Annotated in this window: 45 protein-coding genes and 1 pseudogene (1 of these 46 running past the window's edge); 25 read left to right on the top strand and 21 right to left on the bottom strand. The window is 62.1% G+C overall.

The window, feature by feature from the left end; translation table 11 throughout:
• A protein-coding gene (locus tag JMY24_RS31880) for a ShlB/FhaC/HecB family hemolysin secretion/activation protein (protein WP_236597605.1) crosses the window boundary here: on the top strand, nt 1–1,411 show its 3' portion. It extends 269 nt beyond the left edge of the window; the window shows 1,411 of its 1,680 coding nt (coding positions 270–1,680); its start codon lies off the left edge, out of view; the stop codon is at nt 1,409–1,411.
• 126 nt (nt 1,412–1,537) lie between these two features.
• Here the strand turns inward: JMY24_RS31880 and JMY24_RS31875 are convergent, their stop codons facing one another.
• Together JMY24_RS31875 and JMY24_RS31870 are read right to left on the bottom strand one after the other, a co-directional pair.
• Entirely contained in the window at nt 1,538–2,083 is a 546-nt protein-coding gene (locus JMY24_RS31875) for a hypothetical protein (protein WP_128598027.1), read from the bottom strand.
• 109 nt (nt 2,084–2,192) lie between these two features.
• Entirely contained in the window at nt 2,193–2,981 is a 789-nt protein-coding gene (locus JMY24_RS31870) for an IclR family transcriptional regulator (protein ID WP_128598033.1), read from the bottom strand.
• A 218-nt stretch (nt 2,982–3,199) separates the two neighbouring features.
• On the opposite strand from JMY24_RS31870, the gene JMY24_RS31865 reads away from it, so the two are divergent.
• From JMY24_RS31865 to JMY24_RS31840, 6 genes are all read left to right on the top strand, one after another.
• On the top strand, nt 3,200–3,526 hold the full coding sequence (locus tag JMY24_RS31865) for a UxaA family hydrolase (RefSeq protein WP_193425384.1): 327 nt from the start codon (nt 3,200–3,202) through the stop codon (nt 3,524–3,526).
• Between the two features lie 42 nt (nt 3,527–3,568).
• The gene (locus JMY24_RS31860; RefSeq protein ID WP_128598025.1) at nt 3,569–4,894 is read left to right on the top strand and encodes a UxaA family hydrolase; all 1,326 of its coding nucleotides are present in this window, start codon (nt 3,569–3,571) and stop codon (nt 4,892–4,894) included.
• 79 nt (nt 4,895–4,973) lie between these two features.
• Nucleotides 4,974–6,014 carry an aldo/keto reductase gene (locus JMY24_RS31855; protein WP_128598024.1) on the top strand — a complete coding sequence of 347 codons (1,041 nt, stop codon included), beginning with the start codon at nt 4,974–4,976 and terminating at the stop codon, nt 6,012–6,014.
• An 8-nt stretch (nt 6,015–6,022) separates the two neighbouring features.
• Nucleotides 6,023–6,853 (top strand): amidohydrolase family protein, encoded by an 831-nt coding sequence (locus tag JMY24_RS31850; protein WP_128598032.1) that lies wholly within the window; start codon nt 6,023–6,025, stop codon nt 6,851–6,853.
• A 39-nt stretch (nt 6,854–6,892) separates the two neighbouring features.
• Nucleotides 6,893–7,636, top strand: a complete 744-nt coding sequence (locus JMY24_RS31845) for an SDR family oxidoreductase (protein ID WP_128598023.1) — start codon at nt 6,893–6,895, stop codon at nt 7,634–7,636.
• 78 nt (nt 7,637–7,714) lie between these two features.
• The gene (locus tag JMY24_RS31840) at nt 7,715–8,563 is read left to right on the top strand and encodes an ureidoglycolate lyase (RefSeq protein WP_128588931.1); all 849 of its coding nucleotides are present in this window, start codon (nt 7,715–7,717) and stop codon (nt 8,561–8,563) included.
• Nucleotides 8,564–8,602: 39 nt separating this feature from the next.
• On the opposite strand, the gene JMY24_RS31835 is transcribed toward JMY24_RS31840, so the two are convergent.
• A complete protein-coding gene (locus JMY24_RS31835; protein ID WP_128588933.1) occupies nt 8,603–9,037 on the bottom strand; it encodes a PaaI family thioesterase in 435 nt (144 codons plus the stop codon).
• A gap of 269 nt (nt 9,038–9,306) precedes the next feature.
• Here JMY24_RS31835 and JMY24_RS31830 point away from each other — a divergent pair, with 269 nt between their 5' ends.
• Nucleotides 9,307–10,929, top strand: a complete 1,623-nt coding sequence (locus tag JMY24_RS31830; RefSeq protein ID WP_128598022.1) for a methyl-accepting chemotaxis protein — start codon at nt 9,307–9,309, stop codon at nt 10,927–10,929.
• Nucleotides 10,930–11,040: 111 nt separating this feature from the next.
• Here JMY24_RS31830 and JMY24_RS31825 read toward each other — a convergent pair whose 3' ends face one another.
• Nucleotides 11,041–11,244, bottom strand: coding sequence for a cold-shock protein (locus JMY24_RS31825; RefSeq protein WP_006047528.1), 204 nt, complete (start codon nt 11,242–11,244; stop codon nt 11,041–11,043).
• A gap of 606 nt (nt 11,245–11,850) precedes the next feature.
• Nucleotides 11,851–12,960 (bottom strand): AGE family epimerase/isomerase, encoded by a 1,110-nt coding sequence (locus JMY24_RS31820; RefSeq protein WP_128598031.1) that lies wholly within the window; start codon nt 12,958–12,960, stop codon nt 11,851–11,853.
• A 202-nt stretch (nt 12,961–13,162) separates the two neighbouring features.
• On the opposite strand from JMY24_RS31820, the pseudogene JMY24_RS31815 reads away from it, so the two are divergent.
• The 6 genes and pseudogenes from JMY24_RS31815 to JMY24_RS31790 all read left to right on the top strand — a co-directional run.
• Nucleotides 13,163–13,533, top strand: a pseudogene (locus JMY24_RS31815) (MgtC/SapB family protein); the annotation flags it as partial.
• A gap of 130 nt (nt 13,534–13,663) precedes the next feature.
• A complete protein-coding gene (locus JMY24_RS31810; protein WP_236597604.1) occupies nt 13,664–15,511 on the top strand; it encodes a hypothetical protein in 1,848 nt (615 codons plus the stop codon).
• Nucleotides 15,512–15,954: 443 nt separating this feature from the next.
• Nucleotides 15,955–16,113, top strand: a complete 159-nt coding sequence (locus tag JMY24_RS31805; RefSeq protein ID WP_164853818.1) for a hypothetical protein — start codon at nt 15,955–15,957, stop codon at nt 16,111–16,113.
• Nucleotides 16,114–16,539: 426 nt separating this feature from the next.
• Nucleotides 16,540–16,845, top strand: coding sequence for a hypothetical protein (locus JMY24_RS31800; protein WP_128598020.1), 306 nt, complete (start codon nt 16,540–16,542; stop codon nt 16,843–16,845).
• Nucleotides 16,846–16,994: 149 nt separating this feature from the next.
• A complete protein-coding gene (locus JMY24_RS31795) occupies nt 16,995–17,918 on the top strand; it encodes a 3-hydroxyacyl-CoA dehydrogenase family protein (RefSeq protein ID WP_128598019.1) in 924 nt (307 codons plus the stop codon).
• 153 nt (nt 17,919–18,071) lie between these two features.
• A complete protein-coding gene (locus tag JMY24_RS31790) occupies nt 18,072–18,683 on the top strand; it encodes a flavin reductase family protein (protein ID WP_128598018.1) in 612 nt (203 codons plus the stop codon).
• A gap of 37 nt (nt 18,684–18,720) precedes the next feature.
• Here the strand turns inward: JMY24_RS31790 and JMY24_RS31785 are convergent, their stop codons facing one another.
• Nucleotides 18,721–20,193 carry a polyhydroxyalkanoate depolymerase gene (locus JMY24_RS31785; protein ID WP_201703545.1) on the bottom strand — a complete coding sequence of 491 codons (1,473 nt, stop codon included), beginning with the start codon at nt 20,191–20,193 and terminating at the stop codon, nt 18,721–18,723.
• A gap of 216 nt (nt 20,194–20,409) precedes the next feature.
• Between JMY24_RS31785 and JMY24_RS31780 the strand changes: the two genes are divergently transcribed.
• A complete protein-coding gene (locus JMY24_RS31780; RefSeq protein WP_128598016.1) occupies nt 20,410–21,063 on the top strand; it encodes a glutathione S-transferase family protein in 654 nt (217 codons plus the stop codon).
• Between the two features lie 114 nt (nt 21,064–21,177).
• On the opposite strand, the gene JMY24_RS31775 is transcribed toward JMY24_RS31780, so the two are convergent.
• Together JMY24_RS31775 and JMY24_RS31770 are read right to left on the bottom strand one after the other, a co-directional pair.
• Nucleotides 21,178–23,151, bottom strand: a complete 1,974-nt coding sequence (locus JMY24_RS31775; RefSeq protein WP_128598015.1) for a methyl-accepting chemotaxis protein — start codon at nt 23,149–23,151, stop codon at nt 21,178–21,180.
• A gap of 173 nt (nt 23,152–23,324) precedes the next feature.
• Nucleotides 23,325–25,643 carry a heavy metal translocating P-type ATPase gene (locus JMY24_RS31770; protein ID WP_201703543.1) on the bottom strand — a complete coding sequence of 773 codons (2,319 nt, stop codon included), beginning with the start codon at nt 25,641–25,643 and terminating at the stop codon, nt 23,325–23,327.
• A gap of 330 nt (nt 25,644–25,973) precedes the next feature.
• On the opposite strand from JMY24_RS31770, the gene JMY24_RS31765 reads away from it, so the two are divergent.
• Nucleotides 25,974–27,395: a DUF1254 domain-containing protein gene (locus JMY24_RS31765; RefSeq protein WP_201703541.1), complete on the top strand. Its 1,422-nt coding sequence runs from the start codon at nt 25,974–25,976 to the stop codon at nt 27,393–27,395.
• 219 nt (nt 27,396–27,614) lie between these two features.
• Complete coding sequence (locus tag JMY24_RS31760; RefSeq protein ID WP_201703539.1) at nt 27,615–31,448, top strand: DUF748 domain-containing protein; 3,834 nt, start codon at nt 27,615–27,617, stop codon at nt 31,446–31,448.
• A 129-nt stretch (nt 31,449–31,577) separates the two neighbouring features.
• On the opposite strand, the gene pdxR is transcribed toward JMY24_RS31760, so the two are convergent.
• Nucleotides 31,578–33,125: a MocR-like pyridoxine biosynthesis transcription factor PdxR gene (gene pdxR / locus JMY24_RS31755; protein WP_201703537.1), complete on the bottom strand. Its 1,548-nt coding sequence runs from the start codon at nt 33,123–33,125 to the stop codon at nt 31,578–31,580.
• A gap of 131 nt (nt 33,126–33,256) precedes the next feature.
• On the opposite strand from pdxR, the gene JMY24_RS31750 reads away from it, so the two are divergent.
• The 7 genes from JMY24_RS31750 (at nt 33,257) to JMY24_RS31720 (ending at nt 40,302) form a co-directional block, all read left to right on the top strand.
• Nucleotides 33,257–34,363 (top strand): ABC transporter ATP-binding protein, encoded by a 1,107-nt coding sequence (locus JMY24_RS31750; protein ID WP_128598011.1) that lies wholly within the window; start codon nt 33,257–33,259, stop codon nt 34,361–34,363.
• A gap of 104 nt (nt 34,364–34,467) precedes the next feature.
• Nucleotides 34,468–35,517, top strand: a complete 1,050-nt coding sequence (locus JMY24_RS31745; protein WP_128598010.1) for an ABC transporter substrate-binding protein — start codon at nt 34,468–34,470, stop codon at nt 35,515–35,517.
• A gap of 262 nt (nt 35,518–35,779) precedes the next feature.
• Nucleotides 35,780–37,057, top strand: coding sequence for an ABC transporter permease (locus JMY24_RS31740; protein WP_128598009.1), 1,278 nt, complete (start codon nt 35,780–35,782; stop codon nt 37,055–37,057).
• Nucleotides 37,058–37,072: 15 nt separating this feature from the next.
• Nucleotides 37,073–37,912, top strand: a complete 840-nt coding sequence (locus JMY24_RS31735; RefSeq protein ID WP_128598008.1) for an ABC transporter permease — start codon at nt 37,073–37,075, stop codon at nt 37,910–37,912.
• A 152-nt stretch (nt 37,913–38,064) separates the two neighbouring features.
• Nucleotides 38,065–39,126, top strand: a complete 1,062-nt coding sequence (locus tag JMY24_RS31730; protein ID WP_128598007.1) for an OmpA family protein — start codon at nt 38,065–38,067, stop codon at nt 39,124–39,126.
• Nucleotides 39,127–39,263: 137 nt separating this feature from the next.
• A complete protein-coding gene (locus JMY24_RS31725; RefSeq protein WP_128598006.1) occupies nt 39,264–39,902 on the top strand; it encodes a response regulator transcription factor in 639 nt (212 codons plus the stop codon).
• A gap of 19 nt (nt 39,903–39,921) precedes the next feature.
• On the top strand, nt 39,922–40,302 hold the full coding sequence (locus JMY24_RS31720; RefSeq protein ID WP_128598005.1) for an Hpt domain-containing protein: 381 nt from the start codon (nt 39,922–39,924) through the stop codon (nt 40,300–40,302).
• Nucleotides 40,303–40,324: 22 nt separating this feature from the next.
• Here the strand turns inward: JMY24_RS31720 and JMY24_RS31715 are convergent, their stop codons facing one another.
• The 12 genes from JMY24_RS31715 to JMY24_RS31660 all read right to left on the bottom strand — a co-directional run bounded on the left by JMY24_RS31715 (nt 40,325) and on the right by JMY24_RS31660 (nt 52,471).
• On the bottom strand, nt 40,325–41,092 hold the full coding sequence (locus JMY24_RS31715; protein WP_128598004.1) for a lytic transglycosylase domain-containing protein: 768 nt from the start codon (nt 41,090–41,092) through the stop codon (nt 40,325–40,327).
• 2 nt (nt 41,093–41,094) lie between these two features.
• Nucleotides 41,095–41,928, bottom strand: coding sequence for a TadE/TadG family type IV pilus assembly protein (locus JMY24_RS31710; RefSeq protein WP_413231284.1), 834 nt, complete (start codon nt 41,926–41,928; stop codon nt 41,095–41,097).
• Entirely contained in the window at nt 41,925–42,275 is a 351-nt protein-coding gene (locus JMY24_RS31705) for a DUF192 domain-containing protein (RefSeq protein WP_128598003.1), read from the bottom strand. Before JMY24_RS31705 ends, JMY24_RS31710 begins: the two co-directional genes overlap by 4 nt.
• Nucleotides 42,272–43,153, bottom strand: a complete 882-nt coding sequence (locus JMY24_RS31700; RefSeq protein ID WP_128598002.1) for a type II secretion system F family protein — start codon at nt 43,151–43,153, stop codon at nt 42,272–42,274. The genes JMY24_RS31705 and JMY24_RS31700 overlap by 4 nt, the downstream gene beginning before the upstream one ends.
• A gap of 2 nt (nt 43,154–43,155) precedes the next feature.
• Complete coding sequence (locus tag JMY24_RS31695; RefSeq protein ID WP_128598001.1) at nt 43,156–44,004, bottom strand: type II secretion system F family protein; 849 nt, start codon at nt 44,002–44,004, stop codon at nt 43,156–43,158.
• Nucleotides 44,005–44,014: 10 nt separating this feature from the next.
• Nucleotides 44,015–45,934: an ATPase, T2SS/T4P/T4SS family gene (locus JMY24_RS31690; protein WP_128598000.1), complete on the bottom strand. Its 1,920-nt coding sequence runs from the start codon at nt 45,932–45,934 to the stop codon at nt 44,015–44,017.
• A 22-nt stretch (nt 45,935–45,956) separates the two neighbouring features.
• Nucleotides 45,957–47,705 carry a type II and III secretion system protein family protein gene (locus JMY24_RS31685; protein WP_128597999.1) on the bottom strand — a complete coding sequence of 583 codons (1,749 nt, stop codon included), beginning with the start codon at nt 47,703–47,705 and terminating at the stop codon, nt 45,957–45,959.
• 24 nt (nt 47,706–47,729) lie between these two features.
• Nucleotides 47,730–48,821, bottom strand: coding sequence for a Flp pilus assembly protein CpaB (cpaB, locus tag JMY24_RS31680; RefSeq protein WP_201703570.1), 1,092 nt, complete (start codon nt 48,819–48,821; stop codon nt 47,730–47,732).
• A 219-nt stretch (nt 48,822–49,040) separates the two neighbouring features.
• Nucleotides 49,041–49,754 (bottom strand): hypothetical protein, encoded by a 714-nt coding sequence (locus JMY24_RS31675; RefSeq protein ID WP_128597997.1) that lies wholly within the window; start codon nt 49,752–49,754, stop codon nt 49,041–49,043.
• Entirely contained in the window at nt 49,751–50,638 is an 888-nt protein-coding gene (locus tag JMY24_RS31670) for a hypothetical protein (RefSeq protein WP_128597996.1), read from the bottom strand. Before JMY24_RS31670 ends, JMY24_RS31675 begins: the two co-directional genes overlap by 4 nt.
• A complete protein-coding gene (locus JMY24_RS31665) occupies nt 50,635–52,164 on the bottom strand; it encodes a pilus assembly protein TadG-related protein (RefSeq protein ID WP_128597995.1) in 1,530 nt (509 codons plus the stop codon). Before JMY24_RS31665 ends, JMY24_RS31670 begins: the two co-directional genes overlap by 4 nt.
• 25 nt (nt 52,165–52,189) lie before the next feature.
• Nucleotides 52,190–52,471 (bottom strand): Flp family type IVb pilin, encoded by a 282-nt coding sequence (locus JMY24_RS31660; protein WP_128597994.1) that lies wholly within the window; start codon nt 52,469–52,471, stop codon nt 52,190–52,192.
• A gap of 592 nt (nt 52,472–53,063) precedes the next feature.
• Here JMY24_RS31660 and JMY24_RS31655 point away from each other — a divergent pair.
• Nucleotides 53,064–57,671 (top strand): ESPR-type extended signal peptide-containing protein (locus JMY24_RS31655; protein WP_268960828.1); only part of this gene is annotated, 4,608 nt, incomplete at its 3' end.

The following is a 57,671-nucleotide window of genomic DNA, read 5'->3' as shown; positions in this document are numbered from 1 at the left end:
CTGGCGTGGCCGCGAGGTGACGGTTACACAGTTGCGGGCGCTGCGCGACGAACTCACCACCGTCCTTTACCACGGCGGCGATTCTCTGGTACGCGTTGTCTTGCCACCGCAGACGGTGAACGACGGCGTCGTGCAGTTCACGGTCATGCGCGGATATGTCGAGTCTGTTCAGGTTGAAAACCGCTCAGACGTGTCGACGGAACGGCTCAAGGAGATCCTCGCAGGTTCGTCCGGCGCCACACCTTCGCTGCGGGATATCGAACGCAATGCCCGGCTTGTCGAGGGCATTCCGGGCGTGGTCTCGGCGACATCCACCTTGTCGACCGGCACGAAGCCCGGCGGCGCCGTTGTGACGGTTGACGTGACACCCGCGGACCGGTACTACGGCGCAGCGACCGTCGATAACGCCGGCTCCAGGCAGGCGGGCTGGCGCAGGCTTGGTCTGGCCGGGGGAATCAACAACGTGTTGGGGTCGGGCGACCAGTTGCAAGCCATGCTTTATGTCACACCTCGCATCATGCAGACGAAGGCAGGCGAGGACGGACAAACCCGCTTGGGCCGCCTTTCCTACGACATCCTCACCGGCTTGGGAGCGAGCCGTGTGGGCATCGCGTACTCGCATGTGGACTATCGGCTCGGCGAAATATTTGGCGGTTTGGGCACGGGCGCTGCCGATGTCCTCAGCATATACGGCAGCTATCCGCTGATCCGCTCACGCCGTGCTAGTCTCGATCTGGGTGCGAATCTCAATGCGAGGCGCTCCAGAGACGAAAAATTCAGCGACATACTGCAAACCAGCGAACGCGGTCTTGTCGCATCGGTGCGAGTGGAGGGCACCGTGACCGGTGAGCTTGCCGAGCGCCGCAACCTGTTCCAGTACAGCGCGGCCCTCAGCCGCGGCACGACCAGACAAAGCGAATCCGACTATTCGAGCGCGACGCCCGCGCTTGCCGGCCGGCGATTCGATTACTACAAAGTCGAACCGGCCGCCGCCTACGTTCAAGCCATTACGCCGACTACCCAGGTGATGGTGCAGATGCGCGGACAATTGGCGAGCCGCAGTCTGGACAGTTATGAACGAATGGGCCTTGGCGGTCCTTCGGCCGTACGTGCGTACGACCAGAACGCGGCCTCGGTCGACGATGGCCTTGTCTTTTCAGTCGCCGCAAGCAAATCGTTCCGCAGCTTGCCCGGCGCTTCGCTGCAAGCGTTCTACGACGATGCGCGAGGCCGGACACGTCGGGACGGCCCAATACCAGGCGCGTTCATACGGCTGCAAGGCTACGGTATCGGCGCGAGCTACAGCGGCAAGCGTGTGGCCGCGCAGTTGACTTATGCGATGCGCGCCGGTCGTCCGCCAGAGCACACGGCTCGACAACAGACGTGGGTCACCGTCTCCACGACGTTCTAGCGTGACCGGATGACGGTGACGCCGTTGCTTGTGTCAGCGCTAAAACAAAAGGCGGCACAAGGCCGCCTTCGCAGTCATGCATAGGCGCCCAAAGTCCGAGCGCGCCAAGCCGACGTTTTTACCTGTTCACGCTGCGAGCTTGCCTGCGGCTTCCTCGACCTGCGTGCGCGTCACCGACAACTCTTCCAGCCACGCATCCGCATACACCGCGCCCGTTTCACGCTCCAGGCGCGCGATCGTCGCCGCGCAACGGCTCGCGTCCTTCGGCGTCGCGATAAACGACTTCACCGACTGCCCCGCCTTGAACGCATCGAACAGCGGCACGCGGATATCGTCCGGCAACTGACGCGTCGTCCATTGATACGGCTTGCCGTTGAACGTGAACGACGGCGGCAGCACGCGTTCTTTCTTGGCTGCGGGAATCAGGCCATACGTGCGCGCAGCTTCACCAATCTGCTCCGGCGAAAACAGTTCGTCGGGGCTGATGTCGAATTGCTGGATGAAAGTCTCGATGCTCTTCATCGCCGCCGCACGGTCGTCACGGCGCTTCTGCGCATGAGCGACGATGTCGCGGAGTTCGTCGGCTTCTTCAGGCGTGATCGTGAAGCTTGATTGCTTCTGCTGGAGCTCGGAAAAACGCTGGAATTCGGAATCGGTCAGAAGTTTCGCCATTGCTTATCGATGGGCGCGCATGAACGGATCCATGCGGCGACATTTTTGAGAGGGTCGCCATTCTAAACCATGTGCGCGAGCGGCCCGCATCGAGTCAGGAAGCCGCGCGTCAAACAACCTTCTCACTGAACATCGACAGCGCTTGAACCGTCTCGCGTAACAGCGTGGTTGCGGCTGCAAGCGTGGGCGCGACGTATTCGTCGATACGCTTCAGATACGGGCACGTGAGCGCCGCGATCGCCTGGCAGGATGGGCCCAGAATCGGGAACGTCACGTCCGTCACGCCGAACGTCTGCTGGCTGTCCTTCTGCGAGAAACCCGCCGCGCGAATCCGTTCGCATGCTGCTTCGAGTGCGTCGCGGTCTATCGTCACTTCGCCCTTCACCTTGGTGTGCTCGGCGAGCATCTGCGCGCGCTGTTCGACAGTCTGGAATGCGAGCATCACGCGGCCCGAGCCGGTGTCGATCAAGCCGACTCGCGATCCGAGCCGCACCGACATGCCCCAGGTGCCCGGTCCGTCCACTTGCGCGATGACAAGCAGATTGCCGCGGTCGTACACGGCAAGGTGACACGATTGCTCGGCGGCATCCGCGAAACGTTGCATGAGCGGCAACGCCTCGGAGATGAGCCGGCTCATCGGCGGATGACGATGGGCGAGCGCATACAGCTTCAGGCTCAGCGAGTAACGATCGCCGCCCGTCGAGCGCACCACGTATTGCCGGGCGACCAGACGTTCGAGCATGCGGTACATCTCGCTCGCGTTGCGCCCCAGCAGCTTCGTGATCTCGGCGCGCGTGAGGCCTTCCTTCTGCTCGGCAAGCAACTCAAGGATGTCCAGACCTTTGTCGAGCGCAGGAGCGCGATAACGGTCGGCATCGTCTTTGTCTTCTGCGTCCATCGTGAGGAATTCCGTGGGCTGTTCTGGTACCTGGCGCTTGAGTGTAAGTGCGGCGGCCTGTTCCGTGCGAGCGGATGCGTCCAGGGAAAACACGGACCATTGGTGCAGTGCACTTTCCTTGACTTCGAAAAGTCCGCATATGAATAATACGTTCATTGGTGAACTCTGACATGCCAATGCTCGGAACTTTGCTTACCACCGTCTAACGGAGAACTCATTTGACGAGCCGCCCAATGCAAACGGATTCGCGTCTCATCCTGCTGAGTCCCGAGGACAACTGCCTGATCGCGGCGGCGCGCCTCGACGCCGGCACGCAACTGGAGATCGAAGGGGAGAGCATGACTCTCTCGCAAACCATCGAACTCGGGCACAAGGTAGCGCGCCGCGATCTCGCGAAGGACGACAAGGTCCTGCGCTACGGCGCAGTGATCGGCCACGTGACGGAAGCGGTGCAGCGCGGCGCGCATCTGCATACGCACAACCTCGAAAGCGACTACCTGCCGACTTATACGCACGACGCCGGCCATCAATTCATACATCACTGATTTGCGCACAACGACGCGGCCTCGCGCTGCGCTGGAACGACCATGACTGACACTTCCGTAGCAACTGCCTCCGCGCAGCAGCCGATGCTGCAAGGCTATCCGCGCGGCGACGGCCGCAAAGGCATCCGCAATGTGGTCGCGGTCGCGTATCTGGTCGAGTGTGCGCATCACGTGGCGCGCGAGATCGTCACACAGTTTCGCGAGCCGCTCGACGCGTTCGACGACACGCTCGCCGGCGCTTCCGCCGAGCGCGAGCCGCCGGTTCATCTGATCGGCTTTCCGGGCTGCTATCCGAATGAGTACGCGGAGAAAATGCTCGAGCGGCTCACTACACATCCGAACGTCGGCGCGGTGCTGTTCGTCTCGCTGGGATGCGAGAGCATGAACAAGCACTATCTCGTCGACGTGGTGCGCGCGAGCGGCCGGCCAGTCGAAGTGCTGACGATTCAGGAAAAGGGCGGCACGCGCAGCACGATTCAATATGGCGTCGACTGGATTCGCGGCGCGCGCAAGCAACTCGCCGAGCAAAAGAAAGTGCCGATGGCGCTCAGCGAACTGGTGATCGGCACAATCTGCGGCGGCTCGGACGGCACGAGCGGCATCACCGCGAATCCGGCGGTGGGCCGCGCGTTCGATCATCTGATCGACGCGGGCGCGACCTGCATCTTCGAAGAAACGGGCGAGCTGGTGGGCTGCGAGTTTCATATGAAGACTCGCGCGGCGCGACCGGAACTCGGCGATGCGATTGTCGCGTGCGTCGCGAAAGCGGCGCGCTATTACTCGATTCTCGGCCACGGCAGTTTTGCGGTCGGCAACGCGGACGGCGGCCTCACCACGCAGGAAGAAAAATCGCTAGGCGCTTATGCAAAAAGCGGCGCGTCGCCGATTGCTGGCATCGTCAAGCCTGGCGATATTCCGCCGACCGGCGGCCTTTATCTGCTCGATGTGGTGCCGGACGGCGAGCCGCGTTTCGGCTTTCCGAACATTAGCGACAACGCGGAAATCGGCGAACTGATTGCGTGCGGCGCGCATGTGATTCTGTTCACGACCGGACGCGGTTCGGTGGTCGGCTCGGCGATTTCGCCGGTCATCAAGATATGCGCGAATCCCGCCACGTATCGGAACCTGGCTGGCGACATGGACGTGGACGCAGGCCGTATCCTGGAAGGCCGCGGCACGCTCGACGAAGTGGGACGCGAAGTGTTCGAGCAGACGGTGGCAGTGTCGCAAGGCGCGCCTTCCAAGTCGGAAATGCTGGGTCATCAGGAATTCATTCTTACGTACAAGACATTCGAGCCGGTCGGGCCAGCATGCTTGCCGTCGGGAACGGCCGCGCCTCGGCGTGTGGTTGCTGTGGCGCCGCACTGAGCGTTCCCTTGCCGTGTGATAAAAGGACATGCAACAGCAAACACTTGCATGCGACCGGAGCAAGAAGGAGACATGCTCAATGACTGCAACGAACGGTTCAAAAATCCAGCAGCGCCGCCGCGTTGGCCGCAGCGCGTTGCAAGTAACCGGATTGAGTCTCGGCACCGCGCCGCTCGGCGGCCTCTACCGCGATCTGTCCGACGAAGAGGCACACGCCACTGTCGCGGCCGCCTGGAACGCCGGCGTGCGCTATTTCGACACCGCGCCGCATTACGGCCACACGAAAGCGGAACATCGTCTTGGCGACGCTTTGCGCCGCTATCCACGCAGCGAATATGTGTTGTCAACGAAAGTGGGCCGCCGTTTCGTACCGCGCACCGCGCCCTACGACGGCAGCGAAGGCTGGCAGGATCCGTTGCCCTTCGAAGCGATTTACGACTACACGCACGACGGCATCCTGCGTTCGTTCGAAGACAGCCAGCAGCGCCTCGGCATCGTCGAAATAGACATTTTGCTGGTCCACGACATTGGGCGGGTCACGCACGGTGAGAACAATCCTCACTACTGGCGGCAACTGACCGAAGGCGGCGGCTTTCGCGCGCTCGACGAACTGCGCTCGGCCGGCGCGGTCAAGGCGGTGGGACTCGGCGTCAATGAAGGCGCCGTCATACTCGACGCGATGGCCGAGTTCGATATCGATTGCGCATTGCTCGCGGGCCGTTATACGCTCCTCGAACAGGCGACTCTCGACGACCTCTTGCCTGCGTGCGAAAAGCGCGGCGTCAGCATCCTGTTAGGCGGCGCGTTCAACTCGGGCATCCTGGCGCGCGGCGTCGAAGGCGATTTGAAGTTCAATTATGGCGAGGCGCCGCGCGAAGTCATTGAGCGGGTCGCGCGACTGGAGACAGTGTGCCGCAACCACGGCGTGCCGCTCGCCGCCGCAGCCTTGCAGTTTCCGTATGCGCATCCGGCGGTCGCCACCGTGCTGACCGGCGCGCGCAGTCCCGACGAATTGCGTGAGAACGCTGCGTCGTTCGAGTTGCCGATCCCGGCGGCCTTGTGGTCCGCGTTGCGCGAGGAAGGCTTGCTCGACCGCCGCGCGCCCGCGCCAGAGAACTGAACGTGAAGATGCATATCGACGCTCATCAGCACTATTGGGACCCCGCTCGCGGTGATTATGAATGGCTTACGCCGGAGCTCGAAGTTCTGTACCGTTCTTTCGGCCCGGCGGATCTGAAACCGTTGCGGGACAGAGCGGGCATCGAGAGAACGGTTGTGGTGCAGGCGGCGCCGACCATCGACGAAACGCGTTATCTGCTGGACATTGCGCGCGAGGAGCCGTCCATTGCCGGCGTGGTCGGTTGGGTGCCGCTCCTGTTGCCTACCGCTCCTGCGTTGATCGAAGCGCTCGCGCAGGAGCCCAAGTTCAAGGGCGTGCGGCCCATGCTGCAAGACCTGCCCGACGACACATGGATTGCGAATCCCGATCTCGCGCCTGCAATCGAAGCGCTGATCGCGCATGACCTCGCCTTCGACGCGCTGATCTACGCGCGGCATGTCGACCATGTGGAAACTTTCGCTCGGCGTTTTCCGTCGCTGCGCATCGTGGTCGATCACGGCGCGAAACCGCCCATCCGCTACGGTCAGGCCGGCTGGCAAACATGGGCCGATGCGATCGCGCGGCTCGCGAAGCTGCCGGGCGTGCACTGCAAGCTGTCGGGGCTCGCGACCGAAGCATCGCCGGGTTGGACCGAAGAGACACTACGGCCATACGTCGAGCATCTGCTCGCTACGTTCGGTCCCGCGCGGCTGATGTGGGGCAGCGACTGGCCCGTGCTCGAACTGAACGGCGATTATCTGCTGTGGCATTCGGTGGCCAACACGCTGCTTGCGTCGCTTGACGACGGCGAGCGCGAAGCGGTTTTCGGCGGCAACGCCGCCGCGTTTTATCGACTGTGACGTGACCAACACGTTTAGCCCATTCAACTGGAGTCGTAGATGACACAAAGACTGGCCGGCAAGACAGCATTGATCACCGCGGCGGGACAGGGCATTGGCCTCGCGACCGCCGAAATGTTCGCGCGCGAAGGCGCGCGCGTGATCGCCACCGACATCCGCATTGACGGGCTCGCGGACAAGCCCGTCGAAGCGCGCAAGCTGGACGTGCTCGATGGCGACGCCATCAAGGCATTGGCCGCGGAACTCGGCCCGATCGACGTGCTGTTCAATTGCGCAGGCTTCGTGCATGCGGGCTCGATCCTCGAATGCAGCGAAGAAGACTGGGACTTTGCGTTCGACCTCAACGCGAAGGCAATGTACCGGATGATCCGCGCATTCCTGCCGGCCATGCTGGAGCGCGGCGGCGGCTCGATCATCAATATGTCGTCGGCGGCGTCGAGCGTGAAGGGCGTGCCGAATCGCTTTGCGTACAGCGCGTCGAAGGCGGCGGTGATCGGGCTGACGAAGTCGGTTGCCGCGGATTTCGTCACGCGTGGTGTACGCTGTAACGCGATCTGCCCGGGCACTGTGTCGTCGCCGTCGCTCGAACAGCGGATCGCGGCGCAGGCCGCGGCGCAGGGCGCTTCGCTCGAAGCCGTGCAGGCGGCGTTTGTCGCGCGCCAGCCAATGGGCCGCATCGGCAAGGCCGAAGAGATTGCTGCGCTGGCGCTCTATCTCGCGTCGGACGAATCGGCGTTCACCACGGGTCACGCACATGTGATCGACGGCGGCTGGTCGAACTGACACATAGACATCGGGCGTCGTAAGCCGGCGCACTGACGTATCAACCGAACACCACTGAACCCAGAGGAAAGTGCAACGATGAAACTGCTTCGTTATGGGCCGAAAGGCCAGGAAAAGCCGGGCTTGCTCGACGCGCAAGGCAAGATTCGCGATCTGTCCGGCGTAGTTGCCGACATCGACGGCGCGGCGCTGACCGACGAGGGCCTCGCCAGGCTGCGCGCGCTGGACCCGGCTTCGCTGCCGGTCGTGGAAGGCAATCCGCGCATGGGCCCGTGCGTCGGCAAGATCGGCAAGTTCATCTGCATCGGTTTGAATTACGCGGATCACGCGGCCGAGTCGAATCTGCCCGTGCCCGCTGAGCCGGTCATCTTCAACAAGTGGACGAGCGCGATCTCCGGTCCGAACGACGACGTCGAAATTCCGCGCGGCTCGAAGAAGACCGATTGGGAAGTGGAGCTCGGCGTGGTGATCGGCAAACCGGCCAAATATGTCGACGAAGCGAACGCGCTCGATTACGTCGCCGGTTATTGCGTGATCAACGACGTGTCGGAGCGCGAATGGCAGATCGAACGCGGCGGCACCTGGGACAAGGGCAAGGGCTTCGACACGTTCGGCCCGATCGGTCCGTGGGTTGTGACGCGCGACGAAGTCGCCGATCCGCAGAACCTCAGCTTGTGGCTCGAAGTGGACGGTCACCGCTATCAGAACGGCAGCACGAAGACCATGGTGTTCGGCGTCGCCAAGCTGGTCTCGTATGTGTCGCAGTGCATGAGCCTGCAACCGGGCGATGTCATTTCCACCGGCACGCCGCCCGGCGTCGGTATGGGCGTTAAGCCGAATCCGGTGTACCTGAAGCCGGGCCAGACGATTCGCCTCGGCATCGAAGGTCTCGGCGAACAAACGCAGAAGACGTACGCGGCGGAGTAAGCCATTGGGAGCCGGAGGCGGGCGCTTGAAGGTTCAGCGTCAATTCGCCGGTTCGTGGTCGCCGTTCTCGCCGATCCGGTTGACGGTGCCTTGTGCAACCGCGACGATTCGCTCGCGGTTGCCGTCCATTACAAAGATGTTGCATTGGCAGGTCGCCTGATGGCGGCCCGCATACACCACCTTCGCCCGCGCGATCAGCGTGCCGTTCACCGCGGGGCGCAAGTAATTGATCTTGTATTCCCCCGTCACGACCTTCGGCCCGAGCGACAGTGCGCCAGCAAAGGTCAGCGCGTTGTCGGCGAGGTAGCTGATTACGCCACCGTGCACGAAGCCGTGCTGCTGCCGCAACTCGTCGCGGATCGGCAGGCTCAGCGTCAGTTCGTCGGTGCCCGTGTACATCAGCTCTGCGCCTAACAGCATGCTGAACGGCTGGGCGTGCAATGCGCCGCGCGCCCGGTCGAGTAGGTCGGTCATTGTGATTCCTTCGAGGAAGGCCCGCGGTGGCAGTGCGCAATGGCGCACGTTCGTCAGTCCCTACCCACTCTAGGAAGCGCCAACGCGCGCCGTCAAGGTGAATCGGAAATATCTGCCCGGCATTGTTGCGTGCAATGGTGGGAATCTAGACGTCGGCCGTAGTTAATGCGACGTAAGACGATCTTGGCGACTTTGAGCTTAAGCAAAGAATGGTGCTGCCGTTAACCCTGAGGTAGCTCCCCGTAATTCTCTGCCTTCAGGTGTTCACGATGTTCAGCAAGATCAAGGTCGCATCCGGCCTGTTGTGTGTCCTGGCCGCATTCTGCGTTTTCCAGCTTGTCACGGTCGGTCTCGGTTTCTGGTCATTGACGCGAACCCATGACGACGTTGGCGACCTTTCAAACATCGCGCTCAAGCAGGTGGATGCCGTCAACGTAACCACGCAGCATCTGATGGACGCCCGCATCAACCTGTCGCGCGCCGGTACGCGCATGGTGCGCGGCGGCGCGGAGCCGACCGATATCGTCCAGCATGCGCGCGAGCAGCTGACGGCCGCCGAGCAGTCGTTCAACGCGTTCATGAGCGCCCCGAAGACCAGCGGCGAAAACGGCGCCCGTGCCGCAGCCCTCGCCGAGCGCTACAAGAAGCTGCACGGCGCGCTCACGGAACTGGCGCAGTTTCTGGACGCAAACAACATCCAGGCGTTTCTCGACCAGCCGACGCAATCGTTCCAGGACGGCTATCTGACCGAGTTGCATAACTTCACGCAGTTCGGCAATGCGGCGAGCCGCGCGTCGCTCGATTCCATCGACGCGCGCATGGCCACGTTTCGGGTCGTCAGCATTGTGATTCTGCTGGCGCTGGTTGGAGGCACGTTCGCGGTGCATATGGCGTTGCGCCGTGGCGTGGTCGCACCGCTCGAGGAAGCGGGCCGTCACTTCGACCGAATTGCACAAGGGCGTCTCGATCAGCCGATCACCGCGCGCGGCACCAACGAAATCGGCCGGCTGTTCTCGGGCCTTGCCAAGATGCAGGCGAGCGTCGCGCGCACTGTGCAGACAGTGCGCGAGTCCGCCGACTCGATTCACCTCGGCGCCGATGAAATCGCGACCGGCAACGCCGATCTTTCCGCACGCACTGAGAACCAGGCGGCGTCGCTCGAAGAAACTGCGTCGAGCATGGAAGAACTGACGGCCACCGTGCGTCAGAACGCCGATCATGCGCGCGAAGCAAATGCGCTCGCCGAGACGGCCTTGGAGGCGACCTCGCGCGGCAGCGAAGTGGTCGACAAGGTCGTGGACAAGATGCGCGGCATTGCGCAGAGCTCGGACAAGATCGCCGAGATTATTTCGGTGATCGACGGCATTGCTTTCCAGACCAATATTCTCGCGCTGAATGCGGCCGTCGAGGCGGCGCGCGCCGGCGAACAGGGCCGCGGCTTTGCGGTCGTGGCAGGCGAAGTTCGCGGACTGGCCCAGCGCAGCGCGCAGTCGGCCAAGGAAATCAAGACGCTGATCAGCGAATCGGTTGCCGAGATTCAGGGCGGCTCAGCGCTCGTCGAGCATGCCGGCGAAGCGATGAGCAACGTGTCCGCCTCGATCTCGCGCGTGACGCAAATGATGGCGGAAATCAGCGCGTCGTCGCTCGAGCAAAGCACGGGCATCGAGCAGGTGAACCAGGCGGTCGTGCAGATGGACGAGATGACGCAGCAGAACGCGGCGCTCGTCGAGCAGGCAGCGGCAGCGGCGGCTTCGCTGCATCAACAGACTCAGCAATTGAAGCAGGCGGTTTCCGTGTTCGAAATTTCGGCGGCTGTGTTGCGCACACAACAGATCGACGAAACGCCGGCAGAATTCGGGCAATTTGCGTTGTCGGGAATGCGCGCGATCTGAACGGTTCGCGCTCAAAAATCGGGCAGCCGGAAAAGAAAAATGGCCCGCTTCCGCGGGCCATTTTTGTATTAGGCGCAAGCGCCTACGCGTGCCTCAACGTACCGTTGGTACTTAGGCCGGCGTGATGTTCGCAGCTTGCTTGCCCTTCGGGCCCTGCTTCACTTCGAACGACACTTTCTGGTTTTCCTGCAGGGACTTAAAGCCGCTGCCTTGAACTTCCGAAAAGTGTGCAAACAGGTCTTCGCCGCCGTCGTCCGGCGTAATGAAACCAAAGCCCTTTGCATCGTTAAACCACTTCACAGTACCTGTTGCCATTTTTGATCCAGTAAATGTTGTGTATTGCATTCGCGACCGCTATTTCTCAAATCGAGATCGAGCGCGAAGTACGAGTTGTATCACGTCTTTATGGCGGACGCCAATCAACCAGTATTCGGGTATTCCCCGGCTTCGGCCTTTTCGAGGCGTCGAGGGCACGAAAAAGGATGTGCCTCCGGGTAGGGTAAACTGCTTGTATTACTCTTCCAGGAAAAACATTGACACATTATTTGCAAGAAGAACTTACGTCGTTCTGGAGCCGTTTGACCCCTTATCTCGCGGTATTGGAGTCTAAAACACCTCAGGAAGGCGCACCGGACCCCGTGGGTCGAATCACCGTGGATGCCGACGACCGCCAGGCTTTTGCCCTCCACACCACCGACCGTAAGCCGGAAGGCGACACGTCGGAGACGCCTACTGGCCAAAGCGCAACGTATATGCGATCCCGATCCGCCGGCAGCGATTGGGGCCCTTGGCAGCGGGAAGAGTACTGAGCGGCCGGGCGACCTGAGCGAGTCGCCCGGCGGCGAATGTTTGGCGGATCCTGCCAGAGCGCAAGACCGCCGCAAAAGAACGTTCGCCTCGCCTTCCCGTCGGCCTGCCGTGTCAGGCCGGCAACGCGTCAAATGCGGTTGCAAGGTGATAAGGCGTGGTCGACGGCATGTCGGCGCGCGCTATTTCACCCGTTGAAGTTTTGCATTCGTACCAGCCTTGCGGTCGCAAGAAACGTTGCTGGAACAGTTCGATTTGCCGCGGCAGACCCGCCCGCACGACGGCTTCGTCGTGGCTCGCGAGTGCCCGCAGATATTCCGTTTGCGCCCAGATGCGCTGAGTCGGGTCTTTGATCCGCCCGTCTTCATCGAGTGACGCGCAGACGCCCCCCGTTTCCTGGTCCACGCCATTGCGTTGCGCGAAGTCGAAGGCGCGCGTCAGTGTTTCCGTAAGCCCTGAGCCCTCAAATAGTGCGCCCGCCCGCCTGGCCAGCCAGAACCATTCGAACTGATGGCCCGGCTCGAGGCGATTGTCGTCGGTGCCGATCGGCAATTCGGCGATGCAGCCCGACGGCGCATGCACGAAGTGACGAGCGACCGCGCCGGCCAGGCGCCTCAGTGCGGCGTCAAAAGCGTTGTCGCGCGTGGCTTCGCGGGCCGCGAGCCAAGCCTCCGTTAGATGCATTAACGGGTTCTGAACCGGTGTGCCGGTCACCGCGGTGAAGTCGGCCGTGAGCGTAGCATTGAAAAGGTTGTCTTCGGCGGCGAAGTGCGACTGGATCAGCGCGGATGTGCGATGCACGATTTCCAGCGCGTCGCGATTGCCAGAGCGGCGGCCAAATTCCGCACAGGCGAAGACGACGAACGCATGTGTGTACAGGTCTTTCGCGGTGTCGAGCGGAGCGCCTTGCTCATCGACGCTGTAGAACCAGCCGCCGTGGTTCGTGTCCTGAAAAGTGTGCGTGAGGGAATCGAACAGAACTTGCGCGTGGGCTGCGTCGCCGGCTTCTGAGAACACGAAGAGTTGGCGCGCGCAGGCCATTGCCCGATAGCGTTGCGCGGGCTCTGGGCGGTGATGTTCCGCACTGAGCGCTTCATAGGGCAGCTTGAGCGCTCCGTTGAATCCGGGTCCGCGCCACATGGGCAGGATCACGCTGTTGAAGTGCTCGCGCAGTCCCGCGGCGAGCGCGATGGTCGGGGCGGCGTCAGGGTTCTTGCTGGACATAGTCATGTTCAAACGCGGTGTTCCAAAGCGCCCGTGGAAGCGAGCGTGAGTCAGGCGGTAGTGCAACTGCCGGCCGGGCACCGACACGCATGCCGTGGTGGCAGACGTGGGTGCAGCGGCGGCCTGCGGCTTAGCATAATGGAAACGGATCGCAGCCGGCGCCCAAAGTCGACGAGGAAAACGCTCAAATAATTTCAAGAAGGTTGCCGCGATCGGGCTCGCGGTCGGCGGCGGCCTCTACACGGCTTCGATCGCGGCGACCGCCATCATTCTGATTATCCTCGCGGGCATCAAGCCGCTCGAGCGGCGGTTCATCACCGTCAAGCAGCGCCGCCAGGTGACCATGCTCGTCGAGCGCGGCACCATGACGTTTCACTCGCTGCACGACGAGCTCGGCGCAGCCAGCCCGCGCGTCAAACAATTCGTCATGAGCAAAGCGACGAAACACCCGAATGCGACGAGGTCATGATTACGCTGAATCGCGTGTCGAACGTCGAGTACGAGGCGATCTGCACGCGCTTGCGCCAACTGCGTGGGGTCAGGGAGTTCAGGCAGGACGACGCCTCGGCTTGAAACCGGAAAATCGTCGGCGAATGGCTTCGGTGGCGGTGGACGCCATGCGACAATGCGGTCTCGAAAAATTCCAATGGCATTGACGAGCGGTGCCGGCGCCCGCTCCCCGGCGACGACCGCTCCTTTCTCTATGGCAGATTCCGCAGTATCCACGCAATCCCGGCCTCGGCGCGACGCTTCCACGAAGAAGCGGCGTGAGGCCACCGTCTCGACCGAAACCGAAAAAAAGCTGGCGCGCGCCGCGCGCTCGGCACAACGCCTCGCGCAGCTGAGCGACGTCTCGCGCGACGACAGTACCCTCGACCTGTTCCCCGACGATCCCACGCGTGCCACGCTGGAAGCGATGAACATCGACATCCGCCAGGGCACGCTGCACGGCTTCGAACTGCCCGATGTGGTGCTCGCCGCCGTGGGCGCGATCGATACGCCGACCGACAGCATGTCAGCGGACGCAAAAGCGGCGCGCCGTGCGCCTCGAGCAGTAAGGACCGATGAGCCGGCCGGGGTAGACGCTCAATTGAGCGGGCTGGAAATCGCGCCTTCGACGGTGGCCGCGCCAGACGCTGCACATCCGGTGTCGGCTGCGGATCGGGCCGACCAAAACGAGGCCATAGTGTCGGCGCACGAGGCGGCTTCCCCGCTGTTGCCCGCCATGGCCGCCGCGACGGTGGCGCGCAGTGTCACTGCGCTGCGTCAGGCAGCCGAGCGGGGTGTCGAGACAGTGGATTCCGCGGCGGCCACTCAGTCGGCGGCAGGCGGCGAATCTTTGCAGCGTTCGGCTTTCGGCAGGCAGACGGGTGCGGCGGTTGCAGGCCCGGAAGACTTGGCTGAAGGGTCCGCCGCTAGCGCACACGGCAGCGTTGGTGCGTTGGACGCGACGCCGGCATCGGGGCGCAACGCGAACCAGTCGGGCCAGGCGGACGGGTCAACGCGTGAGACGGCGGCTGCCGGCGCATCCGCGCGCGAGGCGACGAGAGGTACGAGCACCGGCGCATCCGCGCGTGAGGCGACGTCAACGACGACCACGGACTCATCCTCTGAGGAGACGACGGGAAGCACGAGCACGGGCGCACCCACGCGCGAAACGACGCGAAGCCGAACCACCGGCGCCTCCACCGGCGAGACGGCGCTTGGCACGGCCACCGGCGCATCCACGCGCGAAACGACGCGAACCCGGACCACCGGCGCCTCCATCGGCGAGACGGCGCTGGGCACGGCCACCGGCGCATCCACGCGCGAAACGACGCGAAGCCGGACCACCGGCGGCTCCATACGCGAGACGACACTTGGCACGGCCACCGGCGCACCCATAGGCGAAACGACGCGAAGCCCGATCACCGGCGCATCCGCGCTCGAAACAACGCAGAGCACGACCGCCGGCCCCGCCGTACGGAAGACAGCCCCGACCGCGCCCGAAACGACGCCTTCGACGGCCTCGGCCCCATCCGCCCGCACGGGCGCAGCGTTCGCCGCACCCTGGCAGGAAGCGCAACGCGCGGAAGCCGCTGCCGCTGCGGCGCAGCGCGCAGCGCCGGAACTCGACCGCGCGCGGGCGACGGCCTTCGCCGACACCGTCGACGCGCTGTACGGCGTGATCGCCGACCAGCGCCGCGCAGCGACGGACCATTCGCGCCGCATGAAATGGATGCTGTCGATCGTGGTCGGCGCGCTGCTCATGACGGTGGCGATCGGCATCACGCAGACCATGCTTCTTATGCGCCTCACCCGTGAAACCACCGCGCAACAGCATCGTATCGAACAGATGATGCAAAGCCAGCAGACCGCGATGGCCAGCGTGCTTGACACGCAAATGGCAATGGCTAATGCAGCCGTGCATGCCGCCTCGCCGATGGTCGCACCGGCGCCCGCGGCATCACAATCGCAGCTAGCACCGGTAGTTCCGGCATCCGCGAACGGCCAGCGCGCCGTGCACGCGCGGCACATCCACAAGTCGTCGAAAACGGCGAACTCGCACTGATAGTCTGGGAGCGCCTGCCGCGCCCGCGAGACGCCGTCCGCGGCGGCGGCCTCCATGCTCGCCGCTGAAAACGCACCTTGCAGCGAATGGCGTCTGATCGCCGTCATCAATCCTTTGCGGGGGTCCTTTTTGCTTTTTGGGAGCCGAGCGGCTATGCGATGGCAGCGGCTTGCCGGCGGCAGTTTGCGCAAAAGCGCGCCGAAGGCGCCCGCGTAGCCATCACAAAGCCTAGGGCCGACTCCGCTTCCACACCCATCACCACGTCCAGAGCCGTTTAAAAACGGGGACGTTGTAATGTTGCAACGCAATATCATCCCGAAGAGGCCGCGACAGCGCGTCGCACCGGTTTATTGCTGCATTGCACTAGCTTTTGCCTAGGGAAAACCCTATAATTATTCTTAAGGGGAAACCCTAGCAAATGCAGTAACCAACCGGGAGTCGCCATGAGCTTCATCTTTGCATTGTTCCAAAAGGTCAGCGACCTCTTTGCGTCGCCCCACTTGCCGCTGGATACGGACTACTCGTACGCAGCGCGTTCGCGCGAAGCGGAGCGCCAGCGCAAGGCACAAGCTACGTTGTTCGGCATCAAGCTGTCCGACTAATAGCAAACCTGTAGCCGGGCGCGGTCCTCGCGCCGGGTGCGCATGTCAATGCGCGTGCGTCATTCAAGCCACGGTCCGCGAAAGCGCGTCGTGGCTTTGTTTCGTCCGGGCATCCTTCGGTCTGCGGGGCGGCGCTTTTTCCTGTCGAATATTTCCCGGCCGAAATGAATGTAACGGCGCCTGACATGGCGGCCTCCGGCAAGGCGGACGATTTGCCGCGAAAGTATTATGCGGACGGACGTCGTAACGGAAATGTCGATCCCACAATCCGTCCCTTTCTTTGAAATGTGCGCTTACAAGTGCTCACGTCTTCACGCGAGTTGCGTCGCTAAAGTTGGTTTCAGCGCAGGGCGTCTTGGACGGGCCAGAACTTCGAGGCCTGATCTGCAGGGCGCCGGCTCGATTCAACTTTGACGGGAGAGAACTATGAAAGCCTTCAACAAAACTTCGCGTTCGATCATCGCGGCTGTGCTCGCCGGTGGCGCCTTGCTGGCAGCCGGCGGCGCGTCTGCTCAGGAACGCGTGATCGTTGAACGCGGTCCGGGGCCGGTCGTTTATGGCGAGCCGCACATGACGCCGGTAGGCGTGTCGATCAACATCGGCTGGCATGGCGACCGCTATTACGACGGTCACCGCTATTGGGATCACGACGACTGGATGCGCCATCATCCGCGCGACTATGATCCGCGTCACCACGGTCGCGACGAACATCGTCCGCCTCCGCGCTACTAATTCGCGCATGACCGCGCCGCTTCGGACGGCGTGAACACGGCAAAGCCGGCTCTTCCTTGCGGAAGGCCGGCTTTGTCGCATTCGGCATTGTCGATTTGCGTACTGCGCTATCCTTTGACGCTTTCATCGATGTCAGCAAGGGAGCGGTCGTGAGCAAGGCAGCGAAGGCAGTGGTAGGTGTAGTCGGGACGGGGTTGATGGGCGTCGGCATCGCCACGCAAAGTGCATTGCACGGATACCGGACTGTCGTGCACGACGTGGACGCGGCGCGTCTCGCGAGCGTCGCGGCGAAGGCGGAAGCGGTGCTCGACGAATTGATAGACGCCGGCCGCATCGACTCGAAGGCGAAACAGGCCGCGCTCGCCCTCATCGAGACTCACGCGGAACTGGACGTAATGCGCTCGGCGGATTTCGTGATCGAAGCGATTCCCGAGGTGCTCGAGTTGAAGCACCGTCTGTATGAAAAGCTGACTGCGCTGCTCGCCCCCGACGCTATTCTCGCCAGCAATACGAGCGGCTTCCCGCCGGATCAGCTCGTCGCTCCGTTGGCTGCGAAAGAGCGTTTCGTGATCGCGCATTTCTGGAATCCGCCGCACATGATTCCGCTCGTCGAAGTGGTGCCGGGAAGCGCGACCGCACCCGACGTCACGGCGAAGACCGCGGAATTGATGAGCGAAATCGGTATGGAGCCGGTCGTTCTCACAAAAGCGATTCCTGGATTCGTCGGCAACCGTTTGCAGTTCGCGGTGTTGCGCGAGGCGCTCAATATCGTGCGCTCGGGCGCCGCGACGCCGGACGTGGTGGATCGCGTGATGAAGGCGTCGCTCGGGCGCCGGTGGGGAATAGTCGGGCCGCTGGAAGCGGCGGACATGGGCGGGCTGGATACTTTCCTCGACATTTCCACGCATCTGATGCCCGAACTGGCGAAAGACGAAAACGTGCTCGACCTGTTGCGTCAGCAGGTACAGGCGGGGCGTGTCGGCGTGCGCAGCGGCGCGGGTTTCTATGACTGGGACGACGCACACCTCGCGCAAGTCAAGGCAGGGCGCAAGCGCGTCATTGCGCAAGGGTAGCCAACGAAGGCTCGGCACTTGCGCACGTGCCACGAGAAGGTGGGTAGCTGTCGTGGCGTCGAAAGGCCGTCATCGCGAGTTTTCGGTGCGGTCCAATGTGTCTCGGGAGACTCTGCGGTATAAATACCCGTCGCCTTTCCCACGCTCCGCTCCATGTCCCATTACTTTTACGATCCCGCCGCCGGCCACAATCTTGCGCATGACCCGTTCAAAGCCATCGTCGCGCCACGCCTGATTGGCTGGATCTCCTCGCGCGACACCGAAGGCACGCTGAACCTCGCGCCTTACAGCTTCTTCGGCGCGTTCGCGAGCTTCCCGCCGATCATCGGGTTTTGCAGCGAAGGTCGCAAAGACAGCGTGGCCAACATCGAAGCGACCGGCGAGTTCGTCTGGAACCTGGCGACGAAACCGCTCGCCGAGCAGATGAACCGTTCGTCAGCGCCCGTTCCGCCGCACGTCGACGAATTCGAACTCGCCGGGCTCACGCCTGCGCCTGGGCGCAACGTGCAGGTGCCGCACGTCGCCGAATCGCCGGCCGCGCTCGAATGCAAACTGCTGCAGGTGGTGCGGTTGCATAGCCTCGACGGCAAGCCGATGAACAACTACCTGTCACTCGGCCAGGTGGTCGGCGTGCACATCAACGAGGCGTATCTCAAGGATGGTCTGTTCGATACGCACGCCGCGCAGCCGATCATGCGCGCCGGCTATCGCGGGGACTACGCCGAAATCGGCAACATGTTTCAGATGTTCCGCCCGACCGCATAGACAGCGTCGCGTCCAGACCGGGCGCGCGAGCGCACTTTCACTGCGCTGCCGGCGGCCGTCGGCGCGACGGCCGTAATGCCCGCCGCTTCGCAGTCGAAGCGGTAGCGCTGCTTTTCCCCGAATCCGGCGTGTCCGATACAACCACCACTTTCGCATCCATCTGCTCCACGGAATCCACCGCGGACGCAACTGGCGCCGCGGCCATGAGTTCAGCGGCGACGGCCGCGGCGGCGGGCACCGGCCGGATCGCACGCGCATGCGAACTCACCAGCACGGCGCGAGGTTCGTTGTCGTAAATCACGGCCCGCACTCGCGGATAGATCTGCCGCTCCCATCGCTGTCCATTGAATACGCCGTAATGCCCGACACCGGTCTGCACATGGTGTGTCTTCAGGTACGGTCGCAACTTGTCGCACATGTCCTGTGCGGCGAGCGTCTGTCCAACCGCGCAGATGTCGTCCTTTTCTCCTTCGACGGTAAGCAACGCGGTACGGCGTATCGTCGACGGATCGACCAGCCGGCCCCTCACTGTCAGTTCGCCTAACGGCAACGCGTGCCGTTGAAAAACCGTATCGACGGTTTCCAGATAAAAATCGGCGGTCAGGTCCATCGTCGCGAAGTATTCTTCATAGAAAGAGCGGATCGTGTCGGCTTTCGCCGGATCTCCCTTGGCCTGTTCGTAATGCATGGTTTCGAACGAGTCGAGATGCCGGCTCAAATTCATCGACATGAATGCACTCAGCTGCACGAATCCCGGATAGACGCGCCGATGCGCGCCAGCAAAGCCGAACGGTACCGCGCTGATCAGGTTTCTCTCGAACCACTCGATCGGTTTGCTTTTCGCCAGTTCGTTGACCCGCGTCGGATTGATGCGCGTGTCGATCGGACCTGCCATCAACGTCATGCTGGCAGGTTGCGAGGGATTGCCGTCGTCGGCCATCAGCGCGACGGCGGCTAATGCCGCAACGGTCGGTTGACAAACGGCGAGCAGATGCGCGCCGGGTCCAATCGTCTCGGTGAAGTCGATCACATGCTGCACGAATTCGTCGAAGCCGAAGCGGCCCTGGCTCAGCGGCACGTCGCGCGGGTTATGCCAGTCGGTGATGTAGACGTCGTGCTCGGCCAGCATGGTGCGCACGGTGCCACGCAGCAGCGTCGCGAAGTGGCCGGACATCGGCGCGATGACGAGCACGCGCGGCTGCGGTGCCGGCACCGTCGTCTGCTTGCGAAAGTGCAGCAGTGAGCAGAACGGCGTACGTGCGGCGACTTCCTCGACGACCGCGACAGGCTTGCCTTCCATCATCACGCTGTCGATTTCGAACGGCGGACGCACGGGCGTGAGTCCCGCGAGCGTCAGCAGATCGCAAGCCGCGCGAAGTGACCGTCCATGCGAAGTGGCGCCGAACGCGGGCCACGTGTCGAGCGAATGGTTTATCAACGCCGCGCCGTGACGCATGGGCAGCATCAGGTCCGCGAAGGCTTGATAGGTTGGATAGGCGAACAGGTTCATGCATCCGCGCGCGAGCGTTGAAAGGAAGGAGCCCGAATAGAAGGCAAGTCACATGCCATTGCGTTTGCACACACCGGCGGCGGCAACGCATTGGCATAGCATTTGCGCGCGTCGTGGGAACGGGCCGAACTTGCAGCGCTTTGGTGCAACGGCGCACGGCAGCGTGCATGCGTGCCGTCGGGCGTCGGTCTAACGCCTCATCAGGAGGAGATACGTATGGCGAATACCACGCTTACCATCAGCAGCAAGAATTATTCGTCGTGGTCGCTACGCGGCTGGCTGCTGACGCGGTTCAGCGGCTTGCCGTTCGAAGAGATCGTGATGCCCATCGACGATCCGGCGGCGCGCGCCGAACTGCTGCTTCTTTCGCCGTCGATTCTCGTGCCTTGTCTATTTCACGACGGCATCAAGATCTGGGACACGCTTGCCATTGCCGAATATCTGAACGAAGTCAGGCCCAAAGCATTGTTGCTGCCGAAAGACATTCGCGCGCGCGCGCATTGCCGCTCGATTTGCGGCGAGATGCATTCGGGTTTTGCTTCGCTGCGCTCCGCGCTGCCGATGAACCTCAAGGCCCACTTCCCCGACTTCAAGGTCTGGGCGCGCGCGCAATCGGATATCGACCGGATCGTGACTATCTGGAACGAGTGTCTGGAACAGTACGGCGGTCCGTTTCTGTTCGGCGAGCGCACAGCGGCCGATGCTATGTATGCGCCGGTCGTGACGCGTTTCGTGACATACGACGTGAAGCTCGAACCGCATATCGCGGAATACGGGCAGCGCATCATGGCTTTGCCCGAGATGCAGCAATGGATCGCGGACGCGCAGCAGGAAGTGGAAGAGATCGACGAACTGGACGTCGAATTCTGACAATCCTCAGATGCGTTTGAACGACGCAGAAGCCGACACTGCGTCGTCAAGCGAGCCGCAAACCCGCGATGCCGCTGCAACCCGGCTGCAACCCAGCCGCGATCCCGCGGCGACTCAGTCCCGCCCGCTTTCGAGCTTGAAAACGCTGACCACTTGCGCAAGTCGCGCGGCGTGATCGCGCAATTCGGCGGCCGCGTCTTCCGCTTCGCCGACAATCGTCGCGTTTTGCTGCGTGGCTTCGCCGATCTGCGTGACCGCGAGGTTGACCTGCTCGATCCCGCCCGATTGTTCGCGCGACGCAACGCTGATCTCGCCCATGATCGCGCGGACCTGACCGACCTGCTGAACGATCCCTTGCATCGTCGTGCTGGCCTGCTCGGCAATCTGGAAGCCGCTTTGCACGGTCGCCGTCGATTCGGCGATCAGACCTTCGATCTCCTTGACCGAAGCCGCGCTGCGCTGAGCGAGCGCGCGTACTTCGGAGGCGACCACCGCAAAGCCTTTGCCGTGCTCGCCTGCGCGGGCCGCTTCGACGGCCGCGTTCAGCGCAAGAATGTTGGTCTGGAACGCAATGCCTTCGATCACGCTCGTGATCTCTGCAATCTTTTGCGACGAGCGGCTGATCTCGCCCATCGTCGATACGACACGTTCCACTGCACGGCCGCCTTCGAGCGCTGCGTTCGCCGCGCGCGTGACGAGCGTGTTCGCTTGTGCCGCGTGGTCGGCGTTCTGCTGCACCGTCGACGTGATCTGCTCCATGCTCGCCGCCGTTTCTTCGAGGCTGCTGGCTTGTGTGGCGATGCGCGACGCGATATTGCCGCTGCCCGTGGCGATCTTCTCGGTGCCGTGCGACATATCGGTCGACGCGCTGCGCACTTGCGAAACAATGCGCGCAAGCCCTTCGCCGATGCCGTCGATCGAGCGCATCAGGCGGCCGATTTCGTCGGCGCGGCTGCTCGCGCCTTTCGCCACGCGCACGCTCAGATCGCCCGAAGCAAAGCGCTCAGATGCCTTCGCGGCTTCATCGAGCGGCCGGCTGACGAGGCGCCGCACCGCAAACAGGAACACGACCGCGAACACGCCGACCAGCACGAAGCCGAGTAGCAGGAAGCGATTGCGCGTGGCGGTGATATCGGCCATCACTTCGTCGCGCGGCGCGATGCCGCCCACCAGCCATTGCCATTCCGGCACCGTGATGAACGAGACGAACTTGCCGCGCGCGCCTTGCTCGCCGAGCGTGGCGTCGGCGGAACTGTATTCGAGGCGGCCTTCCTTCATGTCGAGCATCTGCTGATACGGCGCGTTCGCATTGTCCGCGACCTTGCCGGCGGCGGCCGGATGCACGATCAGCTTGCCCTGATCCGCGCCCTTCGACGCGTTGAGCACGAAGTAATACCCGGTGTCGCCGATCTTCAGCTTGCGAATGCCGTCTTCGACCTGCTGGATTTCCTGGTCGACGTTCACGCCGACAAAGAGCGCACCGATCACGCGGCCGCTTGCATCGGTAACCGGCCGGTATTGCGTGATCCAGCGCTTGCCGAATAGCGCTGCGAGCCCCGTATAGGTTTTGTTCGCGACGAGGAGCGCATAAGCCGGCCCTTTGCGGTCGAGCAGCGTGCCGATCGCGCGGGAGCCGTCCTGTTTCTTCAACGATGTCGTGACGCGCACGAAGTCGTCGCCGGTGCGGGCGAAGATCGTCGCCACCGCGCCGCTGCGTTCGAGAAACTGGTCGGGAATGCTGAAATCCATGTTCAGGACTTTGTCGCCGGCCTTGAAGGTGGGCGTGGCCACACCGTTCACGTCGATCTTCTGCGTTTCGTCGAGCGTGTAGGTAGTGGGCAGGAAGCTCGCGAACATCGACGTCGAACGGTCGACTTCGGCGGACAACGCCTTGTCGAACAACGTGATCATCGCGGCGATCGAGCGGTCCTTTTCGGCGATGCGCTCGAGCACCTGGTCACTGACCTGCTTGCCGGCGCTGCGCGTGAGCGCCCACGTGAAGGAGGCGAAAATCAACGCCACCAGCACGCATGACAGTACGGCGAGCCGGGCGCCGACACTGGCGCGGCGCAAAGAGAGAAATTCCATGGGCGTATGCGGAGTAAGAGGGACAAACGAGACACGGGCAGTGCACAGGCACTATCCGGCAACGTGTCTTGTTTACGGCCGCGATCAACGCTTTCTTTAGAAAAGTGCAAGCTTTCTGTAATAGTGAGGCGCAGCGCAAGCGCCTGCGGGCGCTCGAAAGGAGCGGCTCGGCGTCATACCTTCGCCCGCCACGTGCGCAACAACAGCGCGTTCGTGACGACGCTGACACTGGAGAACGCCATCGCCGCGCCGGCGAGCATCGGATTCAGCAAGCCGAAAGCGGCGAGCGGAATGCCGACCAGGTTGTACACGAACGCCCAGAACAGGTTCTGCTGGATCTTGCGCCAGGTTTTGCGCGAAATATCGATCGCGTCGGCGACGAGCGCCGGGTCGCCGCGCATCAGCGTGATGCCCGCAGCGTGCATAGCGACGTCGGTGCCGGTTGCCATGGCGATGCCAATGTCGGCGGCGGCCAGTGCGGGCGCGTCGTTGATGCCGTCGCCGGCCATCGCGACGATGCCCGCGCTGCGCATTTTCAGGTCGCGGATCACGCGGGCCTTGTCGTCCGGCAGCACTTCCGCATGGAATTCGTCGATGCCGAGCGCTTGTGCAACGCTCGCCGCACTGCCCCGATTGTCGCCGGTGACGAGCACGCTTTTGACGCCCATTGCCCTGAGCCTCTCGATAGCGGCGCGCGCCGTCGGCTTCACGGTGTCGCCGAATGCGATCAGCGCGAGCGCGACGCTCGCCTGTGAATCGCGCTGCATGAGCCAGGACACGGTATTGCCTGCGGCTTCGAGTTCGCGAGCGCGCGCCTCGGCTTCCGGCGACAGGCCGATGCCAAGCTCCCGAAGCCAGCGCGTGCTGCCGAGGGCGAGCGTGCGGCCGTCGACGTCCGCTTCGACGCCGCGACCGGCTACGGCCCGTGCGGCGCTCGCAGTAAGTGCCCGTGCACCGGACGCCGCCGCTTCATGCGCCTTGACGACTGCTCGCGCCAACGGGTGATCGCTTTGACGCTGCACGGCGGCGGCGAGCGCCAATGCTTCGTCGCGGCCTATGCTGCCGACCGGTTCGAACGCTGTCACCGAAGGTTGGCCGATCGTCAGCGTGCCGGTTTTGTCGAACGCAACAACATTCACGCGATGCGCGGTTTCCAGCGCCTCGGCGTCTTTAATAAGCAAGCCGTGGCGCGCCGCGACGCCGGTTCCGGCCATGATCGCTGCGGGCGTCGCGAGCCCGAGCGCACAGGGGCAGGCGATCACCAGCACGGCGACCGCGTTCAGGATCGCCGTTTCGCCGCCGGCGCCGGCCAGCAGCCAGCCGATCAGCGTGAGCGCGGCAATGCCTAGGATCGCCGGCACGAAGATTTCGCTGACGCGGTCGACGAGCCGCTGGATCGGCGCTTTCTCCGCCTGCGCGCTCTCGACGAGGCGAATGATCCGCGCGAGCGTCGTTTCGGCGCCGATCGCGGTGGTCGTGACCGCTATGGCGCCTTCGCCGTTGATGGAGCCGGCGGTCACGGCGTCGCCCGTCTGTTTGGCTACAGGCAGGCTTTCGCCGGTAATCAGCGATTCGTCGATGTGAGTGCGGCCTTCCAGCACCGCGCCATCTACCGGAACGCGTTCGCCCGGCCGCACGATCACGACCGTGCCCACCTTGACCTGGGCGAGCGGCACTTCGCGCTCGCCCGCGCCGACGCGAATGCGGGCTCGGTCGGGACGCAGCGCCTGAAGCGCGCGGATCGCGTCGGTGGTTTGGCGCTTGGCGCGCGCTTCGAGCCATTTGCCGAAGCGCACCAGCGTGATGACAACCGCCGACGCTTCGAAGTAAAGATGCATCGCGTCGTCCGGATGCGTTGCTAGTTGATACACGCTGATGCCATAGGCCGCCGACGTGCCGAGCGCCACCAGCAAGTCCATGTTCCCCGCGCCGGCGCGCACGGCCCGATAAGCCGCGCGGTAGAAGCGCGCGCCGAACACGAACTGCACGATCGACGCGAGGCCGAATTGCAGCCACGGCGCGAGCATTGCGTGCACGCCGAACCATTCGCCCAGCATCGGCACGATGAGCGGCAACGTCAGCAAAGCGCAGACGAGCACGGCAGCCAGTTCGCGGCGCGTCTGGCTGCGTTTGCGCTCGGCGGCGGTGGTGACGACGGCGCCAGCGGCGGCTGCAGTCGTTTCGGGAGCGCTGGCAGAGTCGATATCGGCTATTTCCGGCGCTGCATCCGGCGGGGCGACCAGCGCCGCTTCATAGCCCGCTTTCTTGACGGCGGCGATCAGCGCGTCCGAACCGGCTGCGGCTGCAGTCAGATTCACGCTCGCGGTTTCGGTCGCCAGATTCACCGACGCGGAGGCGACGCCCGGCACCTTCGCCAACGCCTTTTCGACGCGCATCGCGCAGGAGGCGCAGGTCATCCCGCCGATTTCGAGTTCGGCGGAACGAGTCGGGTTGGCGTCGGTGTCGTGTGAAGCAGTGGCAAGTTCGGTCATGGTGGTTCAGGCTCGCGACGGCATTGGGCCGCATGGTGATGTCTAGTATCGACCTTCCCATGATGGGAAGGTCAAGCACATGCCTGCAACGGGACTGCGTGACATGCCCGAACAGGTGGCGAGCCGCCGTCGCCGGAATTCGAGCCGCGCGTTGGAAACTAAACGCTATTCACGCCTTTGCGCTTGCCTGACAAGCGCGGATACGATACAACGCGATGTTGTCGGCGATGCGACGCGGACTGGCTGCGCTGGGTTTGGGGAGACCGCGCGAGCACCGTTGCGCTCGCGCCGGCGTCTCCCTTTGGACAGCACGTTCCGCCCATTGAACGAATGATAAAAAATCGCCGAGCACTGTTTTTGAATTACTGGACCTGCGTATCGTTCGCGGGCCTCGCATTTCTCACCGGTTGTGCGTCGACGCCTTCCACGACGCAAAAATCCACTGGCTGGATCAAGGACGAAGTCGCCGATTCATACGTGTTCGGCTATCCGCTGGTACTGATGGGCGTCGCGCGCGACGCGGCAGTCGGCACCGAACCCGGTCGGGCGCCGCTCAATACGCTGCGCCATGCGCAGGCGCTGCCGCCAATCGGCGCGGCCAATCCGATGCAGCCGAGCCTCGATACGCTGGATTCAACCGGCTGGCTGGATGTCGGCGCGGAGCCGGTGATCATCGCGCTGCCCGACTCGCATGGCCGCTACGTCGACGCCCGTGTGCTCGACATGTGGACCAACGTGGTCTGGTCGACGAGCGATCAGTTCGCCAGCCGCGCGGCTGGCATCAAGGCGCAAGCCATCGCCTTCGTCGGACCGGGTTGGCAGGGCGATCTGCCCAAAAACGTGAAGCGCGTCGATGTCCCAACCCGCAACGCATGGGTGAGCGTGCGCATTCAGTCGAACGGCACGCGTGATCTGACTGCGGTTCGCAAGCTGCAACGGGCGATCCGCGTCGCGCCGCTTTCCGTCTATGCGGGCGACGCGCGTTCGGTGTCGATTGCGCCGCCGCGCAGCAATGCCGACGCCGCCGCTACCGGCAGCGCAGCGGGCACGCCTGCCGCGCAAGTCGCAGCGCTCGACGCGAACGGCTTCTTCAACCGGCTCGCGCAGGCGCTGGCCGACAACCCGCCGGAGCCCGCCGATCCGCATGCGCTGAAAATCCTTTCCGACCTCGGTGTGACGCCGGACCAGCCCGTCAAGCTGCCTGCCGCATCGGAGGCGATTGCAGCCGGTCTCGCCGATGGTCACGAACGCGTGGTGACGCCGCCGTCGAACTTGCTGACCGGCAATGGCTGGAGCTGGTTCGGCGATAGCGTGGGCAACTACGGCCCGGACTACGCACTGCGCGCATACGCTGCATATGCGCAACCCGGTATCGGCACGAAAGACGACGAAGTGCGAGCGGTCGTCACTCAGGACAGCGACGGTCACGCGCTCAACGGCGCGAATCGCTACGTGATTCACTTTGCGCCGAATCAGTTGCCGCCGGTGCGCGGCTTCTGGTCGATTACCGCTTACACGAAAGACGGCGCGCTCGGCGAAAGCGCGCCGGCGCGTATTGCGGTTGGCGATCGCAACGGCGCGCGCCGCAATCGCGATGGATCGCTCGACGTGACCGTGTCGTCCACGCGCGGCAAGAGCGGCAATTGGCTGCCGGCGCCGCGCGCGGATCTGCAACTGGTGCTGCGTTTATACGCGCCGAAGCCTCAAGCCACCGACGGCACCTGGCAACCGCCGGCCGTCGTGCGTCAGTAATCCGCACGAGTCGGCTGCGCGCGCAGTCCGCGAGATTCGAAGGCCGATCAGCGTGTCCGTCATAGCGCCATGTGAGTGACGGACGCGCGGCTTTATAGTGCGAGCTATTGTGTAAGCTCAGCTTACATTTCTATCCCACGAAAGATTCACGACTTATACTGCCGCTTGCGGGATTTTCGTTTAGCGGCGGGCTTGCCGCCGCATTACCCAAAACCGAGCATGGCAAGCATCAATAAAGCATCATTCGCCTCTTCCATGCGGACCATGCGCGATGTCGCGCAGTCGCGGCGCACACGGCGCGTCATCACAGGTCTGCTGATCTTCATCGTATTGTTCGGTCTGCTGGGCTTTTTCGCGGCGCCGCCGCTGATTCGCCACATCGCTGAGCAGCAACTCAGCAAGCAGCTCGACCGGCCCGCAACTATCGGCCGCATTGCGCTTAATCCCTATACGCTCAAACTCGAAGCCGATCGCGTACATATCGGCGAACGGGGCGGTCCGGGCAATTTCGTGGATATCGAGCGGCTTATCGTGCAGCCGTCGTGGAGTTCGCTGTTTCGCGCAGCGCCGATTATCGACGAAGTTCAGCTCGACTCGCCGCGCTTCCATGTGGTTCGCTATGACGCGCAGCGCTTTAATTTCACGGATCTGATCGAGAAATTTTCGAAGCAGCCGAGCGCGCCCGATACCAAGCCGACGCTCTTTTCTGTGTCGAACATTCGTCTTGAGAACGGCCAGATCACATTCGACGACAAACTGCTCGGCGCGACTCATGTAATCGATCAATGGAAGCTCGGCATTCCGTTTATCGCCACGTTGCCGTCCAAGACCGATATCTTCGTCGAGCCGTTACTGCGCGCGCGGATCGACGGCAGTCCGATTGCCATCGACGGCAAGACGAAGCCATTCGCCGCGTCGCGCGAGTCGGAAGTGTCGTTGCGCTTCGACGGGCTAGACGTGCCGCGCCTCATCTCGTACGTGCCGACCAAGCTACCGGTGATCGTGCAGTCGGGCAAGCTGTCCACGGATCTGAAGCTGAACTTCGTCATGTCGAACGACGCGCCGACGCTGCGCGTTGCCGGCACCGTCGATCTGAACGACGTCAACGTGCAGGACCAGAGCAAGGCGCCGTTTTTTGCAGCGCGCACCGTGCATGTCGCCGCGCGCACACTGGAGCCGCTGAAGAGCCTCTATCATTTCGACGATATTCGTATCGACGCGCCGAGCGCGAATCTCGCGCGTGACAGAAGCGGCGTGCTGAGCGTGGAGCGGATGTTCGCGCCCGCGCCGGCTGCTGCGAAGGCGGCGGCTGAATCGGCGAGCGCATCGGCGGCTGCATCTACACCTGCTGCGGCGAAATCCCAGGCGAGCACGCCGGCGGCGGCATCGAGCGCAAGTGACGCCAAAAATGCCGCGAAGCCCGCACCGCCGCTCGATCTCTCGATCAAACGCTTCGTGCTCAATGACGGTACGGTGAACGTGCGAGACGAAGCCGCATCGCGTCCCGTCGACGTCGGTCTGGAAAAACTCGCTGTCACGCTGACCGATTTTTCCACGCTGGCCACCGCGCCCGCGCATTACACGCTGAATACCGACTTGAAGCGCAGCGGTGGTTCGTTCGGCCTGGCCGGTGCATTGAGCCTCGCCGCTAAAACCGCGAGCGCGAAGCTCGACATCAAGTCATTGAATTTGCCGCTGCTGCAACCGTATCTCGACGCCGCGACCGCTGCGCAGGTGACGGACGGCGCGCTGTCCGCGACGGCGAATATCGGCGCGAACTGGGCAAAGTCGCCGGCTGCCGTGATGGTCGCGGATACGCAACTCGATATGCGTTCGTTGAAGGTGGCGGCGCGCGGCGGCAAGGAGCCTTTGATCGCGCTCGCGCAAGGCAGCGTGAAGGTCAAGCAGGTGGACCTGAATGCCCGCACGGCCGACGTCACGAGCGTCGACACCACGGGCCTTGCTGTGGACGTGCAACGCCTCAAAGACGGCAGCATCAACCTGGCGTCGCTCGCGGGTTCTCACGAGGCCGAGCCGGCGCGCACGGCGATCCATGCGGCGAAGAAAGCACAAGCCGAAGGACCGGCGTGGCGCTACAAGATCGGCGAACTGAATCTCAAAGACGCCACAGCCAATTTCACCGACAACACCACGCCGCAGCCGGTGAAACTGGGCATCACGCCGCTGCAGCTGAAAGTGAAGCAGATCAGCGAGGACCTCGGCCGCCCGCTGCCGGTCGAACTGCAAGCCACGCTAAACAGGAAAGGCACGCTCGACCTCAAGGGTGACGTTACCGCAACGCCGCTAAAGGTCGCTGTCAAGGTGAACGCGAACCGGCTCGACGCCGCGGCTTTTGAACCGTATTTCGGCAGCAAGTTGAATGCTGCGATCGCGAGCGCGCTGCTCAATGCCAGCGGCGATCTTGCGTTGAGCCAGGCGAAGTCGTTGAAGGCGAGCTATCGCGGCGACGTTGCGCTTGTCGACGTTCGGATGCTCGACAAGGCAACCTCGGACCCGTTCGCGGGATGGCGCTCGCTTGCATTGTCCAAGCTGAAAGCGGATTACGACGAGCACGGCACGTCGGTGGACGCGGAGCGCGTCACCTTCACGAAGTTCTATGGACGCGTGCTGCTCAACGCACAAGGCAAGCTGAATCTCACCGACGTGGTCGCGCATGAAACCGGCGCAGCGCAGTCGCTCACGCGCGACAAGAACAACAAGGGCGGTGCGGAGCCCGTGCCGTTGACGCCGCCGACAGCGTCGGCTGTCGTTGCTGCGTCGGCGCCCGTGGTGGCGTCGGCGTCCGCTCCTGCGTCGTCCGCTGCGCCCGCGACGGTTACGGCCGCAACGCCGCCGCAAAGCCCGGTCAAGCTGCATTTCGGCCAACTCGTCTTGCAGCAAGGCCGCGTGACGTACACCGATAACTTCATCAAGCCGAACTACACGGCGAACCTGGTCGGCATTCAAGGCACGGTAGGCGCATTCGGCACACAGTCGACCACGTCTGCGCCTGTCGAAATCGCGGCGAAGCTGGCGGCCAACGGTCCGTTGTCCATTCGCGGCACCGTCAATCCGCTGATCGCGAAGCCGGCGCTCGATCTGACCGCGAGCGCGCACGACATCGAACTGACTAATCTCACGCCATATTCCGCGAAATATGCCGGATATCCGATTACCAAGGGCAAGTTGAACGTCGATCTGCATTACAAGCTGGAGAACGATCAGCTGAATGCGGACAACCATCTGTTTATCGATCAACTGACGTTCGGCGATCATGTCGAAAACGACACGGCGACCAAACTGCCAGTGCGGCTCGCCATTTCGCTGCTCAAGAATTCGCGCGGTGAAATCGACGTGAATCTACCCGTGTCAGGCTCGTTGTCGAATCCCGAGTTCAGCGTTGGCGGGCTGATCTGGCATGCGGTGCTCAATCTGCTGCAAAAGGCGGTGACTGCGCCGTTCTCGCTGATCGCCCATGCGTTCGGCGGGAGTGGCGAAGAGTTGGGCTATGTGGAATTCGAACCCGGCTCGGCGCAGCTCACGGAAGAAGACAACAAGAAGCTCGACACGATTGTGAAGGCGCTCGGCTCGAAACCGTCGATCAAAATGGACCTGATCGGCCGCGTGGATCCGAAGCTCGACGAGCCCGCATTGCGCGCACGCTATGTGGACCGCCTCGTCAAACAGCAGAAAATCAAGGACGTGGTGGGCAACGGTCAGAGCGTGGAGTTGTCGAGCGTCACCGTCGATCCGAAGGAATACGACAAGTATCTGACCAAGGCGTATAAATCCGCGGACTTCAAGAAGCCGCGCAATATCGTCGGCCTGACGAAGAGCATGCCCGACGACGACATGAAGAGCGCGCTTGCGGCCAACGCGCCTATCGACGAGGCCAGCTTGCGGCAGCTCGCGCAACAGCGGGCGCAGAGCGTGCAGCAGTATCTGGACGGCAAGATAGACAGCAGCCGCGTGTTTATCGTCGCACCGAAGCTGGACGCAGACGGCATCAACGATAAAGGTGCGACCACGCGAGTCGATTTTGGGCTGAAGTGAGCGACGTGCGGCGTGGTAGTTCGGGGCGGCTGTCGGCGCTGCCTTGAGCTTTGTGCTCGGGGTTCGCCGCAAGCATGGCGCTCAAGCCGGCCGCAAGCGTTGCACTCACGCCTTCCAGGCGCCTCGCCCTCACGCCGCGCGCGTCGGCTTCTTCAGCGCCGTTTGCTCTATCACGCGCGCGAGCGTATCGAACGCGGGTCCGATCTTTTCGTTCGGCACGCACGCGTAACCGAGCAGCAGTCCGCGCATGGCGGGCGGATCGCTGCTGTAGTAGCTCGCGAGCGGCCGCACGATCACGCCGGCGTCGAACGCTGCCGCCGTTACCGCGCGATCGTCGGCATGATCGGGCAGCCCGAGCACGAGATGCAAACCGGCCTCGTCGCCCATGACGGGCAGTTCGTTGCCGAAGCGCGCGGTAATCGCATCGATCAGAATCTGCCGGCGCTCGCCGTATAACGCTCGCATTCGCCGAACATGCGAGGTGAGATGCCCGTCCATGATGAAGTCTGTCATCACCGCCTGCTGCATCAGCTGACCTTCGCGATAAAGCTCGGCGATGCCCATACGGAATGTGTCGACGAGATGCTCCGGCGCGATCATGTAGCCCATGCGTAAGCCGGGAAATAGCATCTTGCCGAGACTGCCGACGTAGATCACCTGACCTGCATCGTCGAGACCTTGCAGCGATGCGAGCGGCCGGCTGCCGTAGCGAAACTCGCTGTCGTAGTCGTCTTCGATGATCCACACGTTGTGCTGGCGCGCGTATTCGAGCAGGGTGCGGCGGCGCGCGAGGCTCATCACCATGCCGAGCGGGTATTGATGCGACGGCGTGACCAGCGCGAGACGTGGCGGCTGCTGCAAATCCTGCTCGCGCGGATTGAGGCCTTCTTCGTCAACCGGCACGGGGACGAGTGTGATCCCCGACGACTGCAACACGCTGCGTGCGCCCCAATAGCACGGCTCCTCGACCCATGCGCGGTCGCCGACGTCGGTCAGTAGTCGAACCGCGAGATCGATGGATTGGTGAATACCCGTAGTGATGATGATCTGATCCGGCGTGCAATTCACCGAACGCGCGACCCGCAAATAGTCGGACAACGCCCGGCGCAGCGGCCGGTAGCCGCCGCCCGGCGCATAGGTCAGCAGATCGGGATTCGCTTCTTTCCACAAGCGCGCTTGCAAGCGGCTCCAGGTTCGCGCCGGAAATTCGGCGACGTCGGGCACGCCCGGCATGAACGCGCCCCACTGTTTTGCAGACACGCCGGCTTGACCGATCAGGCGCCGGCCGCGATTGGACAGATCGCTCAGGTCGCGCTTTGCCGTCTTGCCCGGAACCGCGACCGGCTTGCCTTGCGAGTCCACCGCCGCGACCGCTGGCTTGCGCCGTGCGTTGACTGCGGCTGTGTCCGGCTGGGTGTCGGCGACATACGTCCCGCTGCCCGTGGTCGAGATCACATAGCCTTCGGCGGTCAACTGGTCGTACACATGCAGCACCGTATTGCGCGCGATGCCGAGGTCTTCGGCGAGCATGCGCGAGCTTGGCAGCTTGGTGCCCGGCGGCAACTGGCCGGCGAGGATCGCCTGCTGCATCAGCCGCAAAGTCTGCCGGTAGATCGGCTCGGCGGCCGCGCGATCAAGCCTGGCAGCGAGCCAATCCGACAAGATGATCGTATCCAAGTGGTTCTATCCGGAATAATGAAATGGTTCCATATTGTAGAACCGTAACGGTCTATAGTGGGCCACGCAGTTGATGCGAGCCCGCTGTTTATCAAAGGCAGCCGGCCGGACCGGCAGAGGAGACTACGGCGATGAAAACGGATGAAGTGATCGTCAGCTTTCGAGGCGTGCGCAAGACGTACGACGGCGAAACGCTGGTCGTCAAACAACTGGATCTGGACATCTATCAGGGCGAATTCCTGACGCTGCTCGGGCCGTCCGGTTCCGGCAAAACCACCTGCCTGATGATGCTCGCGGGTTTCGAATTTCCCACCGGCGGCGAGATCTGGCTGGACGGCACGTTGCTCAACACCGTGCCGCCGCACAAGCGCAACATCGGCATGGTGTTTCAGAACTACGCGCTGTTCCCGCACCTGACCGTCGAGCAGAACGTTGCGTATCCGCTGACGGTGCGCAAGCTCTCCGCCGAAGAGCGCGCTCATCGCACGAACAACGCGCTGAAGATGGTGCGCATGGAGAGCTTCGCGAAGCGGTATCCGGCGCAGCTTTCCGGTGGACAACAGCAGCGCATCGCGCTCGCGCGGGCGCTCGTGTTCGAGCCCAAGCTCGTGCTGATGGATGAACCGCTCGGCGCGCTCGACAAGCAGTTGCGCGAACACATGCAGTACGAACTGAAGTCGCTGCACGAAAAGCTCGGCGTGACGTTTGTCTATGTCACCCACGATCAGGGCGAGGCGCTGACCATGTCCGATCGCGTCGCCGTGTTCGACAAAGGCATCGTGCAGCAGCTCGACACCGTGGACCGTCTCTACGAATCGCCATGCAATGAGTTCGTCGCGAACTTCATCGGCGACAGCAACAAGCTGCGCGGCACGATCGCAAACGTGGACGGAGAGTATTGCGAGTTTCACCTCGTCGACGGTACGCGGCTCACTGGCCGCAATATCGGCGGCGCGCGGGCGGGCACGCCGGCAGTCGCGTGCATCCGGCCTGAACGCATGAAGCTCGCGAATCGCGACAACGGCGCGGCGCGGGCGGGCGCCAATGCGCTCAGCGGCGAAGCACGCGGACTCATCTATTTCGGCGACCACGTGCGCATGCGCTGCGGCTTGCCGCAACAGGACGAATGCTTCGTCAAGGTGCCGCTCGGCACCGATGCGCTCAATACCTTCGCACCCGGCTCGCCCGTCGCGCTCGAGTTTGCGCCCGAGCATCTGCGGGTATTCGCGGGGGCGTGATCGCGCAAAACGCGCGCATGATTGCATGAGAAGAGCGGTCGGCAGCACATAAAAAAGTCGCATGAATGATGCTTGAAACCACCACCAAAGGAGAGCAACACACCATGAACAAGATCGGGAAATCGCGCTGTGCCGTCGCTGTCGGTGCTGTGGCGCTCGCGCTCGGCGCGGCGCAGGTCAATGCGGCCGAACTGACGGTCGTGAATTTCGGCGGCGCGAACGGGGACGCGCAAAAGGCGGCCTTCAACCAGCCGTTCGAGTCGCAGAGCGGCACCAAGGTGACCGCCGTCGAATACAACGGCGAGCAGGCCAAGGTCAAGGCGATGGTCGAGGCCAAGCATGTGAACTGGGACGTGGTGGAGGTCGAGTCGGGCGACATCGGCCGCGGTTGTGACGAAGGTCTGTACGAGAAACTCGACTGGTCGAAGATCGGCAAGAAGTCGGATCTGATTCCGGAAGCGCCGCAAACTTGTGGCGTCGGCTTTTTCGTGTGGTCGACGGCGCTCGCGTATAACGCCGACAAACTGAAGACCGCGCCGTCGGGCTGGGCCGACTTCTGGGACGTGAAGAAGATCCCCGGCAAGCGTGCGATGCGCAAGGGCGCGCGCTACAACCTCGAATTTGCCTTGATGGCCGACGGTGTTGCACCGAAAGACGTCTACAAGGTACTGGCGACCAAGGAAGGCCAGGACCGCGCATTCAAGAAGCTCGATGAGTTGAAGCCGAACATCCAGTGGTGGGAAGCGGGCGCGCAGCCGCCGCAATTCCTCGTGGCCGGGGACGTGGTGATGTCGACGGCGTACAACGGCCGGATCGACGCCGCGCAGAAGGAAGGCAAGAACCTGAAGGTCGTGTGGAACGGCAGCATTTATGACCTCGACTATTGGGGGATTCCGAAGGGCTCGCCGAACAAGGCGCTCGCCGAGAAGTACATCGCCTTTACGATTTCGTCGAAGCCGCAGCAGGACTACGCGCACCACATCGCCTATGGTCCGGTGAACGTGGCGGCGATCAAGGCGCTCGACGCGAAGACGCTTGCGAACCTGCCGAACTCGCCGGCCAACGGCAAGAACGCGGTTCTGCAGAATTTGTCGTTCTGGACGGACCATGGCGACGAACTCGAGCAGCGTTTTTCGTCGTGGGCTTCGAAGTAGGGAGCGCGTGATGTGAGGAAGCACGCGCAGGGTGTGAGGTCGGTGCGCGTGGGTTTGGATGCATGGGACGGAAGTAAGTGCTAAAGCACTAACTCCCGTCGACAGCTTTGCATGGGACAGGAGTAAGTGCTAAAGCACTAACTCCCGTCGACAGCTTTGCATGGGACAGGAGTAAGTGCTAAAGCACTAACTCCCGTCGACAGCTTTGCATGGGACGGAAGTAAGTGCTAAAGCACTAACTCCCGTCGACAGGAGAACGGGTGTGACTACGATGACGATCGCCGCCGATTCGACGCCGGAATCGATCGGCCGCCTCAAGCGCGAACTGAAGGCCGCGGAAGCGAAAAAGCGCGCCACAGCGTTGCTGCTGATTGCGCCGCTTGCGATTTTTCTGCTGCTGATCTTCGTCGTGCCGATCGGCGCATTGCTGACGCGCGCCGCGCAGAATCCGGAAGTCGTGAACGCGCTGCCGCATACGCTCAGCGCATTGAGCACCTGGGATCGCAAGACGCCGCCGCCCGACGCCGCATACGCCGCATTGGCGACCGACCTGACCGCGATCGCCGACAGCGACGGCATGGGTGCGCTCGCGCGACGGCTCAATGTGGAGATTCCCGGTTATCGGTCACTAATCGCCAAGTCGGCGCGCGCCATGCCGTTCGTCGACGACAACAACCAGCCGTTGCAACTGACGCCCGCCCAGTTCCACGCGAAGTTCGCCGAACTCGACGAACGCTGGAGCAACATCGCGTACTGGCAAGCCATCGCGAAGAACGGCAGCCCGTATTCGCCGTTTTATCTGCTCGCTTCACTCGACCACAAGCAGGACGCGTTCGGCCACATCATCCCGACCGATCCCGACCAGCAGATCTATCTCGCCGTTTTCAGCCGTACTTTCGTGATCGGCGCGGCCGTCACGTTTTTTGCGCTGCTGCTCGGTTATCCGCTCGCATACTGGATTTCCACGCTGCCCGAGCGTCGCGCGAACCTCGTGATGATTCTCGTGCTGATTCCTTTCTGGACGTCGATCCTGGTCCGCGTCGCCGCATGGATCGTGATCTTGCAGAGCGAAGGGCTCGTGAACAAGGCGCTGATCGGCAGCGGCTTGCTGCACGATCCGCTGGCGCTGCTGTTCAACCGCACCGGTGTGTACATTTCGATGACGCACATCCTGCTGCCGTTCATGATCCTGCCGCTCTACAGCGTGATGAAGTCCATCCCGCCCACGTATCAACGCGCGGCCATTTCGCTCGGCAGTCATCCGTTCGCCGCATTCTGGCGTGTGTATGTGCCGCAAACCTATCCGGGCATCGGCGCAGGCGCGTTGCTGGTTTTCATTCTGGCCATTGGCTACTACATCACACCGGCGCTGCTTGGTGGACCGAACGACCAGATGGTCAGCTACTACGTCGCCTACTTCACCAACGTGACGATCAACTGGGGCATGGCATGCGCGCTCGGCGGGCTGCTGCTTGCCGCCACGCTCGTGCTGTATGCGATCTACGGACGCTTCACGCGCTCATCGCTGAGCCTTGGCTGAACGGAGCCCACCGCCATGAAACTTGCCAAGCCCCTCTTTGCGCCACATACGTCGCTGATCGAGCGCGTATGGTATTTCGCGTTGCGCACGCTCGCCGTGCTCACGCTGCTGTACCTGATCCTGCCCGTGCTTGCGATCGTGCCGCTGTCGTTTTCATCGAGTACTTTTCTGGTATATCCGATTCCGGGCTGGTCGCTGCGCTGGTATCAGAATCTGATTGCGTCTGATGAGTGGCGCATGGCGGCTAAGAATAGTTTCATCGTCGCGCCGTCCGCGACGGTGGTCGCGACCGTGCTGGGGACACTCGCGGCAATTGGACTTACCAAAGCGAATTTCCGCGGCAAGGGCTTGCTGATGGCAATCCTCATTTCGCCGATGATCGTGCCGGTGGTCGTAGTTGGCGTGGGCATGTATCTGTTCTTTGCGCCGCTCGGTCTCGCCAACACCTATATCGGGCTGATTCTCGCGCACGCGTCGCTCGGTGTGCCGTTCGTCGTGACGACGGTGGCCGCGACATTGCAGGGCTTCAACTACAACCTCGTGCGCGCAAGCCTGTCGCTCGGCGCCAATCCGGTGAAGACGTTCTTCCGCATCACGCTGCCTGTGATTGCGCCGGGTGTGATTTCCGGTGCGCTGTTCGCGTTCGCGACATCGTTCGATGAAGTCGTCGTCACGCTATTCCTCGCCGGCGCCGATCAGACGACGCTGCCGCGACAGATGTTCACCGGCATCCGCGAAAATATCAGCCCGACTATTGCGGCGCTCGCTACCATCCTGATCGTTTTCTCGACCTGCCTGTTGCTGGCGCTGGAGTGGCTTCGTGGCCGCAACGCGGCGCGGGCGGTCAGGGCATAAGCGTGGGTCGACATATACCGCCAGCCTCATTGACGCAGCGCGCCATTCGACAACTTATGACATCGTTCTAAGATTCATCCCATTCCGCGGGCTTGTCCGTCTCGTCATACTTTTATCCCTCGATAAGAAGATGCGCAAGACGCAGACATTTAATGAAAACCCCGCTAACCGTGCTTGTGTGCGCGCTGACACTAACAGCTTGCGCGGACTACGCCGCGCGCGCACGGCTCGGCATCCAGGATTCCACTCTGCTCACATCCGGCGTTGGCGCCTCGCAAGACGAGGCGGCAGGCGCTGCCAACCCGCAATGGGTCCAAACGTACGCACTCGTCCCTAACGGCGCTTCGGCGCTAGTCTCGTTGCAAGCGCGGCTCGACCGCCTGCCGCCGGAAAAGAACGGCTACTTTCGCGCGAAGGCCCAATGCTGGATCAACGCCGCTCAACAAACGCGGCAGTCCGGCGACCATTGGGGTTTCGTCGAAGAGGCCATCGGCCAGGCGGCGACCATTACCATGGGTCTGGAAAGCGGCACACCGGTATCTGCTGCTAATCCTGCGCTGCGCACCGTGTCCACCGTGCGGCCCGATCTTTGGCAGATCGTCAATACCATCAAGTCGGACCCTGCCGTCGCCTCATGTCACGAGGCGCAACCGCCGCTCGCATGCGCCGAAGTGGAGCTGATGCAAGCCGGGCACGACGCATGGATGCGAAGCTTCGCCAATGCCGAAAAGCGCCTGCCAGACGTTCAGGACAACTTGCGTAAGTCGGCTGAAAGGGCATTGCAATGCAAGCAGGACGTAGCCGCGGGCGCAACGGCGCCGAGCGGGAAGTCGCCCAGGACAGTCACGTTGCGCGCCGATGCCTTGTTCCGTTTCAACGGCGGCAACGATGTCGCGATGCTGCCCGCCGGCCGACGCGAGCTGGACGCAGTGGCGCGCGGTCTAAAAGCGGATGCGGCGCTTCGCGAACTGAAAATCACCGGCTACACCGACCGTCTCGGCGACCACGCACATAATCAGAGCTTGTCGCTGCAACGTGCACAAACGGTAGCGCGGTACTTGCGCGCTCGCGGCGTTACCTCGCCGATTGCGATTCGTGGCCTGGCCAGCGCAAATCAACTGGTCGAGTGCCGACAAACCAGGCGTGATGATCTGGTGCGATGTCTCGCGCCGAATCGCCGCGTGGAGATCGAACTCGTCGTTGCCGCTTCCTAATGTGCCTTTGTATCGCCGCCGGACGTGGTAGCCCCAACACGCAAGCGGCGCATGGTCAGCAGACCGTCGCAGTGGGCCGGAATCGACCGCGATCGACCGCAACCGGCAATGGATGTTTTTCAGGAGATACGCAATACATGTCAACTATTCTGATTATCGACGACCACCCAGCGTTCCGGATGATCGTCAGGTTGCAGCTGATGCAATTGCTGAGCGTCGAAGAAGTCATCGAGGCGGACAACGGTCAGACAGCCGTCGAAATGGCTCGCCAGTACAAGCCGGACCTCGTCATACTCGACCTCGACATTCCGCGCATCAGCGGGCTTGACGTCATTCCGCGTCTCAAACTCGTGCATCCCTCTATCCGTGTGATGGTGCTGTCGGGGCACGACCCGGCCACTTTCGCGCCGCGCGCAATGCGCTCAGGCGTTCACGGTTTTGTCGGCAAGTCGCAGGAGATGAAGGAGATCATGCGCGGCGTGGAAGCGGTGCTGGCGGGCTACACCGTATTTCCGGTCGCGCCCAACGGCGCGAGCATTACGCCGGGAGTGTCGCCGAGCGGCGACGAGGGCAGAATCATGTTGCTCTCCGACAAGGAACTCGTCATTTTGCAGATGCTCTCGAAAGGCATGTCGAACAAGGTGATCGGCGACGCGCTGTTCATCAGCAACAAGACCGTGAGCAGTCACAAAACCCGCATCATGCACAAGTTGGGCGTGAAATCACTGGTTGAACTGATCGATCTGGCGCGGCGTTGCCGGATTGCGTCGGCGTGACGAGCGAGGCACGTGCACCGTGAAAACCGAAATATCTTGTCCCGATCCGCGTCTGCTTTGGGGAAAGGCGCTGGACCTGGTTGGCGACGATGAACATGCCGCCGCACATTTGCTTGGGCTGATTGCCGACACGAATCAAACGACGCTGGCATCCTTGCATGAGCACTTGCAGGTGGCGCGCTGGGAAGGCGTCGGCAGCGCGGCGCATCGCATTGCCGGTTCGGCTCGCATGCTCGACTGCGGTGCGTTGATTGCGCTCCTCACCGCTCTTGAGGCGGCGGCGCGCGCGCAGAACAGCGAGCTGGCAACGGCGCTCGTGCCGGTAGTAGCCGAGGCAGTCGCAACTCTCGACAAATCAATTGCAGAAGCGCTGAGGTCAGAACCGGACTCGGCAGAGTGAGAGCCCGGTTGCAGGTTGTCCGTCAGTTTCTGACTTGGGAACCGACCATGAACAAGCGGCCATAGGCGCGTTCAGGCGTTTCTTTTTCCAACGCCGTGGCCGTTGAAGAGGCTACGTTGCGATACCACCTGTATCGGGCGATGACCTTCGGCACATAGCTCATCGTTTCCGCATACGGTGGAATTTGCCCGCCATACTTCTGCACGGCGCCTTCGCCGGCGTTATAAGCCGCCAGCGCGAGCGGCAGGTCGCCGAACTGTCGCATCAGGCCTTTCAGATAACGGGCCCCTGCAGCGACATTCTGACGTGCGTCGAAAAGATCTGACGCACCGTGCCTCGCGCCTGTGCCGGGCATCAATTGCATGAGCCCTGTTGCGCCTTTAGGTGAGACCGCCTGCGGGTTGCCTCCCGACTCCACCTCGATCACCGCCATCAACAGTGCGCTGTCCATGCCGGCGGCGCGCGCGGCCTGGTCGATGATGGGCGAAAGTGCGATCACTCGCGCGACCGCCGATGCGGACGCTTGCTGTACGAGGTCAGCCGATAATGGACCGCGGGGCTGAATTACGACGGATTGTCGGCCGTCCGTCTCGTCAGGTGAGGAGGCGATGGTGCGCGACGCCGTGCCAACAGATAGCGCGGCGGACTCCGCGTCAACTCCCATTCCTCCGACCATCATCACAACGCCGGACGCAGGGCGTCCACGCGTCAGGACAACGTCGACTGCGTGAGCAAGCAGCGGTAGATAAGCGCCGCCCGCGGCCACGGCGATCAGCAGCCACCGACGCACCGTCAATTGCCTGTCGGATTCGGCGAGTCGTTCAGCGCCGATTCTCTAAGCGGCGACTGCATGCGCACTATCGCTTCCGAGTCCAGCGAGATTGGCCAGCGGCCCGTCTTAATGCCGTCCACGAGCTCGATTCTGCACAGGGTGTCGCCATTCTTCGGAAAACCGAAGGGATCGAGGTCGGGCCGGGCAGGCTCGCGAGTCAAGATTCCGCCCGTGCCGATAGGGCCGATCACGTTTGCCGCGTAATAGATCACTTTGTTCACTAGCGGCACATACATGTCGTAGCAGTAGTGCACATGTATCTTCAGGATGTTGGCATCCTGAATGTTCATTCGCGACGATGCGGCAGACGATATCGAGGAGTCGCGATACATCAGCGAGTCGTTTGGAATCTCGGTATAGGTCGCTGCTTCTTCCGGATGGTAGCGTGGTCGCGCGTAGTCGCCGATGGCGGCGCTCGTGGGATTGAGCACGGTGATAACGCTGAAATTGTTCGCGTCGGCCTGAGCTTTCGCGAGTGCGGCGGCAACGCCTTCGGCGCTCGCCTGGCGGGCGTAGATTGGCGCGAGTCCGCGTGCGAGGCCCGAGCGCATTGCCTGCATCGAGCCGTGGTTGACTGCGCCTTCGCGCGCGGCTTCGAGCACGGCTACATCCAGTGTCGACTTCGCCTGGTAAAGCAGCACGAACTGCAACGTGCCAAAACAGACGAACAACAGTAACGGCGCGATGATGATGAACTCCACCATCGACTGGCCCGACTGCTTGCGCTTGCGTGCGTCGCTGTTCGAATCAGCACGGGACCGCAGTTTCGGTAAGCCGGATGAGGGAAATTTCACGAGGTTGCCTCGAAAACAAAATAATCGCCGACGGCCAAACCGTGCTTGCCAGCCGCGCCGGCCGGCATCTCCAGAGTGTGGGCCGCGCGCAGGTTGAGCAGCAGGCGTCGCTTGCGCACCCCGTGATGAATCGCGACGACACGTTCATGCCGGTCGAGAAAGAGCACGTCGATGTCAAAGCGCATGCCGAATGTGTGTACGGAGCCGCAGCGTCTTAGCAGAATGGCTTCGCCGGGCGGCAGCGAGTCGCGGCCGAGCAGGCCACGCATGCGTTCGCACATGGTCTGCGTGATCGAGACGTGGATGCCTGCGTCTTTCCCGTGAACCTTGAGGCGCGCGAATTTCACAAGAAGCCCTCCTGCACGAACTTCATTGCGATCGGGAAACCCAACACGATGAAGGTGATCGGAAAAATGAACACCAGCAGCGGAAATACGAGTTTCACCGGAGCTTCCATTGCTTTCTTCTCCGCTCGCTGGAAGCGCTCGGAGCGGCGCTGCTCGGATTGAAAGCGCAGCGATTTGGCGAGACCGGCACCCATCCGTTCGGCCTGCACCACCGCACCGACGAAGTTCGTGACTTCCTGGATGCGCAAACGGTCGTCAAGGCGGCGCAACGCTTCGGTGCGGTTCAGTCCGGATTTCAGGTCGCGTAGTACATGCTCGAGTTCCCGGCGCAAAGGGCCCTCGGGGCCTTTTTCAACGGCCTTCTGGATTGCGCCGTTGATGTTCAGGCCCGCTTCCACGGCAAGCGTCAGGAAGTCGAGATAGATCGACAGATGCTTGAGAATTTGCGCGACGCGGCGGCGCCGCACGTCGCGCGTCCAGATGCGCGGATAAAAGTAGCCAAGCATGGCGGCGCCAAGCAGCACGAGCACTGAGAAAATGCCGAGCGCGAGCATAGCCAGAAGCGCGAGCAGTGAAGCGACGACCGCGCCGATGATAGACAGCGCGATGAACTGATGCGCGTTCATCAGAAACGTCAGCGACGTGAGGCGCAATTGCAGGTCGGTTTTCTCAACGAGCTTATTGCTGAATCGCGAGCCGAAATGGTGGACCACGAAATTGACGAGCGGCCACAATGGGCGCAGCGACTTCGGCAGCGGATCGAGAAACGTGCGGTCCTCTTGCGGCACGGCGCTGGCGAGGCCGCTGACCGACATATAGCCGATGCCGATAAGCACAACCAGCCCGACACTGACGGCGAGAGCGATGAATAGCAGCATGGTCAGACGTCGATATTGGTAATCTTGGAGATTGAGAAATAGCCGAGAAGCTCCATCACGCCGATCACTGCAAGCGTGGCCCAGCCGACCGGCTCAGTGAAAAGCGGCGCCATGGCCTTCGGCTCCATGAAGCGCAGCACCAGCATCAGGAACAGCGGCAGACAGGTCATTACGATTCCCTGCATGCGTCCTTGCGATGTGAGCGCCTTGATCTTTCCTTCCATCGTCAGCTTTTCGCGTAGCGTGCGCGCCACCGACTCCAGTGCTTCGGCAAGATTGCCGCCCACCTCGCGCGCGATCGTGACGGCTGCTGTCATCATCAGAAAGTCGGGAATGGGAATGCGCTTTTCGACGTTGCGCATGGCAATGTCCAAGTCGATGCCAAGGCGGATTTCCCGCATCAACAGATCGAATTCCTGCGAAATGGGAGCGGGTGTCTCATGCACCACGGCTTCCAGCGCCGTCGGGAAACTGGCGCCCGCACGAAGCGCGCCGGACATCATGAGCAGCGCGTCGGGCAATTGCTTCTCGATCGCTTCGGTGCGCTTCTTATGCATGCGCTTGAAGTATTTGCGCGGCAACATCATCGCAATTGGAATCGAAGCCGCCGCAATGAGAAGGCTGTGGCTCAATAGAAAGACGACGATCGGCAAGCCCACAATGACGACCATGCTCCACGCAGCGGCCTTCTGCCGGTTCACGAACACGAACGCGTCGGCGAGCGACGACTCTATCTCGCCAGCCATCTGACGCGAGCTGGCCCGCAGCGTCGACGTGCCCATGCGTGTGGCGAGGAAAATCAGAAACAGGCTGCCGAGGAACGCCAGCACGAGAATGATTGGAAGGCTCATGGTCGACCTCTCATTCCGGGCGCGTGAATATGTCGGTATTCACGGGAATGTGCCGGCGAATCAGTTCTTGATAGAAGTCGGGAATATAGGCAGTGGGCACAAACTTGCCCTGAATTTTGCCCTGTTCGCTGAAGCCTTCTTCCTTGAATACAAAAACGTCCTGAAGCGTGATGACGCCGGACTCCATGCCGCTCACTTCGGTGATATGCGTCACGCGGCGCGAACCGCACGAAAAGCGGGACTGCTGCACGATGATGTCCACCGCCGAGCAGATCTGCTCGCGAATGGCCTGCACCGGAAGGTCGAGGCCGGCCATCAAGGTCATCACTTCGAGACGCGCGATACAGTCGCGCGGCGTGTTGGCGTGGGCGGTGGTCAGCGAGCCGTCGTGGCCGGTGTTCATCGCCTGCAGCATGTCCAACGCTTCGCCGCCACGGCACTCGCCGATCACGATACGATCCGGGCGCATCCGCAAACAGTTCTTTACCAGATCGCGAATGTTGACCGCGCCTTTGCCTTCCATGTTGGCCGGACGCGCTTCGAGCGAGACGAGGTTTGGCTGCGATAGTTGCAGTTCCGCGGCGTCTTCAACGGTGACGATGCGTTCGTCGTCGGGAATGTAGCTCGACAGCACGTTGAGCAACGTTGTTTTGCCCGAACCCGTGCCGCCCGAAATGATGATGTTGGCTCCCTGCTTCACGGCAGTGTGCAGGAACTCGAGCATCTGCGGCGATAAGGTGCCGAATTTGATCAGGTCTTCGCCGACGAGTTTGCGCTTGGAGAATTTCCGGATCGTAATGCTTGGGCCTTTCAGCGCGAGCGGCGGAATCACGGCGTTCACGCGCGAGCCGTCGGCGAGACGTGCGTCAACCATCGGTGAACTTTCGTCGATGCGGCGGCCGATCGGTGCGACGATTCGTTCGATCGCGCCGACTACCGCGCGGTCGTCGGTGAAAATGACCGGCGAGCGGGTCAATTGTCCGTTTTGCTCGATGAAGATCTCGTTGTGACAATTGACCATGATTTCAGACACGGTGGGGTCCGCAATCAGTTCTTCCAGCGGTCCGAGCCCGATGATTTCGTCGAACACGCTTTTCTTCAGAGCATCGAGCGGAATGTCCGGAGTGCGGAAATTGGGATCGTGATTCAGGATCTCGTCGAGAGCGACGCTGACCGTGCTGCGCAATTCGTCCTCTTCCATGCGCGAGACGTTCAGACGCCGCAGGTCGAGCGCGGCGATCACTTTCATGTGAGCCTGCTTGCGCAACTCGATGCCGAGAGGGCTGTTTATCGGTGCGACCGGCAAGACGCCGGCGGTCGTCTGCCTGGACGGCGCGGGCTGCCTGCCCGGCGGGGCATCGGCTGTCTGCTGATGACCGTTCGCTTCTCTCGACGCAGCGAACGATAGTGGGGCATGTGCCATCGCATGCGCATGCGCATGCGAGCCAGCCGACGCCGTTGAAGTGGCTGCATGCCCCGTGGACAAGCTTTGCGTGTCTGCTCCGGGTTGAGCTTCCATGGACCACGCCACTTGATGTAGCGCAACAGGCACAGCTTCTGCGAACTGTGCGGAGTGCGTATCTTGCGTTGACTGTGCGCGTGGAGCGGGCGGAGCGGATGCGGCGGACGGAACCGGTGTTGCGGCGGCGCGGACGATCTTGATCGTCGTCATGCCGATTTCGATCTGGTCGGCCTCGGTCAGCGGACCATAGCGCGTGATCGGCGAACCGTTGACGAGCGTTGCCGCTATCCCGCCTTGGTCCTCGATGTAGTAAGCATTGTGCTCGCGCACGATGCGCGCTTGCAGCTTACCTATCAGAAGTCCCTTGACGTTGATGTCGCAGCTTGCATCCTTGCCGATCGTGCATCCTTGTTCGACCTGGAGCGCGCGCATAGTTGTATTGCGCGTGTGTATCTGAAGATTGAGCATTATGGTTCTCCGCGAGGCGCGTTTAGTTCGGCGCGCTGCCGAGGACGCCCACCTGCTGCGGCGGCACCTTGCCGTTCGTCGTGGACTGACCGGCATCGTGCGGCGCAGCGGGTGCCGCTGGCGGCTCCTGGCCGGCATTAAGCATGCGAAGCGCCTCCGCGACACCTTCCGGAGGCCTGCTTGCTGACGGCTTTAGCGGCTGCGGCTGCGGTGCCGGTTGAGCCGGCGCGGTGGGTGTTGCTTGAGCTTCAAGATGAGCGGACGACGAAGGCAATTGAGACGTTTGCCCCGCAGCCCGAGCGGGAGCTCGACGCAGCTCAGAGACTGGCGACGGCACCGGCTCCACTGTCGGCGCACGCGGCGGCGTGCTGCGTACAGGCGCGAGCAGCAGTGCTAGCGTAGGCGCGATAGGCTGACGCGGCGTAGCGGTGTGCGTTGCTTTTTCCGCATCGGCGATAAGGGGCTCGGGGTTGCCGTACTTGTTCCGGTAGCCAAGGTCTATGCCATCGGCGCGTGCCAGCAGATCCGAGTTGGGCGCGAGTTCCGGATCGGAAATGAGCGGCGTCACGAAGATGACGAGATCGCTCTTCTTCGCACGGAAGCTGTCCGAACGGAACAGCTGACCGATGACCGGTATTTGGCCGAGGAACGGCATGCCGTTGCTATCGTTAGCTGCATCGGCGCTGATGAGTCCGGAAATGGCGAGCGTCTCACCGGCGCGCATCGAAATATCTGAACTGGTGCTGCGCGTCAGGAAGCCAGGCAGACCGCCGTAACTCACCGTCGGGTCGATCTGGCTGATCTGTGTGGTCAGATGCGCGGAGATAATGCCGTTTGCGTCGACGACAGGATTGATGCTCAGCTTGACGCCATAGTCCTTGTACATCACGTTCGTGGTGCCGAGCGCCCCCGATTGCGGAATGGGCACTTCCCCGCCTGCCAGGAAACTCGCGGTCCCGCCGCTCTTCGTATTCAGTTCGGGCGCAGCGAGAACAAATGCATCGCCGTTGTCGACGGCGAAGTTGATCTGAGAAGTAATGTTCGACGCGATACCTGCAAGAAAGTAGCTCGTACCGGCGGTAATCGCTTTTGCGGCACCTGTAGCGACGCTCGCTGCCCCGCCGATCTGCGGCCCCTTGAAGGCGCTATCCCACGCAATGCCGAGATTTCTTTGGGCGTTGCGCGTTACTTCCATAATCTGCACCTTGAAGTGGACCGTCTTCCTGAGCGCATCGCCTTCGTCTACGGTCGTAGTGTCGATCACGTTTTTCATGTCCTGGGTCGCCGATTTGACGATCCCCACCATGTCGCGGTGCACGACGCCCGACAGGACGATATTCGAGCCGATTGCGTCGATGCAAAGCCCGGACACGGACTTCAGCACCGCGCGCAACTGTTGCAGTGACGCGTTCACTTCGGCCTTCGCGACCCGCACCGTGGTTTGTAGCGCGATGCCTTTCTCATTCCACACAACGAGCGACGTCATGCCGTCCTGCTCGCCTAGCAGCATCAGGCTGCCGTCTACCACGTTCGCGGTGATCAGCTTGCCGTTACCGATCGCGATGCGTTTGACGGTGCCGGGCACATGCAGGATGCGCACCTCGCCGCGGAACATCTCCAGAACATGCGTGCTCGCCGACGCGTCGTCGGCCGCCGGAGAATAGACGTTCTGAGCTAACGCGAGCGGCGTGGCTTCGCACAACAACATGCCGATCACGAAGGACGGCAGGACCCGGCGGCGCAACTGCGCCGCGTTGTTTTTGACTTTCATGGTGTGAAACCTGTGCTCGGTACTTTAGTTCTGCGCAGGCGCGCTGGGCGCAACGGCGTTCTGCAGTTGTTTGGCGATCGCGTTGGCCTGCTCGTAAACGCTTGCTGGGCGCTGCGGCAAAACGGACGCTGGTTGAACGGCAACAGGCGGCGCGTTGGCTGCCGCCGGCGGCTCGTGTGTGGAATCGGACTGCACGCTCGGAATGATGTTGGCGTTAGTCGCCCCGCCCCCCGAAATCACTTCGACAACCTGTGACGTCGCGGCCTTGCCGCTCGGGGCTCCTAAGTTCGCCGGGTCCGTGAACACGTCTTTTTCCTCGACCAGCGATGGACCGTCGCTACCCTTGTCGTCAGCGTTGCGCAAGATAAGACGCAAACCGCCGATTTTCTGCGCGAGCGTGATGCGTCCGACGTCCTCTGCCGGCACTTGCAGCGTCACGGTGGTGTAGCCCATGCCTTCCTGCCGGCTCATCGCGCTACTGTTTGCATTTGCCTGATCGTGCTCGGCGGCCTCGCCCGCGTCGCGTGGACGAAGGTCCTGACCGGTGGCGAGGACCAGTGCGTTCGGCATCATTAATTGCGCCACCTTTTTATCGTCCGAGGTGTGGTCTTGATGGAAGACTCTGCCGATCCAGTACACGTCGACGCGATTGCCCGGGCGGAGCATCAATGCAGTGGAGTTAACCGTATCGATTTCCACCGTGACGGCGCGTTGCCCCGCGGGCAGCACGTCGGAAAAGTCGCGGCCGCGGAGCGCGTCGATGTCGGCGGCGCGCAAAGGCAGGCCGCGGCGCACCGGTTTGACGAGGCGCGACGTGCGGTATTGCTCGAAATTGTCGGGACGCACCATGTCGTCGTAAACCAGATCGCCCTGAATTTCGCGCGACACGAAATCGCTGCTCGACAGCGGTGTGCCGGCCGGGAGATCGCGTGCCGGTACAACGACCTCTACACCGGCACGCACCTTCTTTCCGACCATTTCCGCCTTCAGCTTGTTTTCACGGTCGTTGAGATATTTATAGAGGAGGAAAGTCAGGCCGCCTGCAACGCATACAGCGAGGAACAGCAGTACCCATGAGTTCGCGAGAAGCGAGCGGATTTTAATTTTCTTAAGCATGACCAATCGACCGTTACGGGTCAGGGAAGCGAGAGGGTGAAGCTGTATGCGCTGAAGAGCGACTTGAAACTTGAGACGAGCGCCGTGAACGGCGCGACGGTGTCGCCGGTCATCAAGAGGATGACGCCGACCAGGGCGGCCGTAACCACGAGGTATTCCGCGTAAGCCTGGCCGCGCTGCCGGCTGTGCCGCGCGAGGCAATCAAAACGTTGGTGCATCTCAACGGTTCCTGGTTGCATTGATAACCGCGACAGTTCTGCCGCCCCGGTCCGAAAAGCTCGCGTCGACACTGTCTTTTCCGCGTTGCATGGCGAATGCCTTACCCTGTGGGGCTCGTGTGCCGACGGACTGATAGTCTGGTTCACGGCCTACATTCACCCACCCTAGCAAGGCGAGACGGTTGCGGTAGCGCTGCGCGTTCCAGCGCGATTCGCCGGGCATATCGAGCAGCCATGTGCGCCCTGTCTGACCGCGATCCCGGCTTTCGACATCTGAGAGAACCTTGCTCTCCTCAGGCAGCGGAATCGCGGAATCAGGAATCTTGTGATTTGCCTCATCAGTACCCAGACGGATCACGCTCATCAGGCCGCGGGTGCGCGCACCTTCCTGCTGCAGAGGCAGGTTCAGCAGATAGAGGCAATTGCCGTCGACGGCGCTGAGCATCAGACCTGACGCACTGCTGCGACCTTTCGCTGGCGCGTTCTCGGCGGTCCAGAATGCGCGGAATGCCTTCGACACATCGTCGACGGTCCCGTCGAACTGCATGCCGACGACCGATGTGGGCACGCCGTTGACGATCATGTCGCGCCCAATGGCTTCGGCGCTTTGTGGCGCGACGGGCGTCTTGTCACATGCAGTGCCCGCGACTGCCGCGCCCGCAAAGAGGACCGAGGCAGCGATTACGCCGCCCACGAGTTGATGGACGCACTTCATTGGTTCAAGCGGCTCGGCGGTACGACGTCTTGCTGGATGCGGCCGAACTGAAGCGTCGTAATTTCGGGTGCGTACTTCTGCAGACTCTGATAACCATTGGACGGCACGAGTGCAACGTTGGCGGCGGGCACCGCCTGACTGAACACGGCCTTATTGCTGTTGGAGCCGTCGGGTACCCACGTGTTCGTCATCAGCACGTTGGTGTCCGAGAATGTCAGGCCGCTAAATGCCGGCAACAGATGGTCTTTCGGCCAGAGGCGTTTAAGCACGTCGCTATCTTGAGCAATGGCGACGCTGACCGCGCCGCTTTGCAGCGTGCGCGTGGGCAGGCTCAACTGGGCTGCGTAGGCTGTGCCTGCAGTGGTAGGTACCGGCCACTTGTTCAAGGCCGAAGTGGTGCGGCTGCTTTCCGGATCGGCGGCCGCGCTGGTGCTGACCTGGACGTCCGACGCGGACGCCAGCAAAGGCTTGCCGCCGTAGTCGTTCCACATGGCCGGTTGAGTCGCGGCTAGTTGGGTCTGGTTGCGGTCGGTGCCGGAGATGGCAGCGCCGTCGCCGGCCATGATGCGTTCCAGCACTTCGCCTTTGATATCCGAATCCGTCTTGCTTGCGGCGAGCGCAGCACTGCCGTAGTTGCTCGACCAGCCTTCCGTGGTGGTTGGATCGCCAGCGAGATTTTTTGCTGGATCGCTGTCCGTCCATACGGTGCGCTCCCATGCGACGTAGCGCGAGCCCATCAGCGTGCGGTTACGGACGTCATTGAACTTGCCGAGCATGATGATCGCGAGCATCAGCACGCTCATCACCGTGATCATTGCGACGAGAAATTCCACCATCGCCTGGCCAGCTTGCGCGGCGGCGGTTCCAGAGTGCGTTCGTTTCATTGCTTTGGCGCCTGCAGATCTGCCGGTGTCTGGTTTGCCTGCGCAGCTTCGCGCTCGGCGGCACTGACCGGTGCGAGCGTAGCTTGCCAGTAAGGGCTGAACAGGCTTGGGTATTCAGTGTGATGGTCCGGGCGTGCCCATTGGTCCGCATGCATCAAGCCGCCGATAATCGAACTGCTGAGCGACGTCTCGTCTGGGCGCACGAAGTAGGCGTTGGCGCTCGCGAGAGCGCGCATCGCACCGCCGGCCGCGTTGGTATTCACTTGCATTCGTCCGCCGCCCTGAAGGCCGACGGTTTTAACGAGCGTATCGCTGCTGCGCGTGACTTCTATCGTGATGCGAGGCGCTTGCGCGGCCACTTGTGCGCCGCCAACTTCCTGGTAACGCAGCAGCCCGCCGTTGACCGGGTCGAGCGAGGGCCCGGGCCCTGTGCGGAACTGTTCGGCCATCGCGTCCGGTACTTGCCACCCCGGTGTCGAACTGCCGGTGTAACCGAAGTTGAAATAGCCGCCGTACCCTTGCCAGTCCTGCCATGCAGCGAACGGCGGATGGGTCATATAGTTCGTGATGTTGCCGTTGGCGCTGCCGCCATAGCCGGCTTCAGATTCAATGGGTCCGATGCAACTGATTCGAAGGTGCGCGGTACTCGCGTCGATCGACTGCCAGCCGCTCTTGTCGTTGCGTAGCTGGGTGCCGCCGTCGTGCGTTACGTTGATGGTGAACGAACTGCCGGACCCGCAGATATTGTTGGCGCTGTCGTTCAATTGCTGAAAGCTGGGGGCGACGCTGCGCACCGAGTCGCGATTCTTGACGAAGCGGTCAAGAGTGGCGGCGTTCGTCACGACATCGGCGAAGTTGTCCTGGCCGAGGGCGCCTGCGGGAGTGACAGTCGCCGTATATGAATTCCATGCGGCTAGCTGCGCGGCATTGCGCGGGCTCGTGAAGTACCCAGCCGTAACGTGCGTGTCGGGCTGATTCAATTGCGCGATGGCGTCGGTTGCATCGGGCACCGCGGTGAACACCGCTGCGTGGTAGTTGGCTTGAGCATCGCTCAGCGCCCGGTTGAGCGAACCGATGTTCCTGGCTACGGTGGGCAGCAGCGCATCGAGAGTTGCACGCACCGGCGCGATGTCGGCCTTGCCGATTTGCTTCGGTGTGCTCCATTGAGCCGGATGATCCGCGAGCACGTTGACCGTATTGTCGAGTTCCGACAGAGAGTAGGTGGCGTCGAGTTCGTCGATCCAGGATTTCAATGCGACGATCTGCGCGGCCGTGACCTGATTGGCGATCATTGCCCGGTTGGTGTAGGCCGAGAAGTTATAGTCACGCGCCTGCAACACGGCTGCGCTGTATGCGGCAGCGTCGGCAGTGTTCTGCAGTTTGATTTTGGCGCTCGTCATCTGGAACGAGTTGAATGCCACAAATAGGCCGATGCAGCCGACCAGAAGAAAAATCAGAGCAGGGACCAGCGCCTGCCCGCTAGCGCCGGCAACCCCGGCCCTGCCCTTGCGGGCAGAGCGTTTCATGATGGATATCGCTAATCGGAAGAGATCAGTTGCCGACGTTATTAGCGTCGTTATACGTACCCATGTTCTTCGTCTTGTTGGCGTTGGTCGTTGCGTCGTTGGCGTTGGTTTGCGCCTTCGAGATGTTGCTCTGTGCGTTCTGGCCGGACATTTCAACGGCGAGGCCGGCGGTCTGGTTACGCAGCGTCTGACCGAAGAGCGAATAGACGCCAATTGCGGACACAGCGATCAGCGCGACGATGATGATGTATTCCGTCATGCCTTGACCGAGTTGATTATTTTTGCGGCGGATTTGTTTAAGTTTCATGATTTTTTTCAAAGGGATTTAAGGTGCCTGGACACGGCTGTGCAAGCGGTTTTGTCCTAGATATAGAAATCAAACTAGGAATCTTCCTGCTTGAAACGTATCAGCAACAGTGTCGAGCGAAGTATAAGAATGTAGCCCGCATATAGATCGGTGAAATTTCCGAATCTAGACAATGCAATTCCCCTATTGGCGTCGCATTTAAGCGTAGGCCACCTTTCCGCTTGTCAGGGATGGCCGGTTCGCCGCGCGGTACGGCACGACGTCCCTACGCTGCAGGCCGCAGCTGGCGGCGCACTGAGAGTGCGTCGAGTCGCGCTATATGACGTGCGGACTTCTCAATGAGCGCGGCGGTCCGTGCCAACTGAATGCGCGGTTTCCGCGGACTGTGATTCGCCGAGCATTAATGCAGAAAATTCCTGCACGTTTTTCGTGTTTCCTGATTTTAGGAGATAGAGCCCACCGTTAGATTCGCGATGCGCGAAAACTTTGTATCGAGCTTTAAACGTGCCGGTCGGTTTTTTTGCGGGGAGCGTGTGCGCACGATTTCTCAAATCGAACTGCAAGCGGGGCTTGCCCTCTATCTAGGGAATTTATGAATAAGTCGTATATCAGCGTCTGGAATGACGTAACCGGAACATGGGTGGCTGCGCCCGAGACTGCGAAGGCGCGTGGTCGTGCGACAGCTTCGTCTACTACCTCCTCGGCTGATGCCGATGTCGAGAATCGCCCGGCAACCGCGTTGAAGGCCGCATTCATGCCGATTGCCATGGCGATCGGCGCAATGGGCATGTCCATTTTGCCTGGTACGGCAGCGGCCCAGGCGGTCACAGGAAACGGTGGTCTTGAGTTGTGCCCTGGGCAGATGGGAACGGCTGGAATGGGCTCGTCCTGGGGGCCGCTATCCAGCACCGTCGGCATGGTGTCCTGCAGCGTTAGCGGGACCGGGGATCGAGGGATGTCTTTCTCGTTGAATAACGGGGCAGCAGATAATGGCGCATGGGGTTACGCTGACAACGCTATTACCGCGCGTGTGACCGGCTTTGCCGATGGCCGCCTGGAACTGGTTGGGCAGGGCGGTATCGACGTGCTCAACACCGCGAACATGAACGGTAACAAGATTACCGGCTTGGCAGCGGGCAATGTGGCATCGGGGAGTTCCGACGCGGTTAACGGCGCACAACTCTATCAGTACACGCGATACTTCCAGGCGAACTCGCCGTCGTCCGAGGCGGCAAGCAGTGCGCAGGCCAGGGGAGCGAGTTCAGTCGCTTCCGGGCCGTATTCGATGGCACTTGGCAGCAATTCCAGTGCATACGGTGCAAACACCGTCGCTTTGGCGTCGAACTCGGTTGCATTGGGTGCGGGTTCCGTTGCTAGCCGCAGCGACTCCGTGTCTGTCGGTTATCTATCCGCAGACGGTACATCGCAGTACACGAGACAGATCACGAACGTGACCGCAGGCGCTGCGGGCACTGACGCCGTCAACGTCAACCAGTTGAATGCCGCTATCGCGAGCGTCAACGGCGGCGGAAGCGGCGGCGGTCTTGCTGCCAATGCCGTCACGTACGACAGCTCCGCCTCGACCTTGATTACGCTCAAGGGCACGAACGGTACAAAGATCAGCAATCTGACGGCCGGCGACATCTCGTCGGGCTGGAGCACGGATGCGGTTAACGGTTCGCAGTTATATCAGACGAACCAGAACGTTGCGAACGTTGCAAGTAACGTTGCCAATGTTGCCGGCAATCTGGCCAATGTGACCAACGTGGTCAACAACATCGTTAACAACGGCATTGCGGGTAATCCGCTCGTCGTTGCATACGACTCGTCGGCTCGCGACATCGTAACGCTCGGCGGCACGACGCACACGGCGGCTGTCAAGCTGACGAACGTGGCGGCCGGCGACATTTCCTCGGGCACGAGCACGGACGCGGTCAACGGCGGCCAGTTGTACACGACCAACCAGAACTTGAATGCTCTGGCGAACAACGTGAACAGCGCCGTGATGAACATTTACAACCACGGGGTCAAGTATTTCCACACGAATTCGACGCTGGCAGATTCGTCGGTCGTCGGGGCCGAATCGGTGGCGATCGGTGGCATGGCCATCGCATCGGCGAACAATTCGGTGGCCCTCGGTTCCAATTCGACGGCAGATCGCGCAAATGCGGTGTCGATCGGTTCGTCAACGTCACAGCGTCAGATTATCAACGTTGCCGCTGGCACACAGAACAACGACGCAGTGAACCTCGGCCAGATGACCGCTGCGATCAACGCTGCCGCGGGCGGTGGTTCGCCGGACGCAGTGGTGTACGACTCATCGGCGCACACGAAGCTCACGCTTGGTGGCGCGGCCGCTACGACGGCGGTCGGCCTTACAAACGTGGCGGCCGGTCAGGTTGCTTCGACCAGTAAAGATGTGGTGAACGGCTCGCAGCTGTACAACACGGCGAGCAGCGTGGCGAACGCACTGGGCGGCGGTTCCAGCGTGAGCGCGAGCGGCGCTGTTACAAGCCCGACTTACACGGTGCAGGGCAGTACGTACAGCGATGTAGGATCGGCCCTTGGCGGAGTCGACACAGCTATCAGCGGCCTCAGTAACGAGGTTGCAAATTCCTCGAAGTACATCAAGGTCGTATCAGCTTCTTCTTCGGCTATCGCGACGGGCGCCGAAGCCGTGGCGATTGGCGGTGGCGCATATACAAGCGGCGCCAACTCGGTAGCTATCGGCTCCGGCGCGCGTGCCCAGTTTGCAAATTCGGTGGCGCTTGGAGCGAACTCGCGTGTGACCGCGGCGAATGCTGTGTCTGTCGGCGACGTGGGCTCAGAGCGTCGCATCATGAACGTCGCTAACGGCGTCACGGGTACCGACGCGGTAACCTACAGCCAGTTGAACGCAGTTCAAGCGGCACTCACGCAGCAAATTTCCTCACAGTCGGGTGGCCTCAAATCGATGCTGCTGGGTGCAACGCCGCTGGGCGCTACGCCGGTCACTGCCTATATCGCGGTGAGCTCGAACGTCACGGCTGGCACTACAACGAGCACCGACAACTCGCAGGACGCAATGGCGATCGGGCCCACGGCTACTGCGCTGGGTCAAGGCTCTCTAGCGGTCGGTGCAGGTTCGGGTACGGCCTTGGCTGGTTCGACTGCAGTCGGTACCGGCGCAGCAGCTCTCGCGCTCAACACGACTGTGATTGGCGCCGGCGCAAATACTAGTAACGCTGCGACAAATGGTGTCGCGATCGGCTACAACGCAGCTGCGCAAGGCGCGAACGCCTTGTCGCTCGGCTCCGGCAGCATGGCTAATGCGTCGAACGCAATTGCGATGGGCGCTAGCGCAGTTGTGACAACGACTGGTGCGAATTCGATGGCCTTCGGTGCAAATGCCATCGCAAGCGTCACCAATTCAGTAGCGTTGGGTAGCAACTCGGTCGCGGACCGTGCCAACACTATCTCGGTGGGAAGCTCTTCGGCACAGCGCCAGGTCGTCAACGTAGCCGCGGGTACGCAGGGCTCGGATGCAGTGAACGTCACCCAACTGACCGGCGTGACGAACGTGATCGGTGGCGGCGCGGCAGTGAACCCCGACGGTACGATCAAGAAGCCGGCCTTCACGATCGGCGGTCAGACTTACACGGACGTTGGCGCAGCTATCGCGGCGGCATCGAACGGCTCGGCAAACGCCGTGCAATATGATTCGTCGTTGCATACAAAGGTAACGCTCGGCGGCTCGGGCACATCCGTGCCCGTCACGCTCAGCAACGTAGCGAACGGCATCGCGAACAACGACGCGGTCAACGTTGCGCAGTTGCAGGCAATGGGCGGCACGTTTAACAGCAGTGGTGTGGCGACTAACGCTTTCGTCGCCTATGACGACACGACCAAGGGCAAGGTGACCTTCGGTGGCTCGGGCGCAACGAAGGCAGTGACGCTCACCAACGTCGCGAACGGCGTCGCAACCAGCGATGCGGTCAACGTTGCGCAATTGCAGGCAATGGGCGGTAGTTTCAACAGCAGCGGCGTGGCGACCAACGCTTTTGTCGCCTATGACGATACGACCAAGGGCAAGGTCACCTTCGGCGGCTCGGGTGCGACCAAGGCAGTGACGCTGACGAATGTCGCGAACGGTGTAGCCAGCAGCGATGCAGTCAACGTTGCGCAGTTGCAGGCAATGGGAGGCACGTTCAACAGCAGCGGCGTACTGACGAACGCGTTTGTCGCGTATGACGACACGACCAAGGGAACGGTCACCCTGAAAGGTACCGGCGGCACCACGATTACGAACGTGAAGGCTGGCGGCCTGTCGGCAAATAGCACGGACGCGGTCAACGGCGGTCAGTTGTATCAAACGAACGCGACCGTGGCAAACGTCGCCGGCAACCTGACGAACGTGACTAACACGGTCAACAACATCGTCAACGGTGGCGGCATTAAGTACTTCCACACGAACTCGACGCTTGCGGACTCGTCGGCGACTGGCACGGACACGGTGGCGATCGGCGGGGCAGCGAGCGCATCGGCAACGAATTCCGTCGCGTTGGGCTCGAACTCAGTGGCCAGCCGTGCTAACACGGTGTCGGTCGGCGCGGTTGGTTCCGAACGCCAGATCGTCAACGTGGCGAACGGTACGAACGGCACCGATGCGGTGAACTTGCTGCAGTTGCAGGCATTGGGCGGCATGATCAACAGCAGCGGTGTCGTCACAAACGCCTTTGTCGCTTACGACAGCACGACCAAGGACAAGGTGACCTTTGGTGGGTCTGGTGCGACCAAGGCGGTGACGCTGACCAACGTTGCCAACGGTGTGGCAACAACCGATGCGGTCAACGTCGCACAGTTGCAGGCAATGGGCGGCACGTTCAACAGCAGTGGCGTTGTCACCAACGCGTTCGTCGCGTACGACGACACGACGAAGAGCAAGGTGACATTGGGCGGCTCCGGCGCGACCAGGGCGGTGACGCTGACCAACGTTGCTAACGGTGTGGCAACAAGCGATGCGGTCAACGTTGCGCAGTTGCAGGCAATGGGCGGCACGTTCAACAGCAGTGGCGTTGTCACCAACGCGTTCGTCGCGTACGACGACACCACGAAGAGCAAGGTGACATTGGGCGGCTCCGGCGCGACCAGGGCGGTGACGCTGACCAACGTTGCTAACGGTGTGGCAACAAGCGATGCGGTCAACGTTGCGCAGTTGCAG

It is taken from the genome of Paraburkholderia kirstenboschensis (assembly GCF_904848585.1).
Taxonomy (GTDB): domain Bacteria; phylum Pseudomonadota; class Gammaproteobacteria; order Burkholderiales; family Burkholderiaceae; genus Paraburkholderia; species Paraburkholderia kirstenboschensis.
The sequence above is the reverse complement of the archived record's forward strand: the minus strand, read 5'-3'. Positions and strand labels throughout refer to the sequence as shown.

Bases quoted from the DNA above. Each gene is read 5' to 3' on its own strand.
- JMY24_RS31875 (WP_128598027.1), bottom strand. From the start codon at position 2,083: ATGGCGAAACTTCTGACCGATTCCGAATTCCAGCGTTTTTCCGAGCTC.
- JMY24_RS31870 (WP_128598033.1), bottom strand. From the start codon at position 2,981: ATGGACGCAGAAGACAAAGACGATGCCGACCGTTATCGCGCTCCTGCG.
- JMY24_RS31860 (WP_128598025.1), top strand. From the start codon at position 3,569: ATGACTGACACTTCCGTAGCAACTGCCTCCGCGCAGCAGCCGATGCTG.
- JMY24_RS31855 (WP_128598024.1), top strand. From the start codon at position 4,974: ATGACTGCAACGAACGGTTCAAAAATCCAGCAGCGCCGCCGCGTTGGC.
- JMY24_RS31850 (WP_128598032.1), top strand. From the start codon at position 6,023: ATGCATATCGACGCTCATCAGCACTATTGGGACCCCGCTCGCGGTGAT.
- JMY24_RS31845 (WP_128598023.1), top strand. From the start codon at position 6,893: ATGACACAAAGACTGGCCGGCAAGACAGCATTGATCACCGCGGCGGGA.
- JMY24_RS31840 (WP_128588931.1), top strand. From the start codon at position 7,715: ATGAAACTGCTTCGTTATGGGCCGAAAGGCCAGGAAAAGCCGGGCTTG.
- JMY24_RS31835 (WP_128588933.1), bottom strand. From the start codon at position 9,037: ATGACCGACCTACTCGACCGGGCGCGCGGCGCATTGCACGCCCAGCCG.
- JMY24_RS31830 (WP_128598022.1), top strand. From the start codon at position 9,307: ATGTTCAGCAAGATCAAGGTCGCATCCGGCCTGTTGTGTGTCCTGGCC.
- JMY24_RS31825 (WP_006047528.1), bottom strand. From the start codon at position 11,244: ATGGCAACAGGTACTGTGAAGTGGTTTAACGATGCAAAGGGCTTTGGT.
- JMY24_RS31820 (WP_128598031.1), bottom strand. From the start codon at position 12,960: ATGTCCAGCAAGAACCCTGACGCCGCCCCGACCATCGCGCTCGCCGCG.
- JMY24_RS31810 (WP_236597604.1), top strand. From the start codon at position 13,664: ATGGCAGATTCCGCAGTATCCACGCAATCCCGGCCTCGGCGCGACGCT.
- JMY24_RS31805 (WP_164853818.1), top strand. From the start codon at position 15,955: ATGAGCTTCATCTTTGCATTGTTCCAAAAGGTCAGCGACCTCTTTGCG.
- JMY24_RS31800 (WP_128598020.1), top strand. From the start codon at position 16,540: ATGAAAGCCTTCAACAAAACTTCGCGTTCGATCATCGCGGCTGTGCTC.
- JMY24_RS31790 (WP_128598018.1), top strand. From the start codon at position 18,072: ATGTCCCATTACTTTTACGATCCCGCCGCCGGCCACAATCTTGCGCAT.
- JMY24_RS31785 (WP_201703545.1), bottom strand. From the start codon at position 20,193: ATGAACCTGTTCGCCTATCCAACCTATCAAGCCTTCGCGGACCTGATG.
- JMY24_RS31780 (WP_128598016.1), top strand. From the start codon at position 20,410: ATGGCGAATACCACGCTTACCATCAGCAGCAAGAATTATTCGTCGTGG.
- JMY24_RS31775 (WP_128598015.1), bottom strand. From the start codon at position 23,151: ATGGAATTTCTCTCTTTGCGCCGCGCCAGTGTCGGCGCCCGGCTCGCC.
- JMY24_RS31770 (WP_201703543.1), bottom strand. From the start codon at position 25,643: ATGACCGAACTTGCCACTGCTTCACACGACACCGACGCCAACCCGACT.
- JMY24_RS31765 (WP_201703541.1), top strand. From the start codon at position 25,974: ATGATAAAAAATCGCCGAGCACTGTTTTTGAATTACTGGACCTGCGTA.
- JMY24_RS31760 (WP_201703539.1), top strand. From the start codon at position 27,615: ATGGCAAGCATCAATAAAGCATCATTCGCCTCTTCCATGCGGACCATG.
- JMY24_RS31750 (WP_128598011.1), top strand. From the start codon at position 33,257: ATGAAAACGGATGAAGTGATCGTCAGCTTTCGAGGCGTGCGCAAGACG.
- JMY24_RS31745 (WP_128598010.1), top strand. From the start codon at position 34,468: ATGAACAAGATCGGGAAATCGCGCTGTGCCGTCGCTGTCGGTGCTGTG.
- JMY24_RS31735 (WP_128598008.1), top strand. From the start codon at position 37,073: ATGAAACTTGCCAAGCCCCTCTTTGCGCCACATACGTCGCTGATCGAG.
- JMY24_RS31730 (WP_128598007.1), top strand. From the start codon at position 38,065: ATGAAAACCCCGCTAACCGTGCTTGTGTGCGCGCTGACACTAACAGCT.
- JMY24_RS31725 (WP_128598006.1), top strand. From the start codon at position 39,264: ATGTCAACTATTCTGATTATCGACGACCACCCAGCGTTCCGGATGATC.
- JMY24_RS31700 (WP_128598002.1), bottom strand. From the start codon at position 43,153: ATGCTGCTATTCATCGCTCTCGCCGTCAGTGTCGGGCTGGTTGTGCTT.
- JMY24_RS31695 (WP_128598001.1), bottom strand. From the start codon at position 44,004: ATGAGCCTTCCAATCATTCTCGTGCTGGCGTTCCTCGGCAGCCTGTTT.
- JMY24_RS31690 (WP_128598000.1), bottom strand. From the start codon at position 45,934: ATGCTCAATCTTCAGATACACACGCGCAATACAACTATGCGCGCGCTC.
- JMY24_RS31685 (WP_128597999.1), bottom strand. From the start codon at position 47,705: ATGAAAGTCAAAAACAACGCGGCGCAGTTGCGCCGCCGGGTCCTGCCG.
- cpaB (WP_201703570.1), bottom strand. From the start codon at position 48,821: ATGCTTAAGAAAATTAAAATCCGCTCGCTTCTCGCGAACTCATGGGTA.
- JMY24_RS31675 (WP_128597997.1), bottom strand. From the start codon at position 49,754: ATGAAGTGCGTCCATCAACTCGTGGGCGGCGTAATCGCTGCCTCGGTC.
- JMY24_RS31670 (WP_128597996.1), bottom strand. From the start codon at position 50,638: ATGAAACGAACGCACTCTGGAACCGCCGCCGCGCAAGCTGGCCAGGCG.
- JMY24_RS31665 (WP_128597995.1), bottom strand. From the start codon at position 52,164: ATGAAACGCTCTGCCCGCAAGGGCAGGGCCGGGGTTGCCGGCGCTAGC.
- JMY24_RS31660 (WP_128597994.1), bottom strand. From the start codon at position 52,471: ATGAAACTTAAACAAATCCGCCGCAAAAATAATCAACTCGGTCAAGGC.